The 54,984-nt window shown below is 71.3% G+C and carries 50 protein-coding genes (1 of these 50 only partly in view); 25 read left to right on the top strand and 25 right to left on the bottom strand.

What is annotated here, in order from left to right; all coding sequences use genetic code 11:
* The 3 genes from ACTWNK_RS11040 to ACTWNK_RS11050 form a co-directional block, all read left to right on the top strand.
* Window positions 1–778, top strand: the 3' portion of a protein-coding gene (locus ACTWNK_RS11040; protein WP_474303793.1) for a DUF418 domain-containing protein. Its footprint begins 365 nt before the window's first position; 778 of the gene's 1,143 nt are visible here — the last part of the coding sequence; the start codon falls outside the window, past its left edge; it ends in the stop codon at window positions 776–778.
* Window positions 779–856: 78 nt separating this feature from the next.
* A complete protein-coding gene (locus ACTWNK_RS11045) occupies window positions 857–1,786 on the top strand; it encodes a serine hydrolase (protein WP_474303794.1) in 930 nt (309 codons plus the stop codon).
* Window positions 1,787–1,930: 144 nt separating this feature from the next.
* Window positions 1,931–3,157: an MFS transporter gene (locus ACTWNK_RS11050; RefSeq protein ID WP_474303795.1), complete on the top strand. Its 1,227-nt coding sequence runs from the start codon at window positions 1,931–1,933 to the stop codon at window positions 3,155–3,157.
* Here the strand turns inward: ACTWNK_RS11050 and ACTWNK_RS11055 are convergent.
* The 7 genes from ACTWNK_RS11055 to ACTWNK_RS11085 all read right to left on the bottom strand — a co-directional run bounded on the left by ACTWNK_RS11055 (window position 3,138) and on the right by ACTWNK_RS11085 (window position 12,044).
* On the bottom strand, window positions 3,138–4,664 hold the full coding sequence (locus ACTWNK_RS11055) for an MFS transporter (RefSeq protein ID WP_474303796.1): 1,527 nt from the start codon (window positions 4,662–4,664) through the stop codon (window positions 3,138–3,140). The two genes, ACTWNK_RS11050 and ACTWNK_RS11055, sit on opposite strands and share 20 nt — an antisense overlap.
* A 69-nt stretch (window positions 4,665–4,733) precedes the next feature.
* Entirely contained in the window at window positions 4,734–7,793 is a 3,060-nt protein-coding gene (locus tag ACTWNK_RS11060) for an AfsR/SARP family transcriptional regulator (RefSeq protein ID WP_474303797.1), read from the bottom strand.
* 54 nt (window positions 7,794–7,847) lie between these two features.
* Window positions 7,848–8,546, bottom strand: coding sequence for an ArsR/SmtB family transcription factor (locus ACTWNK_RS11065; RefSeq protein ID WP_474303798.1), 699 nt, complete (start codon window positions 8,544–8,546; stop codon window positions 7,848–7,850).
* Window positions 8,547–8,589: 43 nt separating this feature from the next.
* Entirely contained in the window at window positions 8,590–9,276 is a 687-nt protein-coding gene (locus tag ACTWNK_RS11070) for a DUF998 domain-containing protein (protein ID WP_474303799.1), read from the bottom strand.
* Complete coding sequence (locus ACTWNK_RS11075; RefSeq protein ID WP_474310892.1) at window positions 9,273–10,475, bottom strand: glycosyltransferase; 1,203 nt, start codon at window positions 10,473–10,475, stop codon at window positions 9,273–9,275. The genes ACTWNK_RS11070 and ACTWNK_RS11075 overlap by 4 nt, the downstream gene beginning before the upstream one ends.
* A 40-nt stretch (window positions 10,476–10,515) precedes the next feature.
* On the bottom strand, window positions 10,516–11,325 hold the full coding sequence (locus ACTWNK_RS11080) for a DMT family transporter (protein WP_474303800.1): 810 nt from the start codon (window positions 11,323–11,325) through the stop codon (window positions 10,516–10,518).
* Window positions 11,326–11,411: 86 nt separating this feature from the next.
* On the bottom strand, window positions 11,412–12,044 hold the full coding sequence (locus tag ACTWNK_RS11085) for a DedA family protein (protein WP_474303801.1): 633 nt from the start codon (window positions 12,042–12,044) through the stop codon (window positions 11,412–11,414).
* Window positions 12,045–12,354: 310 nt separating this feature from the next.
* Here ACTWNK_RS11085 and ACTWNK_RS11090 point away from each other — a divergent pair, with 310 nt between their 5' ends.
* Together ACTWNK_RS11090 and ACTWNK_RS11095 are read left to right on the top strand one after the other, a co-directional pair.
* Window positions 12,355–13,467 (top strand): sensor histidine kinase, encoded by a 1,113-nt coding sequence (locus ACTWNK_RS11090; RefSeq protein WP_474303802.1) that lies wholly within the window; start codon window positions 12,355–12,357, stop codon window positions 13,465–13,467.
* Between the two features lie 80 nt (window positions 13,468–13,547).
* Complete coding sequence (locus ACTWNK_RS11095) at window positions 13,548–14,576, top strand: hypothetical protein (RefSeq protein WP_474303803.1); 1,029 nt, start codon at window positions 13,548–13,550, stop codon at window positions 14,574–14,576.
* Here the strand turns inward: ACTWNK_RS11095 and ACTWNK_RS11100 are convergent.
* The 3 genes from ACTWNK_RS11100 to leuE form a co-directional block, all read right to left on the bottom strand.
* On the bottom strand, window positions 14,484–15,113 hold the full coding sequence (locus tag ACTWNK_RS11100; protein WP_474303804.1) for a VC0807 family protein: 630 nt from the start codon (window positions 15,111–15,113) through the stop codon (window positions 14,484–14,486). The two genes, ACTWNK_RS11095 and ACTWNK_RS11100, sit on opposite strands and share 93 nt — an antisense overlap.
* A gap of 181 nt (window positions 15,114–15,294) precedes the next feature.
* Window positions 15,295–16,347 (bottom strand): glucose 1-dehydrogenase, encoded by a 1,053-nt coding sequence (locus ACTWNK_RS11105; RefSeq protein ID WP_474303805.1) that lies wholly within the window; start codon window positions 16,345–16,347, stop codon window positions 15,295–15,297.
* A gap of 94 nt (window positions 16,348–16,441) precedes the next feature.
* On the bottom strand, window positions 16,442–17,092 hold the full coding sequence (gene leuE / locus ACTWNK_RS11110; protein ID WP_474303806.1) for a leucine efflux protein LeuE: 651 nt from the start codon (window positions 17,090–17,092) through the stop codon (window positions 16,442–16,444).
* Window positions 17,093–17,166: 74 nt separating this feature from the next.
* Between leuE and ACTWNK_RS11115 the strand changes: the two genes are divergently transcribed.
* Window positions 17,167–18,075: an alpha/beta hydrolase gene (locus tag ACTWNK_RS11115; RefSeq protein WP_474303807.1), complete on the top strand. Its 909-nt coding sequence runs from the start codon at window positions 17,167–17,169 to the stop codon at window positions 18,073–18,075.
* On the opposite strand, the gene ACTWNK_RS11120 is transcribed toward ACTWNK_RS11115, so the two are convergent.
* Window positions 18,065–19,264, bottom strand: a complete 1,200-nt coding sequence (locus ACTWNK_RS11120) for a serine hydrolase domain-containing protein (protein WP_474303808.1) — start codon at window positions 19,262–19,264, stop codon at window positions 18,065–18,067. The genes ACTWNK_RS11115 and ACTWNK_RS11120 overlap by 11 nt on opposite strands.
* 202 nt (window positions 19,265–19,466) lie before the next feature.
* Between ACTWNK_RS11120 and ACTWNK_RS11125 the strand changes: the two genes are divergently transcribed.
* From ACTWNK_RS11125 to ACTWNK_RS11135, 3 genes are all read left to right on the top strand, one after another.
* The gene (locus ACTWNK_RS11125; protein WP_474303809.1) at window positions 19,467–20,573 is read left to right on the top strand and encodes a YeiH family protein; all 1,107 of its coding nucleotides are present in this window, start codon (window positions 19,467–19,469) and stop codon (window positions 20,571–20,573) included.
* 245 nt (window positions 20,574–20,818) lie between these two features.
* Window positions 20,819–21,421: an RNA polymerase sigma factor gene (locus ACTWNK_RS11130; protein WP_474303810.1), complete on the top strand. Its 603-nt coding sequence runs from the start codon at window positions 20,819–20,821 to the stop codon at window positions 21,419–21,421.
* Between the two features lie 25 nt (window positions 21,422–21,446).
* Complete coding sequence (locus ACTWNK_RS11135) at window positions 21,447–21,890, top strand: hypothetical protein (RefSeq protein ID WP_474303811.1); 444 nt, start codon at window positions 21,447–21,449, stop codon at window positions 21,888–21,890.
* Window positions 21,891–21,924: 34 nt separating this feature from the next.
* Here the strand turns inward: ACTWNK_RS11135 and ACTWNK_RS11140 are convergent, their stop codons facing one another.
* The gene (locus ACTWNK_RS11140; RefSeq protein WP_474303812.1) at window positions 21,925–22,395 is read right to left on the bottom strand and encodes an Lrp/AsnC family transcriptional regulator; all 471 of its coding nucleotides are present in this window, start codon (window positions 22,393–22,395) and stop codon (window positions 21,925–21,927) included.
* A gap of 93 nt (window positions 22,396–22,488) precedes the next feature.
* Here ACTWNK_RS11140 and ACTWNK_RS11145 point away from each other — a divergent pair, with 93 nt between their 5' ends.
* Window positions 22,489–23,154 carry a nitroreductase family protein gene (locus ACTWNK_RS11145; protein ID WP_474303813.1) on the top strand — a complete coding sequence of 222 codons (666 nt, stop codon included), beginning with the start codon at window positions 22,489–22,491 and terminating at the stop codon, window positions 23,152–23,154.
* 17 nt (window positions 23,155–23,171) lie between these two features.
* The gene (locus ACTWNK_RS11150) at window positions 23,172–24,206 is read left to right on the top strand and encodes a hypothetical protein (protein WP_474303814.1); all 1,035 of its coding nucleotides are present in this window, start codon (window positions 23,172–23,174) and stop codon (window positions 24,204–24,206) included.
* 56 nt (window positions 24,207–24,262) lie between these two features.
* Here ACTWNK_RS11150 and ACTWNK_RS11155 read toward each other — a convergent pair whose 3' ends face one another.
* Complete coding sequence (locus ACTWNK_RS11155; RefSeq protein ID WP_474303815.1) at window positions 24,263–26,815, bottom strand: helix-turn-helix transcriptional regulator; 2,553 nt, start codon at window positions 26,813–26,815, stop codon at window positions 24,263–24,265.
* Window positions 26,816–27,990: 1,175 nt separating this feature from the next.
* Here ACTWNK_RS11155 and ACTWNK_RS11160 point away from each other — a divergent pair.
* The 4 genes from ACTWNK_RS11160 to ACTWNK_RS11175 are packed head-to-tail and all read left to right on the top strand — an operon-like array spanning window position 27,991 to window position 35,789.
* Entirely contained in the window at window positions 27,991–30,081 is a 2,091-nt protein-coding gene (locus ACTWNK_RS11160) for a cellulose binding domain-containing protein (RefSeq protein WP_474303816.1), read from the top strand.
* Window positions 30,078–31,880: a cellulose binding domain-containing protein gene (locus ACTWNK_RS11165; protein ID WP_474303817.1), complete on the top strand. Its 1,803-nt coding sequence runs from the start codon at window positions 30,078–30,080 to the stop codon at window positions 31,878–31,880. The genes ACTWNK_RS11160 and ACTWNK_RS11165 overlap by 4 nt, the downstream gene beginning before the upstream one ends.
* 1 nt (window position 31,881) lies before the next feature.
* Window positions 31,882–33,780, top strand: coding sequence for a carbohydrate binding domain-containing protein (locus ACTWNK_RS11170; RefSeq protein WP_474303818.1), 1,899 nt, complete (start codon window positions 31,882–31,884; stop codon window positions 33,778–33,780).
* Window positions 33,777–35,789, top strand: coding sequence for a carbohydrate binding domain-containing protein (locus tag ACTWNK_RS11175; RefSeq protein ID WP_474303819.1), 2,013 nt, complete (start codon window positions 33,777–33,779; stop codon window positions 35,787–35,789). Before ACTWNK_RS11170 ends, ACTWNK_RS11175 begins: the two co-directional genes overlap by 4 nt.
* A 55-nt stretch (window positions 35,790–35,844) precedes the next feature.
* Here ACTWNK_RS11175 and ACTWNK_RS11180 read toward each other — a convergent pair whose 3' ends face one another.
* Together ACTWNK_RS11180 and ACTWNK_RS11185 are read right to left on the bottom strand one after the other, a co-directional pair.
* Complete coding sequence (locus tag ACTWNK_RS11180) at window positions 35,845–36,984, bottom strand: 4Fe-4S dicluster domain-containing protein (RefSeq protein WP_474303820.1); 1,140 nt, start codon at window positions 36,982–36,984, stop codon at window positions 35,845–35,847.
* Window positions 36,975–38,798 (bottom strand): nitrate reductase subunit alpha, encoded by a 1,824-nt coding sequence (locus tag ACTWNK_RS11185; RefSeq protein ID WP_474303821.1) that lies wholly within the window; start codon window positions 38,796–38,798, stop codon window positions 36,975–36,977. Before ACTWNK_RS11185 ends, ACTWNK_RS11180 begins: the two co-directional genes overlap by 10 nt.
* Window positions 38,799–38,915: 117 nt before the next feature.
* On the opposite strand from ACTWNK_RS11185, the gene ACTWNK_RS11190 reads away from it, so the two are divergent.
* Complete coding sequence (locus tag ACTWNK_RS11190) at window positions 38,916–40,232, top strand: hypothetical protein (protein ID WP_474303822.1); 1,317 nt, start codon at window positions 38,916–38,918, stop codon at window positions 40,230–40,232.
* On the opposite strand, the gene ACTWNK_RS11195 is transcribed toward ACTWNK_RS11190, so the two are convergent.
* A complete protein-coding gene (locus ACTWNK_RS11195) occupies window positions 40,229–40,849 on the bottom strand; it encodes a TetR/AcrR family transcriptional regulator (RefSeq protein ID WP_474303823.1) in 621 nt (206 codons plus the stop codon). The genes ACTWNK_RS11190 and ACTWNK_RS11195 overlap by 4 nt on opposite strands.
* 93 nt (window positions 40,850–40,942) lie before the next feature.
* Here ACTWNK_RS11195 and ACTWNK_RS11200 point away from each other — a divergent pair, with 93 nt between their 5' ends.
* The 6 genes from ACTWNK_RS11200 (at window position 40,943) to ACTWNK_RS11225 (ending at window position 46,658) form a co-directional block, all read left to right on the top strand.
* A complete protein-coding gene (locus ACTWNK_RS11200) occupies window positions 40,943–41,629 on the top strand; it encodes a response regulator transcription factor (protein ID WP_474303824.1) in 687 nt (228 codons plus the stop codon).
* An 8-nt stretch (window positions 41,630–41,637) separates the two neighbouring features.
* A complete protein-coding gene (locus tag ACTWNK_RS11205) occupies window positions 41,638–43,080 on the top strand; it encodes a sensor histidine kinase (RefSeq protein WP_474303825.1) in 1,443 nt (480 codons plus the stop codon).
* 74 nt (window positions 43,081–43,154) lie between these two features.
* Complete coding sequence (locus ACTWNK_RS11210; RefSeq protein WP_474303826.1) at window positions 43,155–43,676, top strand: hypothetical protein; 522 nt, start codon at window positions 43,155–43,157, stop codon at window positions 43,674–43,676.
* Window positions 43,673–44,719 (top strand): peptidoglycan-binding protein, encoded by a 1,047-nt coding sequence (locus ACTWNK_RS11215; protein WP_474303827.1) that lies wholly within the window; start codon window positions 43,673–43,675, stop codon window positions 44,717–44,719. Before ACTWNK_RS11210 ends, ACTWNK_RS11215 begins: the two co-directional genes overlap by 4 nt.
* A complete protein-coding gene (locus ACTWNK_RS11220; protein ID WP_474303828.1) occupies window positions 44,716–45,459 on the top strand; it encodes an ABC transporter ATP-binding protein in 744 nt (247 codons plus the stop codon). Before ACTWNK_RS11215 ends, ACTWNK_RS11220 begins: the two co-directional genes overlap by 4 nt.
* A complete protein-coding gene (locus ACTWNK_RS11225; protein ID WP_474303829.1) occupies window positions 45,456–46,658 on the top strand; it encodes an ABC transporter permease in 1,203 nt (400 codons plus the stop codon). The genes ACTWNK_RS11220 and ACTWNK_RS11225 overlap by 4 nt, the downstream gene beginning before the upstream one ends.
* Before the next feature lie 28 nt (window positions 46,659–46,686).
* Here ACTWNK_RS11225 and ACTWNK_RS11230 read toward each other — a convergent pair whose 3' ends face one another.
* The 7 genes from ACTWNK_RS11230 to ACTWNK_RS11260 all read right to left on the bottom strand — a co-directional run bounded on the left by ACTWNK_RS11230 (window position 46,687) and on the right by ACTWNK_RS11260 (window position 50,273).
* Entirely contained in the window at window positions 46,687–47,601 is a 915-nt protein-coding gene (locus ACTWNK_RS11230) for a CPBP family glutamic-type intramembrane protease (RefSeq protein ID WP_474303830.1), read from the bottom strand.
* Window positions 47,598–48,200 (bottom strand): PadR family transcriptional regulator, encoded by a 603-nt coding sequence (locus ACTWNK_RS11235; protein ID WP_474303831.1) that lies wholly within the window; start codon window positions 48,198–48,200, stop codon window positions 47,598–47,600. Before ACTWNK_RS11235 ends, ACTWNK_RS11230 begins: the two co-directional genes overlap by 4 nt.
* A gap of 94 nt (window positions 48,201–48,294) precedes the next feature.
* Window positions 48,295–48,711 (bottom strand): hypothetical protein, encoded by a 417-nt coding sequence (locus ACTWNK_RS11240; RefSeq protein ID WP_474303832.1) that lies wholly within the window; start codon window positions 48,709–48,711, stop codon window positions 48,295–48,297.
* 370 nt (window positions 48,712–49,081) lie between these two features.
* On the bottom strand, window positions 49,082–49,237 hold the full coding sequence (locus ACTWNK_RS11245) for a hypothetical protein (protein ID WP_474303833.1): 156 nt from the start codon (window positions 49,235–49,237) through the stop codon (window positions 49,082–49,084).
* A complete protein-coding gene (locus tag ACTWNK_RS11250; RefSeq protein ID WP_474303834.1) occupies window positions 49,234–49,803 on the bottom strand; it encodes a hypothetical protein in 570 nt (189 codons plus the stop codon). Before ACTWNK_RS11250 ends, ACTWNK_RS11245 begins: the two co-directional genes overlap by 4 nt.
* A 5-nt stretch (window positions 49,804–49,808) precedes the next feature.
* Entirely contained in the window at window positions 49,809–50,039 is a 231-nt protein-coding gene (locus ACTWNK_RS11255; protein ID WP_474303835.1) for a hypothetical protein, read from the bottom strand.
* Between the two features lie 36 nt (window positions 50,040–50,075).
* Complete coding sequence (locus tag ACTWNK_RS11260) at window positions 50,076–50,273, bottom strand: helix-turn-helix domain-containing protein (protein ID WP_474303836.1); 198 nt, start codon at window positions 50,271–50,273, stop codon at window positions 50,076–50,078.
* A 186-nt stretch (window positions 50,274–50,459) separates the two neighbouring features.
* Between ACTWNK_RS11260 and ACTWNK_RS11265 the strand changes: the two genes are divergently transcribed.
* Entirely contained in the window at window positions 50,460–50,951 is a 492-nt protein-coding gene (locus ACTWNK_RS11265) for a helix-turn-helix domain-containing protein (RefSeq protein WP_474303837.1), read from the top strand.
* Between the two features lie 446 nt (window positions 50,952–51,397).
* Window positions 51,398–51,694, top strand: a complete 297-nt coding sequence (locus ACTWNK_RS11270; RefSeq protein ID WP_474303838.1) for a hypothetical protein — start codon at window positions 51,398–51,400, stop codon at window positions 51,692–51,694.
* Window positions 51,695–51,961: 267 nt separating this feature from the next.
* Here ACTWNK_RS11270 and ACTWNK_RS11275 read toward each other — a convergent pair whose 3' ends face one another.
* Window positions 51,962–52,993: an AI-2E family transporter gene (locus tag ACTWNK_RS11275; RefSeq protein ID WP_474303839.1), complete on the bottom strand. Its 1,032-nt coding sequence runs from the start codon at window positions 52,991–52,993 to the stop codon at window positions 51,962–51,964.
* A gap of 36 nt (window positions 52,994–53,029) precedes the next feature.
* Entirely contained in the window at window positions 53,030–53,515 is a 486-nt protein-coding gene (locus ACTWNK_RS11280; RefSeq protein ID WP_474303840.1) for a hypothetical protein, read from the bottom strand.
* An 80-nt stretch (window positions 53,516–53,595) separates the two neighbouring features.
* Between ACTWNK_RS11280 and ACTWNK_RS11285 the strand changes: the two genes are divergently transcribed.
* Entirely contained in the window at window positions 53,596–54,573 is a 978-nt protein-coding gene (locus ACTWNK_RS11285) for an ArsR/SmtB family transcription factor (protein ID WP_474303841.1), read from the top strand.
* The last annotated feature ends 411 nt before the right edge of the window (window positions 54,574–54,984 follow it).

Raw genomic sequence — 54,984 nt, forward strand, 5'->3', positions numbered from 1 at the left:
CTGGCTGATCGGCAGGAGTGCCAGGACGGTCGGCTGGTGGATGGCCGGGGCCGGGGTGCTGCACGGAGGCGTGGTGGCGCTGCTCACCGTCGTCCTGCTCGGCCTGGGCGACGCGGCGTTCACCGGTGCTCCGGGCACGCTCTACAGCCAGGGCGGTTGGTGGGATCAGGTCGTGGCGCGGGTGGCCTCGATGGGGGCGTACCGGATCGAGATGGTGTTCGTCGTCCCGCTGGGGATCGTGCTGTTCCTGGCGGGATCGCGGTTGATGCGGGCGGGCGTCTTCGCGCCCGAGGGTGAGCGTCTGCGGGGGCGGCTCATGCTCGTGGGGCTCGGAGCCGGGCTGCCGCTGAACCTGGTGACGTCGTTCGCCGGGCCGGCCTGGTTCCTCGTCGACCGTTACGTCCTGGCGCCGCTGGTGGCGGTCGGCCTGCTGGGGCTGATCACCTCGCTCGTGCTGCGGCTGGGGGAGCGGCAGGGGCCGGTCAGGCGGGGGCTGGTCGCGGTGGGGCGCACGGCGTTGTCCGGCTATGTGCTGCAGAACCTGGTGGCGAGCGCGCTGTGTTACGGCTGGGGGCTGGGGCTGGCCGTACGGCTGGACTGGGCGCGGCCGTGGTGGGTGCCGGTGGCGTGGGCGGTGATCTGCCTGGGGCTGGCGGTCGCGGCCTCGTGGTGGTTGCGGAGGTTCTCGCGCGGGCCGCTCGAGCTGGCCTGGCAGTGGGCTTACCAGGCGCCCTTCCGCCGATCTTCCGGCAAGAAGCGGACGAGTGTGGCGGCATGACCATCGGGGCAGAGATCACCCAGTAGCCGGATATCGCCGCCCCCGGGTGAGATCACGTGATTGACCCGGGGGTGGGGCATGCGTCGTGCATGGACGGTATTGGTAGGTGGCCTGCTGATGGCCGGATGCGGCAACGCGCCACAGCAGGCGGCCGTGCCCTTCGCCTGGAAGCCGCTCGCCGACGCGCCGGTCTGCGTGCAGAGCTACCGCGACCAGGCGGCGGCAGACAAGGCCGAGACCAGGCTGGTGTCCGCCGTGCGCCGCTACATCGGCAGGCGGCCGGGCCGCGTCGTCTTCATGGCGCACGACCTGCGCACCGGCGCCTCGTTCGGCCATCGCGAGCACGAGCACGGCATGATCACTGCCAGCGGCTCCAAGGTCGACATCCTCACCGCCCTGCTCATGCGCAGGGGCAAACTCGGCGAGACCGAACGCGACCTGGCCAAGCGCATGATCACCGAGAGCGACAACCACGCCGCCGACGCCCTGTGGTGGCGCGTGGGCGCGGGAGGCGGCATGAGCCGTACCTATCGCAAGCTCGGCCTGCGCGAGACCGAGCCGGGCCCGAGCAGGTTCTGGGGCGGCACCAACACCAGTCCTTCGGACCGGATCAGGCTGCTGAAGGTGCTGGTCAAGGGCGGCGGCGGGATGAACGCCGAGGACAGGCGCCAGGTGCTGGCCCTGATGGAGCAGGTCAAGAAGGACCAGGCGTGGGGGGTGAGCGCGGCGGCCCGCAAGGGCGACAAGGTGGCGCTGAAGAACGGCTGGACGCCCAGGCCCTTCATCCACAACACATGGGCGGTCACCAGCTACGGCCGGGTGCACGGCAAGGGCCGCGACCTGCTGCTGGCCGTACAGACCGATCTGCAGCCCGGGGAGGCGACCGGGATCGGCACGATCGAGGGGGTGGCCAGGATCGTCGGGGCGGGTGTGGACAAGCTGGACGCCAGGAAGAGCAGGCCGTGCCCGCAGCCGGCGAGTGCGCTCGGGCACTACCGGGCGCGATGAGCCGTCGGCGCCTGCCTTGTGGTTTGGGGTAGAATGGCGCTTTTGGTTGACCGCTCGGCGGCCGCTTGTCGGTATCACCCCGGTCGAAGCCCACCACGACGGTGCGCCTCCCGGGCTCTCCGTCATGACCTGGCCGGAGACTTCGTGCAGTCCTATCTCGCCGTGCTCGCCACGCCCGGCGCCTGGCGCTTCCTGCTGCCCGCGCTGGTGGCCCGCCTGCCCTATGCGATGATGCAGCTCGGCGTGCTGCTGCTGGTGCAGTGGTCGACCGGCTCCTACGGCGCCGCGGGAGTCGCCGCGGCCGCCGCCGCGCTGGCGCAGGCCGTCGCGGGGCCGCAGACCGGCAGGCTGGCCGACAGGTACGGCCAGGCCCGGGTGCTGCTGCCGCAGGTCGCGGTGCATGCCGTGGCCATGGGCGCCCTGCTGGGGCTGGCCTCGGCGGGCGCGCACGTCGCCTTCCTCGTGCTCGCCGCCGCGCTGGCCGGGGCGAGTGTGCCGCAGGTCGGGGCCATGGTCAGGGCGCGATGGGCGAACACACTCGGCGGGTCGGGACGGCTCAACACCGCGTTCGCGGTCGAGTCGATCACCGATGAGCTGACGTTCACGATGGCGCCGGTGCTGCTGGTCGCGCTGTCGACGGGGTTCAGCCCGGTCGTGGCGCTGCTGAGCGCGCTGACGCTGATCGTCGTGGGCACGGTGGCCTTCGCCCTCGTCAGGACCTCGGCGCCGGAGCCGGTGCCGGTGCGGATCAGGGCGGGAGGCGGCGTGCTGCGCCTGCGGGGTGTCGCCCTGCTGGCCGCCGCTTTCCTGGCGATGGGGTCGGTCTTCGGCAGCCTCCAGGTCGGCATCACCTCCACCACGACCGTGCTCGGCCAGCCCGCCGCCGCCGGGGCGGTCTACGCCACGTTCTCCGGTGCGAGCGTGCTCGGCGGGCTGCTGTACGGCGCGGTTCGCTGGCGGGTGCCCGCTCCCGTGCGCCTGGTCGCGGGCCTGCTCCTGCTCGCCCTCGCCACCAGCGCGCTGACGGCGGCGAGCTCCCTGCCCCTGCTGTACGGCGCCGCCGGGCTGGCCGGACTGGTGATCGCCCCCGTGGTGATCACCGGATACACCGTCATCGACGTGCTGACCCCGGCCGAGGTCAGGACCGAGGCCTTCACCTGGCTGAACGGCGCCATCGGCCTCGGCATCGCGACCGGCGCCGCCGTGGCCGGGCAGCTCGTCGACCACTTCGGTCCCTCGCTCGCCTTCGTGGTGCCGCCGGTGACGACCGGGCTGGCCGCGCTCCTGGTGGCGTTCAGGAGGCGCAGCCTTCGCCCGGCCGAGCGGCTCGGCGAGCACGTGGACGCGCCCGTCACGAGTGGGCGGCGCTGAGCGCGTCCTCGGAGATCACCTTCGGCACACCCCGCAGCGTCACCCACGACACCGCCGCCAGCACCAGCAGCAGCCCCGTCGTGAACAGCGACGTCACCTGCATCGCGTCGGAGAAGGCCAGCCGCGCGGCGTCGGTCACCGAGGTCGCCATCTGCGGCGGCAACGCGCCCGCCACGGAGATCGCCCCGCCCAGACTGTCGCTCACGTACGGCAACGCCACGGCGGGCACATCGGCGGGCAGCCGCAGGTTGTCGCGGTAGGCCCCGCTCAGGATGCTGCCGAGCACCGCGATGCCCAGCGCGCCGCCGAGCTCGAACGCCGTCTCCGAGATGCCGGCCGCCGCCCCGGCCCGCTCCTTGGGCACCGAGGCGATGATGGTGTCGTTGGTCACGGCGAAGGTGAAGCCGATCCCGATCCCGCCGACGACCATGCCCACGACCAGCGACCAGAACGTCGTGTCGACATCGGCCGTGCTGTAGACGGCGAACGAGACGGCCGACAGCGCCAGGCCGAGCGCCACCACCCGGTTACGCCCGATCCGGTGCAGCAGCGGCCCGGCCAGCACACCGCCGACCGCGCCCGCGAGCCCGCCGGGCAGGGAGGCCAGACCCGCCTGCAGCGGCGACCAGCCCAGGACGAACTGGAAGAACTGCGCGAAGATCAGATTCAGTGCGATCATCCCGAAGATCGCGAACATATTCGCGGCGATCGCCCCCGAGAACGCGCGGTAGCGGAACAGCCGCATCTCGATCAGCGGCTCGGCCAGCCGCGTCTGCCGCAGGCCGAACAGCACGAGCGCCGCCACGCCGCCGGCGGCCGTGGCCCAGACCTCGCCCGACATGCCGTCGATGACCCCGGCCTTGAGCGCGTAGACGCAGGCCACGATGCCCGCGACCGACAGCAGCACACTCGGCGCGTCGATGCGGCCCGGATGCGGGTTGCGCGACTCCGGCAGCACGATGAACCCGGCCACCAGGATCACCACCATGATCGGCACATTGATCAGGAAGACCGAACCCCACCAGAAGTGGTCGAGCAGCACACCGCCGACGATCGGCCCGAGTGCGAACCCGGCGGCGCCCATGCCGCCCCAGATGCCGATGGCCGTCGTGCGCTCGGCCGGGTCGGTGAAGACGTTGCGCACGATGGACAACGTCGAGGGCATGATGGTCGCGCCCGCGACGCCGAGCAGCGCCCTGGAGGCGATGAGCAGTTCGGCAGAGGTGGCGTACGCGGTGACGACCGAGGCCAGGCCGAAGGCCACCGAGCCGATGAGCAGGAGCTTCTTACGGCCGATGCGGTCGCCGACATTGCCCATCGTGATGAGCAGCCCGGCGAGGGCGAAGCCGTACATGTCGCCGATCCAGAGGATCTGGGCGGCGCTGGGGGACAGTTCGGTGGTCAGTTTGGGGATGGCCAGATGCAGCACCGTCAGGTCGACGGAGAGCAGAAGCTGAGCGAGGCAGACGATGGCCAGGCTGCCCCACTTGGTGGTCGTGGGTGTCATGCCGCCCATCGTGCGCGCCCGCGCTGACCGCCCGCGCACCACTCACTGACCGCGCCGCAGGCCGGGCCACTACCAGGCGGAGAGCATGGAAAGCGCCTCGGCGGGCGTGCAGGCGCGCAGGCGGGCGGCGAGCCCGGGGTCGCCGCGCCGGTCGGCCAGGGCGGCCAGGCCGGCGATGGCCCGGGCCGAGAGCGGGGAGGCCGGCTGACGGTCGGTCGCCTGGGACAGCGCGCCGAACTGCCAGTCCCACGCCTGCGCCGGATCGTCGGCGTCGATGGCCAGCCTGCCGAGCCCGAGCATGATGCGCACCCTGGCCTCGCGTGCGCTGTACCAGGCGGTCGGGCAGGCGGCCAGGGCCCGCTCCATCAGCTCGCGGGCCTGCTCCAGCCTGCCGGTCAGCCTGGCCACCTCGCCCCTGCCGAGCCAGGCCAGCGCGCCGACCTCGGGCGAGACCTGGGCCCTCGCCTGGTCGGCCACCGAGGCGTACTCGGCGTCGGCACGGGCCAGCTCCCCGAGCCCGACGAGCGCGTCGGCCCGGCGGCAGCGCAGGTCGAGCAGGTCGTCGGCCGATTCGAGCTCGTGCGCGAGCACCAGCGCCTCGTCGATGAAGGTGAGCGTCGTGGCGTGGTCGCCCTGCATGTAGGACACGTCGGCCAGGCCGGAGAGCATGATCGTCGCCCCCCAGCGCTCGCCGAGCGTCTTGAAGCTCTCCAGGCCGTCGCGGAAGCACTGGGCCGCCTCCTCGAACCTGCCCTGGTCGGAGCGCACGAACCCGATGCCGCCGAACGACAGCGCCTGGGTCCACGGATCGACCGCGCCCCGATAGAGGTCGAGCAGGGCCAGCAGCGGCTCGGCGTCCTCCGGCGGCCCGGTGAACATCGGCCACATCATGTTGAGGAACGCCAGCCGGTACGGCCTGCCCGACTGCGGCAGCATCGGCTTGAGCGCCTCCAGCCGGGCCGAGAGCTCGGCCGACTCGGCGCCGCCCGAACTGGCCAGCAGCACACACATCGCGTACTCGTCGAGCAGGTCGTGCTCGGGCAGCTCCCGGCCGAGCTGGGCCAGCAGGTCGGCGGCGATGCTGGAGCTCTCGACCCGGCGCCCGCGCAGCCACCAGTAGCAGGCCAGCCGTCCCACCATGCGCAGCGCCCGCCTGATGTCACCGCTGTCCAGCGACCAGCGCAGCGCCGCGTGCAGGTCGTCGCGCTCCTGGTCGAGGCGGCTCATCCAGTGCAGCTGGGAGGCCGCGCGCAGATGGGGGTCGGCCTCGGTGGCCAGCGCCTCGTAGTACAGGGCGTGCGCCAGTCTGAGCCGCTCCACCTCGCCCGCCTCGGCCAGGCGTTCGGTGCAGTACGCCCTGACCGTCTCCATCATGCGGTAGCGGCCGTCGACCTGCGTGATGAGCGACTTGTCGGCCAGCGAGGTCAGCACCTCGACGACGTCGCCTCCGCCGAGCCCCTCGTCCGGGCACACCGCCTCGGCCGCGTCCAGCGTCACCCCGCCGACGAACACCGTCAGCCGCCTGGCCAGCCGCTGTTCGGCCGGGTCGAGCAGGTCCCAGCTCCACGCCACGACCGCGCGCAACGTCTGGTGCCTGGGCAACGCGGTGCGGCTGCCGCGGGCCAGCAGTTTGAACCTGTCGTCGAGCCTGGCCGCGACCTCGGCGAGCGGCAGCGAGCGCAGCCTGGCCGCCGCCAGCTCGATGGCCAGCGGCAGGCCGTCGAGCGCACGGCAGACGTGCAGGACGTCGTCGAGGTTGGCGGCGTCGACGGTGAAGCCGGGCAGCACGGCGGCGGCCCGGTCGGCGAACAGCCTGACGGCGGCGCCCTCCATCGCCTCGGCCAGCGGCGTGCCCGGCCTCGGCACCGGCAGCGGGGCGACGGGCACGATGCTCTCACCGGTGATGCCGAGCGCCTCGCGGCTGGTGCAGAGCACGCGCACGTGCGGGCACGAGGCCAGGACCAGGTCGGTCAGCTCGGCGGCCTCGGCGACCAGGTGCTCGCAGTTGTCCAGCACGAGCAGCAGCCTCTCCTCCGCCAGCGCCCCGACCAGCCGCGTGGTGGGATCGGCGAGCCTGACGCCGCCCGCCGGAGGCTGGAACAGCGCGCTGTGGCGCACGCCGAGCGCGTCGAGCACGGCCTGGCCCAGCTCGTCCGGCTCGCCGATCTGGGCCAGCTCGACGAAACACACGTCGCCCGCCGCGCGGTGCGCCGCCTCGACGGCCAGCCTCGTCTTGCCCGCGCCGCCCGGCCCCACCAGGGTGACCAGGCGTGAGTGCGTCAGCAGCTCGCCCACCCTGCCGAGATCGGCGGCGCGTCCGACGAAGCTGGTCAGCTGGGCGCGCAGCCCGAGCCGCCTGGACTCGCGCGGACGCCGCTCGTGCTCCTCGCCGCGCAGCACGGCCAACTGGGCGGCGACCAGCTCGGGACCCGGCGTGACGCCGAGCTCCTCGTCCAGCATGACCCGGCTCTGCTCGTAGACGGCCAGCGCCTCGGCCTGACGCCCGTCGGCCCGCAGCGCCCGCATGAGCTGGGCCCTCGGCCGTTCGCGCAGGGGATGCGTCTCGGTCAGCGCCCTCAGCTCGGTGACGAGCGCGGCCGGGGAGGGGGCGGGTGCGGCGGCTTCGAGCAGGTCGAGGTCGGCCTGGATCCGGTCCTCGGTGGCGTTGAGCCGCTGCTCCTCCAGCCGGGCGGCATGCGCGGCGAGCGCGGGCACGTCGGCGAGCGCCGGGCCGCGCCACAGGGCGAGCGCCTCGCGCAGCACCCGTGCGGCCAGCGCGGGCTCGCCCTCGTCCAGCGCTCGGGCGCCTTCGGCGGCCAGCCGGGTGAAGCGGTGCGCGTCGACGTCGCCCGGCTCGACGGCCAGAAGGTACCCGGCCGGGTGGAACTCCACCAGCTCGTTGCGGCCGAGCGTCCGGCGCAGCCGCGAGACCTGCGACTGCAGCGCGTTGGCCGTGCCTTCGGGCGGCGTGTGGCCGTACAGGCCGTCGACGAGGCGTTCGTGCGAGACGATGCGGCCTGCGTCGAGGAGCAGCAGCGCCAGCAGGGTACGCACCCTCGGGCCGCCGATCCCGGTCGGCCCGCCCGCGTCAGGGTGTATCCGCGTGGAGCCGAGCACATCGAACCGCATGTCTCGATTATCGCGCTTTCCCCTTGCGCGGTGGGAATCACCGCCCGGCGTATGTCAGCGCAGCGGCTCGGGGTCGAGGCCGAGCAGATCGCGCAGGCGGGTCAGTCCCGTCTCGGTCACCCGCAGGGCGCGCTGGCCGCCGACGCGGCGTACCCAGCCCTGGTCGAGGGCGTGCGAGCACAGGGCGGCTCCGGCCGTGCCCGCCAGGTGCGGGCGGCGTTCGGTCCAGTCGAGGCAGGGCCTGGCCATCGGCCGTGCCCGTGAGCGCCTGGCCGCCAGGTCGATGCCGAGCCCGCCGTACCAGCGCATGCCTTCGGCGGTGACGGCGAAGCCGGTGTCGAGCTGGATCAGGTCGCGGGCGAGCAGGGCGTCGGTGACCATGACGCCGAGCCTGCCCGCCAGGTGGTCGTAGCAGGTGCGCGCCCTGGCCATCGCGGTGCTCGCGGTGGCCGATCGCAGCGTCTTCGGCAGCGTGAGGCCGGGTGGCCTGTGGCCCGCGAGGTCCTCGATGAGCTGGGCGGTCGCGGTGTCGGCGATGCGGACGTAGCGGTGCCTGCCCTGGCGTTCCTCGGTGAGCAGGCCGCCCTGCACCAGACGGCTGATGTGCTCGCTCGCCGTCGAGGGCGCCACGCTCGCCGCCTTGGCCAGCTCACCCGACGTCCAGGCCCGCCCGTCGAGCAGCGCCAGGCAGAACGTGGCCCGCGTCGGGTCGGCGAGCAGTGCGGCCAGAGAGGCGAGCTGAGAAGCGGACATACCCCCACGGTACGGCGAGCACGGTTCGGCACGCGCCGAAGAGTCAGGCGGCGGTGTCGAGCCGGGCGGCCGAGGTGCCGGGCACCGGGGCGGAGGCGGCGGCGGGCGCGGTGAGCAGCGACTCCACCCGGGTGGCGTTGGCGACGGCCACGACCAGCGCGATCTCGGCGGCCAGCAGCACCCGCTCCAGCAGCCCGTAGTACGCCTCGCCGTTGATCAGCGCACTGGTCGGCGAGGCCGGGTGCGCGAGCAGATAGGCGGCCAGCACGGCCGCGGACGTCACACCGAGCGAGCGGACCAGGTGCCAGCGCGGACGCGTGTGACGCCCCCTGGCCAGCGACCACGCGGCCACGGGCAGGGTGGTGAAGACGACGGCGGCGGCCCAGCGGTGGATCTCGCCCTCCATCGTGGACAGCGCGGCGCTGCCGTCGGTCGGGAAGATCGCGGTCAGCATCAGCCCACCGGCCGCGGCGATCAGCAGCACCCTGGCCGCCGCCCCCCGCGTCGGCTGGTGGATCGCCAGGCCGTAGGCCAGGGCCAGGCAGCCCGCCGCGAACGCCAGCGTGCCCAGCACGACGGGCAGCAGACCGTCGGCGACCAGCGCGTAGTCGCTGACCAGCGGCTGCGGCGCCAGCGTCAGCTGGGCGTAGGCCAGCACGCCGAGCGCGGTCACCGGCAGGGTGAGCGCGGCCAGCGCCCAGCCGGGATACGCGGGCGGGGAGGCGGTCATGCGGTCACCTCGGAGTAGATCTCCTCGAAGCGGGCGAGCGACGCCTGGTGGTCGTGGGTGAGGGCGAGCTCACGGCTGGCCCTGCCCATGTCGGCGCGCAGGTCGTCGACCGTGAGCAGCGCGGTCAGCCGCTTGGCCAGGCCGATCACGTCGCCGGGCTCGAACAGGAAGCCGTTGTCGGCCACCAGGTGCGGCAGCGCCATCGCGTTGGCCGCCACGATCGGCAGCCCGCTGGCCATGGCCTCGAGCGTGGCGATGCTCTGCAGTTCGGCGACGCCCGGCATGGCGAACACGTCGGCGGCGGCGAACGCCTGCGGCATGGCCTCGTCCGGCACGAAGCCGAGGAAGTGCACCCGCTCGCCGACCCCGATGCGCTGGGCCAGCCGCTCCAGGATCGCGCGCTGGTTGCCCTGCCCCACCAGCGCGACCTGCGCCTCGGTGTCGTTGAGCACGTACGGCAGCGCCTTGACCAGCTCGTCGATGCGCTTCTCCTCGTCCAGCCTGCCGACGAACAGCACGGTCGGCGCGTCCGGAAGGCCGAAACGCCGTCTGGCCCACACCTTGGGCTCGCTGTGCGGGTGGAACCTGCTCAGGTCGATGCCGCACGAGACCGGCTCGACGTCACGGGTGAAGCCCATGTCGCCCAGCAGCCCGGCGGCGATGGCCGTCGGCGTGGTGATGTGGTCGGCCTTGGAGAAGACGCGGCTGAAGTCGCGCCAGGCCAGCCGGCCCGCCTGCTCGCGCAGCCGGTCGGGGATGTGCGCGAACTGGAAGAGGTTGTCGGGCATGAAGTGGTTGGTCGCCACCACCGGCACGCCGTTCCTGCGGGCGGCCGAGATGGCGGCCCTGCCGACCACGAAGTGCCCCTGGGTGTGCACGACGTCGGGCCTGACGGCGGCCAGCAACCTGTCCAGCCTGGTCGGCACGCTCACCCGCATCGTGGGGTGCACGAGCAGCCTGGCCGAGCGCAGCCGGTGCACGATCACGCCGTCCAGCACGTCGGCCCTGGCCGGGCCCTGCTCCGACGCGCAGACCACGTGCACCTCGTTGCCCCGCTCGGCCAGGCCGGTGGCCAGGCGATGGGTGAAGTAGGCGGCCCCGTTGACGTCGGGCGGGTAGGTGTCGGTGGCGATGAGGACACGGCGCGGGCGTTCGGCCACCGTTTCCAGTGCGGGCAGTGCGCTCAGTGGCATGGGCATGGCCATGGCGTTCTCCAACTCAGGCGGGGGGATGTGAAGGTCAGGACGTGGGGGTGTGCTGCATCGGACTGGTTCGGGCGAGTGCGACGGTTCCGGCGGCGGCCAGCGCGGCGGCGGCGAGGGGAGCGATGCCCGAAGGCAGCGGCTCGCCGAGGAGGATGGCGCCGAAGGCGACGGCGGTGAGCGGGTCGGCGATCTGCAGGGAGGCGAAGGAGACCCCGAAGTGACCCGCCGCGTAGGCCCGCTGCAGCAGGGCCAGGGCGACCAGCGCGGGCACCGGGATGGCCAGCAGCAGCCCCCAGCTCCACTCGCCGTCGGCCAGCACCCGCATCAGCGTGGCGGTGGCGCCGTAGAGCACGCCCGCCCCCGTGGCCAGCAGGGCGGCGCGCCCGGCCGCCTGGGCGACCTTCGAGCCCGCCCACAGCAGCACCGCGGCCACCGCCGACACGGCGATCAGGGTGAGCACGCCGCTCGGTGTGAGCGTGGTCGGCCCCGCGTGTTCGGGTACGAACCAGACGAGCCCGATGAGCCCGGCCGCGACGGTCGCGGCGGCGATCAGCTCCCTCCTGGCCGGGCGGCGGCCGTGCAGGGCGGCGGCGATCGGCAGGGCGAACAGCAGGCTGGCCACGCCCATCGGCTGGACCACGGTGAGCGGCCCGATGCTCAGGGCGTAGATGTGCAGGACGCCTCCGCCGGTGATGGACAGGCCGCCGAGCAGCCAGCGCGGGCGCCTGAGCAGGGTCAGCAGGCGGGGCTTGGTCTGACCCGACGCCTCGTGCTGCTGCAGTGCGGCGCCGAGCGCGAAGAACAGCGAGCCGATCAGGGCCACCGCCGCAGCCAGCGCAGTCATCTGCTCTCCTCTCAATGGGATGAAGCCATGCGGAGGTGTCCGAAACCGGCGTCAGGGATGAAGCCGGGCCGAACGCCAATCGACGCTCAGTCTTGCGAGCCGGTCTGCGACGCCCCGACGAGTTCTCTGTGCGATCCCTGTGAACGCGAACGGCGCTTGCGGACGATCCGCACCACCTCGGTGATCGCGGTGATCGTCAGGGCGATGCCCAGGCCGAGCAGCAGGCCCTTGATCGGGTCGTTCTCGAAGGCCATGCCACCGAAGAAGCCGATCAGGGCCGAGTAGACCGCCCACGAGGAGGCGGCGATGGCGTCGAAGAAGGCGAACGAGCGCAACGGATAGCGCACCGCCCCCATGGTCAGCGTGGTGGCGGTACGGCCGCCCGGGATGTACCGGGCCACGACCAGGACCAGGCCGCCGCGTTCGGCCAGCGCCTTCTCGGCCCAGAGCAGCGCCTTCTTCTTGCGCAGCCGCCCGCCCGACTTGTAGCCCAGGCCGTAGGAGATGTGGTCCCCGGCGAAGGCGCCGAGTGCGGCGACCAGGATGATGAGCGCCAGGTTCGGACTGCCGCTCGCGGCGAACACACCTGCGGTGATCACCGAGGTCTCCGCCGGAACGACGGGAAAGAAGCCGTCGAGCATGGCGAGGGCGAAGATCGCGAGATACACCCACGGCGAGGACATCACGTGGTGCAGCTGATCCAGAATGGCTTGGGTCATGGGAACGCACTTCCAGGAGGTTTCGGCGACGGGTGTCGAGCCCCACACGTAGCCTCTCGGCGAGCGCTCGCCCTGCCCATCGGGTATTGCCCCGGTCGAGCACGTGCCCGCCCCTGAGAGGCCTCAGGGCCGTACTTCCTCGACCGTAGGAGGGCCGCACGGCCTCTCACATTGGACGATCGCCTCGACCCACCCCCGACTTTCGTCAGGGGCCGGGGTCATACCCCTGGCTGATCCCTGACTTTCGTCAGGGGTCCGGCCTTGCTTACGGCAGCGTCGGCGGGCCGGGGGCGGCGCTAGTTTCGAGGGCGTGAGACATCGCGAGCGCCTGACGGACCTGATCGTGTGGGCCGTCCTTTCGATCCTGGCCGCCGCCGCCGGGCCCGATCCCTTCGCGCGGCCCGGCGCCTTCGCCCTGGAGACCGGCGGCAGGGTCGCGTTGCTGGCCCTCGCGGTGTGGGTGGGCAGGAGCAGGCCGCTCCTGGCCGTGCTCGCCCTGCTGCCGTTCGGTCCCTGGGACTTCACCGACAGCGTGGCCACGCTCGACCTGGTCTGGCCCGAGCAGCTGCACGGGGTGAAGGTGGTCCCGGTCAGCGTGCTGGTGGTGGGCGTCGTGCTCTACGCCTACCGCTCGGGCCGTATGGTCGAACGGCTCGGGCCCGCGCTCGTGGTGCTCGGCGTCGTGGTGGCGGTCGGGATCGGCGTGGTGTGGGCCTCGGGGCCCGGCCTGGCGCCGTGGATCATGATGGGGTCGGGTGTGCTGGCCGTCTACGTGCTGCCCTTCGGCGCCGGGGCGCTCCGGCGGCGGCAGGCGCTTCAGCGGGCCGGGACCGACCGCTCGCTGCAGGCGCAGGCCAGACTCAGGGAGCGGGCCAGGATCGCACACGACATGCACGACCTGCTCGGGCACGACCTGGCGCTGATCGCGGTGCGCGCGGCGGGCCTTGAGGTGTCGCCCGGCCTGGCGCCCGCCCATGCGGAGGCGGTCGGCGGGCTCAGGGAGGCCGTGGGGGAGGCGTCCGAGCGGCTGCGGCAGATCATCGGCCTGCTGCGCGACGACGTCGAGCAGGCCCCGCTCGTCCCGGCGGACGAGAGCGTCGCCGCGCTGGTCGAACGGGCGAACGCCTCCGGCATGACGGTCACCCTGCGGCACGAGGACGACCTGGTGCCCGAGATGGCGCACCGCGTGGTCCAGGAAGGCCTGACCAACGCCGCCAAGCACGCGCCAGGCGCCGCCGTCGCCGTCCGCACCAGCGCCGGCGCCATCTCCGTCGTCAACGGCCCCGCCACCGGACGCCCCGCCGCCGCGTCCGGCGGGCTCGGCCTCAGCGGCCTGCGCGAACGGGTACGGCTGGCGGGAGGCACGCTGAGCGCGGGCGCGACGCGGGAGGGCGGCTACGAACTGCTGGTGACCCTGCCCTGAGCCGGACCTCCCCCGCGCGGGGGAGCGGGATCCCCGTACGGCGGGAGGGCCGTGCGCCCGGTCGCGGGCAGGCTCGGACCATGAGCACAGTGCACAGAGCGGGCAGAGCGGGCAGGGGCAGGGTGGCGGCGGCGGTGGTCGCCATGGCGGCGGCCGTGCCGTACCTCACGATCAAGGCGTTGTGGCTGAGCGGCCGCCCGGTCGGGGTGTCCGATCCCGGGCTGCTCGACTCGCCGGTCATGGTGGCGATGAACACCCTGACGCTGGGGCTGGACGTCGTCGCGTTGGTCCTGGCGCTGGCCTTCACCACGCGGTGGGGGATGCGGCTGCCCGCCTGGCTGGTGCTGCTGCCGATCTGGGTGGGCACCGGCCTGCTGTCGATGATCGTGGCCGCGGTGCCCGTCGCGGTGGCGATCGGCGGTATCGGGGTGTTCGACACCGGAGGGCCGATCGCGCCGTGGGTGTACATGACGGTCTACGGCGGGTTCATCGGCCAGGGCGTCGGCCTGAGCGCCGCCTTCGCCCTGTACGCGCGTGACCGCTGGCCGGTGCTGTTCGCCGGGCGTACGGGGGACGCGGGGCCGACGGCGACGTGGGGGCTGCAGGTGGCGATCGCCTGGGGCGCGCTGGTCTGCTGCGTGCCGCTCGGGCTGGCGCAGGTCTACTGGGGCCTCGGCGGCGACGTCGCGCTCTCCGCCGAGGCGGCCGAGGTCGGCGCCAACCCTCAGGGGGTCGTGCAGGGCCTGTTCGTCCTGGTGGCGGGGCTCGGTCTGCTGGTCGTCGTCAGGGGCAGGCCGGACACGGGGCTGAAGGTCCCGCTGTGCGCCGCGTGGATCGCCTCGGGCAACATGTTCGGCTCCGGCCTCTACCTGATGGTGGTCAGGCTGCTGCAGGCCCCCGTGGCAGGTGACCCGGCGGCCGACACGACGGCCATGGACCTGGTGACGCTGTTCGTCATGCTGACCGGGTTCGCGATCGGCCTGGGAGGCGCGGTCGGCCTGGTCGAACGGGTCGCCTCAGGCGGTCGAGACGTGCAGGCGGCGCAGGACGCGCTTGAAGGCGAAGATCGAGAAGGCGATCGCGAGCCCGCTCACCAGGGCCACCGCTGAGGTGCGGATGACGAGATAGGCGGTGATCGTCTCGTGCAGCACCAGCCAGATGCTCATCGCCGAGTTGGTCAGCAGGACGAACGCCCACAGCAGGGTGATCCGGGCGAAGAACCTGCGCACCCGCTCGTGCTTGAGCACGGCCTGCGGCAGGTGGATGTAGTCGAGCGTGAGCTTCTCCACCATCGGCCTGCGCAGCCTGACCGACGCGAGGAAGACGGCGGCCAGGCAGATCGTGCCGAGTTCGGGCTGGATGAAGAAGTACTCGTCGTTGCCCGTCACCAGCGTGACCACGGTCCTGATCGTGATGGCGAGCGCGGCCAGCATCATCGTGGCCGGGACCTTGGTCCTGCGGATCAGCCGCAGCAGCAGCCCGCCGTACACCCAGGCGGTCGTCGCGATCGTCGCGCCGGTGACGCCGAGCAGGGTGAAGGTCGCGTAGAAGACGGCCAGCGGGGCGACCACCGCCTCGAGCAGGCGCGGGGTGGCCTGCTTCACCAGCGTCGTGAGGCGCGGGAGGGTGACCGGGGGATGGTTCAAGGCTGCTCCGTAGGAAGGCCGACGGATGGCGACTACCCGAACAGGTCGGGCGTAGTCGCACCGGGAGATACCCGATGCGCAAGGGGACGCCCACCGGTGGCTTACGGTACCCGACGGTCGCCGATGCCACCGCCCGATCGCCCAGGGAGGGGATGAGTTCCGGCCGAAAGCCGCGAAGCGGTCAGTCCCCGAAGGCGAGGACGACCTTGACGTCGTCGTCCTGCGGGGTGAACGCCTCGGCGTAGCGCTCGACCGGGACCCTGCGCGTGATCAGCCGCTCCAGCCAGCCGATGTCGGCGGCGGCGAGCGCCTGGGCGGCGGCGGCGAAGTGGTGCAGGTTGGCGTTGACCGAGCCGACGATCACGTCGTTCTCCAGGACCACGGCGGTGTTCATCCGCCCGATGTCCACCGACAGCGACCGGCCGGGCCCCGAGATACCGGTCAGGCAGGTCACACCGTAGGGCGCGTTGGCCTCGATCACGTCGAAGACGATCTGCCCGTCGCCGGTCGCCTCGATGATGACGTCGGGCCTGCCGCCCGCAACGGCCCTGGCGACGCCGTCGTGGTGGTAGGTCGCGCCGAGGTCGGTGACCAGGTCGGGCTTGGGCCCGTCGCTCACCCGGTCGAGCACGTGCACGTCGAGGCCGCGCTGGACGCCGAGCAACGCCGCCAGCAGGCCGATCGGGCCCGCGCCCGTCACCAGGGCCGTACGTGGCTCGAACCAGGCGCGTGAGCCGACGCGCTCGACCTGGTCCCAGGCCTTGGCGACGACGGAGGCCGGCTCCATCAGCACACCGGCCTGGTGCAGGGCGGGGTCGACCTTGACGGCGTACTCGGGCTCGATCACCCAGACGTCGCTGCCGAAGCCGTGGACCTGCTTGATCCCGCGCTCGACGTAGTCCCCGTTGCGGCACATGTCGAACTGCCCGGCCGCGCAGGCGCCGCACGGCAGCGGGTCGGGACGGCGCACGACGCCCGCGACCAGGTCGCCGGGTGCGAAGTCGCTGCCCTGAGGGGCGTGGCGTACCCGGCCGAGCGACTCGTGCCCGAGCACCAGGCGTTCCTCGCCTTCGGGCGCCCAGCCGTACTGGCCTTCGGCGATCTCCCTGTCGGTGCCGCAGACGCCGAGCGCCAGCGCGTCGACGACGAGCCAGCCCTCCGGCGGCTCGGGTTCGGCGAGCTCGCTCAGTGTCAGGGAGTCCTGCTGCGACGGAACAACGGTCAATGCACGCACACCGGACAACTCCCCGCGATCGGGAGCGGCTAACGGGGTGTGCCTGTTGCTTTGTCGGCTCTTGACGCAGCTCAGCCCAGGCTCGTGGCCCAGCTCAGCCCAGGCTTGCGGTGGCCAGCCTGGCGCCGAAACCGAGGAACAGCACGCCGACACCGGCGGTCAGCCCGGCCGAAAGCGCACGGCGGCGGCGGAACTGCCCGGCCAGGAAGGTGCCGCTGTAGATGAGCATCGACAGGTACATCAGGCTGAAGACCTGCACGATCGCACCCAGGATGAGGAACGACAGGGCGGGCGCGCCGTAGCCCGGGTCGACGAACAGCACGAAGAACGAGACGAAGAACAGGATCGCCTTCGGGTTCAGCAGGCTGATCACCAGCGCCTTGCCGAACGGATGGCCGACCTGACCTGGCTCCACCTGCTCGGCCGACGCCTCGACGGTGGCCTTCCTGCCCTTCCAGGCGCCTCTGATCATCTGGAAGCCGATCCAGCCGAGATAGGCGGCTCCGGCGAACTTCACCACCGCGAACAGCACCCCGTTGGTCTGCAGCAGCGAGGCGGCGCCTCCGGCCGACAGCGCCATGAGCACGGTGTCGCCGACGAAGACGCCTGCGGCGGCCTGATACCCGGTGCGCACGCCGCGCTGGGCGGCCGTCGACAGGACGTAGAGGGAGTTCGGGCCGGGGAGCAGAACGATGAAGAAAGCACCTAGGACAAAGGTCCACAGATCGGTAATCCCGAAGTACATGGATATGACGGTATCGCGCGCCGACCTGTGGCGACATCCCTCCGGACAGGCCGCTGAGCAGGGATCATCGTGGGATGCGCTACGCCTTCGACCCCGAGCTCGCCGCCTTCGCCGAGTCGTTCCCCGATCGAGACTTCACCGACATCGCCCAGGTCAGGGCCGAGCTCGCCGCCCTGACCTCCCAGGTGCCGCGCAAGCCGTACCCGGCGGGGCTCGAGGTGGGTGACGAGGTCGTGTGCGGGGTGGCCGTGCGGGTCTACACGCCGCCCGGGGCCGAGGGGCGGGTGCTGCACATCCACGGCGGCGGGTTCATGCTCGGCGGGCTGGACTGGCCGGACGAGAGCGCCGCCGACCTGGCGGTGCGGACGGGAGCGGGCGTGGTGTCGCTGGACTACCGGCTGGCGCCCGAGCATCCCTATCCGGCCGCGCTCGATGACTGCTACGGCGTGCTGGAGTGGATGGCCGGGCGGCGGGGGCCGATCGTGGTGAGCGGCGAGAGCGCGGGCGGCGGCCTGGCGGCGGCGGTGGCGCTGCTGGCCAGGGACAGGGGCGGGCCGGAGATCGCCCTGCAGGCCCTGACCATCCCCGAGCTCGACGACAGGCTGGGCACGCCCTCGATGCGCGACTACGCGGACACGCCGCTGTGGCATCGGCGCAACGCCGAGATCAGCTGGCGCAGCTACCTGGGCGGGCTGCGCGAGGTGCCCGCGTACGCCGCTCCGGCCAGGGCGGCCGACCTGTCGGGGCTGCCGCCCGCCTTCGTGGACGTGGCCCAGTACGACCCGCTGCGCGACGAAGGGCTGATCTACGCCCAGCGCCTGGTGCAGGCCGGGGTGCCGGTCGAGCTGCACATGTATCCGGGCACCTTCCACGGCTCCACGATGGTCACCGACGCCGAGGTGTCGCGGCGTCAGCGCGGTGCGTTCGTCGCGGCGATCGCACGCGCGCTGCGCTTCGCACGGGCCGGGCGGGTCAGGGCCTGAACCACAGCCCGCCACGCGCCCGCTCGTGGCCGAGGCTGCGATAGGCGGCGTCGGCCAGCGCCTGGCCCCGCGCGTTGATCCCCAGGCCGATCGCCTGCTTGTTCATCGTGTAGGCGAAGGCCAGCCCGGCCTCCGGATCGCAGAACCCGGCCGAACCTCCCATCCCGGCATGCCCGAACGCCGTGGCCGACAGCAGCGCGCCCTCGCTGTCGGCCTCGGGCAGATACCGGTTGTCCGTCGCCTTCATGAAGCCGAGCCCGAACCGCGAGGGCACCCCCAGCACGGCGTCGTGCCCGGCCGACGTCGTCAGCCGCATCAGGGCGAGCTGCGCGGGCGAGACGAGCGGGTCACCGCCCAGCGACAGCGGCCGGTACATCCCGGCCAGTCCCCGTGCGTTGGTGATCGCGCCGATCGCCCCGAACTCGGCGGCGTGCGCCGCCCTGGAGTCCGACTCGCCGGGCGTCAGCATGAACCCGCCCTCGTTGCCGAGCACCAGCGCCGGGATGGACGCCGGATCGCCGAACGCCGTCAGATAGAACGAGGGCGGCACGGCGGGCGGATCGGCGGGGATCGTCGGCGCGACCCTGCCCTCGTGCTCCTGCGGCAGGCCGATCCAGAAGTCGAGCCCGAGCGGCCCGGCCACCTCCTCGTGGAAGAACGCGCCGAGCGTGCGGCCCGCGACCCGGCGCACGACCTCGCCGACCAGGTACCCGAACGTCAGCGCGTGGTAGCCGTGCCTGGTGCCCGGCTCCCAGAACGGCTCCGCCGAGGCCAGGGCGTCGGTCATGACCTTCCAGTCGTACAGCGCGCCCCGGGGGAGGGGCTCGCGCAGGGCCGGGAGCCCGGCCTGGTGCGCCAGCAGGTGCCGTACCAGCGTGTGCTGCTTGCCGTGGGCGCCGTATTCGGGCCAGTAGGCGGTGACGGGGGCGTCGAGGTCCAGTTCGCCCCGGTCGGCGAGGATGTGGGCGCACAGGGCGGTGGCCGCCTTGGTGCATGACCAGACGTGGCCGATGGTGTCGTGCAGCCAGGGGACGCCGGGCGCGGCCTCGCCGCCCCAGAGGTCGACGACGGTCTCGCCGTCGACGATCACGCAGACCGACGCGCCCGTCTCGCCGCGCGCGGCGAAGTTCGCGGCGAACTCCGCCCCGACCTGTTCGAATCGCGGGTCGCACCTACCTTGTACCGTCATTTCCCGATTTCACCGCGAAAGCAGGTAGGCGTCCACACCCGCAGACCCGGCCCCGATCGGCTATTTACCGTTAATCCCTATTGGTTTACTATGAATTTATGAAGAGCAACCTCATCACCGAGGACTGGGCTGCGACGGCCGTGGGGCTGATCCTGCTCGTCCTGGTCATCACGGGAGTGATCCCTGTGGGCCTGGTGCCCTGATGACGACCGCCGCCACCCCCCGGAGCGCCCGATCCACCCTGCAGTGGAGCGCGCTCGGCGTCCTGGTCGTCCTCCTGCTCGCCGCCGCCACCCGCTACCTGGAGCAGACCGTCCCCGACGCCACCGCCGACGGGCCGCTCGCCGGGCTGGGAGCCGCGATCGAGTACCCCGTGTACGCGATCGTCCTGGGCCTGCTCGGCAATGCCGTGCTGACCGTGACCGGCCTGCGCGATCGGCTGGCCGGAGGGTTCAGGACCGAGTTCTTCATCAAGACCGGGCTGGTCCTGCTCGGCGCCTCGATCAACCTCGGCGTCATCGTCACCGCCGCCGGGCCCGCCATCATCCAGGCCGTCGTGCTCATCAGTTCGGTCTTCCTGTTCACCTGGTGGCTGGGCGGCAGGCTCGGCCTCGACGACAAGCTGCGCGCCCTGCTGGCCGCCGCCGTGTCGATCTGCGGGGTCAGTGCGGCCATCGCCGCCGCCGGAGCCGTACAGGCCAAGAAGGAGCAGCTCGCCTACAGCGCCAGCCTCGTCATCGCCTTCGCCCTGCCCTCGATCTTCATCCTGCCGTGGGCCGCGGGGGCGCTCGGGCTCAGCCCGGCCGTGGCCGGGGCCTGGATCGGCGGCAACATCGACACCACGGCGGCCGTCACCGCGGCGGGCGCCATCGTCGGCGAGGACGCGCTGCAGATCGCCTCGATCGTCAAGGTCACCCAGAACGCCCTCATGGGTGTGGTGGCCGTCGCGCTCACCGCGTGGTTCGCCTTCCGCGTCGAACGCCGTCCCGACGCCGAGCGCCCCGGCCTCGGCGAGCTGTGGCGGCGCTTCCCGAAGTTCGTGCTCGGCTTCATCGCCGCCTCGGTCATCGCCACCTGGTACCTGTCCACCGTGGACAAGGCCGAGGGCAAGGCCGTCATCGGCGTGGCCAACGACCTTCGGGTCTGGTTCCTCATTCTCGCGTTCGTCAGTATCGGCCTGGAGTTCCGGGTCGCGTCGCTGCGCGAGGCCGGGTGGCGGCCCGTCGGCGTCTTCGCCGCCGCCACCGTGGTGAACCTCGTCCTGGCCCTGGGCCTGGCGGCCCTGCTGTTCAGCGGGTTCACCCTCTGATCCGGGTACGGCCGGCGTAGCCGGGGGTGGTCTGCGCCGGCCGTACCCGCTTGTTCGTTTCGGCACCTTTCGCGGCTGGGCGAGAGGTGCCGAACGGCTTTCGCGGGTCGCCGATCCACGGTTAGATCGTCCTCAGGAGAAGGTCCGCCGACCGAATCTGCGAGGTCGTCCATGATCGCCGCATCCGAGCCCCGCCAGGGGCCGAGCAGCCGCCGGGGCGATGGCGCAGTACCGGACGCGTGCCCATGAGCGAGCAGCCGATCGACGGCGACCTGGACGCCCTGGTCGCGGCGGCCGTCGAGGGCAAGGAGCAGGCCTGGACCGCGCTGGTCGACAGGTTCAGCGGCCTGGTCTGGTCGGTCGTGCGTTCCTATGGCCTGACCGGGGCCGACGCCGCCGACGCCTTCCACACCACCTGGCTGCGCCTGGCCGGACGCCTCGACCGGATCGAACGCCCGCAGAGCCTGCCCGCCTGGCTGGCCACGACCGCGCGGCGCGAGTGCCTGTCGATCATCAGAGTGGCCACGCGGGTGCGACCGGTCGACCCGGGTGAGCTGGAGCCCGGCATCGACACGCGCTCGCCCGAGGCCATCGTGCTGGAGCGCGAGCAGGCGGCACGCGACGAGGCGAGGTCCAAGCTGCTCTGGGAGTGCTTCGAGGCGATGCCCGATTCGTGCAGGCGGCTGCTGCGGGTGCTGATGGCCGCGCCGCCGCCGAGCTACGCCGAGGTCTCGGCCGCACTGGACATGCCGATCGGCAGCATCGGCCCGACCAGGCAGCGCTGTCTTCGCAGGTTGCGCGAGGATCTGGCCGGACGCGGTATCAGCCGGGAGGTGGGCGACTCTTGACTGTGAGCCCTGGGAGGTGGTCGCGATGACCGGTGACGGCGACACCGAGCTGGAGAGCGAGCTGCGCGCCCTGGCGGCCGAGCGGGAGCCGCTGCCCGAGACGGCCCGTCGTGCGGCGCTCGCGGCGTTCGGCTGGCGGCGGCTGGACGCCGAGCTGGCCGAGCTGACCTACGACTCGGCGCTGGAGAGCGGCGTGGTGCGCAGTGCGGCCTCGATCAGGCTGCTGACGTTCAGGATCGGCGAGCGCGGGATCGAGATGGAGGTCGACGCGCTCGGCAGGGTGCTCGGGCAGCTGCTGCCCGTCGGGCAGGGCGAGGTCGAGCTGCGCAGGCCGGGCTCGGTGGTGGCGCTGGAGACCGACGAGCTGGGCAGGTTCGAGGCCGACCTCACCGACGGCGGGCCGCTGAGCGTGTGGTGGCGGCCCGGCGACGGCGGTCCAGCCGTGGTCACCGACTGGCTCGTGGTCTGACGGCCTGTGGTCTGACGGCTCGTGGTCCGAGCGTTCAGGCCTCGGCCAGCGGCTGCGTGCGGTGCGGGACGACGCACGACAGGGTGATGACCGTGGTGCTGCGCCTGACGCCGCCGATGGTGAGCATGCGGTCGATGACCTGCTGGATGTGCTCGTGGTCGCGCCCCGCCACCCGGCACCACAGATCGCCCTGACCGGTCACGATGTAGGACTCCAGCAGCTCGGGTATGGCGTGCAGGGCGGCCGAGATGTCGGCACGCGAGGCCTGCTCGACCTCCAGCGTGGTGAAGGCCTGCACCGGGTAGCCCAGCGCCTTGGGCGACAGGTTGGGCCCGAAGTCGGTGATCACGCCGTCGGCGACCATGCGGTCGAGCCTGGCCTGTACGGTGCCACGCGCGACGCCGAGCAGCCTGGCCAGTTCGAGCAGCCCGCTGCGTGGCCGCTCGCGGACCAGTCTGAGCAGCCGGAGGTCGAGATCGTCGAGGCCGCTGCGTCGTGCTGGCATATCCCACCGTATTTCCCGACTTGACTGGCAGATAGGCAGCATAGAAGCACATGTGTTGTCTCATCCGGCAGTCTCCCGCAGACTGCGATTCCTATGGAGCACACATACCCCTTCATCCCCTACCGGCCCGAGCGCTACGCCGAAGCCGACATGCTGGCGCGGGGCAAGGAGTTCTACGCCCACGTCGACAGGCGGCGCAGCGTGCGCTTCTTCAGCGACGAGCCGGTGCCGCGCGAATGCCTCGACCTGGCCATCAGCGCGGCCAACACCGCGCCGTCCGGCGCGCACCAGCAGCCGTGGAAGTTCATCGTCATCGGCGACCCCGAGACCAAGAGCCGCATCCGCGAGGCGGCCGAGGTCGAGGAGCGCCAGAACTACGAGGGCGGCAGGCTCACCCCCGAATGGCGTGAGGCGCTCGCCCCCTTGGAGACCGGCTCCGACAAGGAGTACCTGGAGGTCGTGCCCTGGCTGGTCGTCTGCTTCGCCGAGAAGTACGGCGTGCGCCCCGACGGCACCCGGGTCAAGCACTACTACGTCAACGAGAGCGTCGGCATCGCCTGCGGCCTGTTCATCACCGCACTGCACACGATGGGCCTGTCCACCCTGACGCACACGCCCAATCCGATGGCCTTCCTCAGTGAGATCTGCGAACGGCCGGGCAACGAGCGGCCCTACATTCTGTTCCCCGTCGGGTACGCGGCGGCCGACGCCGAGGTGCCAGACCTGGCCAGAAAACCGCTTGCCCGCGTGCTCGGCTGATTCCTACGCTCGGCCGCATGGTCGACTGGCAGGCGGTCGCGCACGAGCACCATCCGTGGTGGGAGGCGCGCGACGAGGCGGAGGCCGTACGCGATCGGGCGGCGCTCGACGCGCTCGGCGTCAGGCACAGCCCGGCCGAAGGCTGGGACCGCGGCCCCTACCAGCCGCTCGAAGCCTACGGCCACGGCCTGCCCGCCCTCGTCGCCGCCCTTCCCGCCCACGAGGGGCGCGGCGCGCCCGGCTGGCTCGCCGTCGAGCACCACACACAGGGCTTCGGCTGCATGCACCACACCTATGTGCTCACCGTGCTGGCGCCGCTGCCGGAGGTGGCCGATGCGATGGCCGAGCTCGCGGCCGGGTACGCGGGGAGCAACCTGGAGGAGCCGACCCTCGACGAGCTCGACGCCTACCGGCAGTGGCTGCGCGCGAGACTCGGCGTCGACTGCGACCGCTCCTTCCGCCTGCTGGCCGAAGGCCGCTACCCCGTCGACGTGGCGCACGCGGCCACCCTGACCGGGCAGCGGCCCGACCTGCCCGACGGGTGCGAGCTGCTGGTGCTGGGGCCCAACGGCGCAACCGTGCCCGAGGGGCTCGGCGAGCGGCCGGAGCCCCCGCGCGGGCCGAGCGCGTCGTGGTCGGGGCCGTACCTGCCGCTGGGTGAGCACGGGCTGAGCGGGCCCGTGCTGGTGTTCGCCGCCGAGCGGCCGGGGCCGTCGGCCGTGCTCGATCCGGGCAGGGACTGGCCGGCCGTCGAACACGCGGGGACGGAGCTGGTGCTGACCGTGCTCGACCCGGTTGCCGAAGCGGCCGCCGGGCTGCGGGCGCTGGTCGCCGGGATGGGCCGTCTCGACGCGGAGCCGGGACTCGGGCAGGTGCTCGCCTACCGGGACAGGCTGCGCGAGCTGACCGGCGCCGACTGCCGCACGAGCTTCGACGACCTCGACGGCGAGGGCGTCTACCCGATCGACACCGAGTTCCTGACCGCGCTGACCGGCCTCGACGAGCCTCCGGCCGCGGGCGGGGCACGATGGCGGCTGCTCCTGCTGGCTTGAGCGCGGGCGGGTTTCTGTGTGTGGTCGATGTTCCTGCCGGCCTGAACGCGGGCGGGCTACTGCGTGTAGCCGAGGAGCGTGCGCATGTCGGCCAGGGTCTCCTCGGCCCGGTCCGGCCTGCCGGTCCTGCGCAGGTGATCGGCCATCGCCGCGTAGGCGAACAGGTTGCCGCCGGTCATCGCCTTCCTGAGCGTGCCCTCGGCCTCGATCGGCCTGTCGGTCGCGGCCAGCAGGCTGGCCAGGGCCGCGGGTGCGAACAGGTCGCCCTTCTCGATCTCCCTGCGCAGCCAGGCCTCGCCGACCTTGTCCACGGTCGCGTCGCCGGGCGCGGCGGCCGGTGCGGGCGAGTCGTAGGCCTGCGCCCTGGTGGGGGGCGGGTCGTGCGCCTCCTTCCTGGCGCTGACCCTCAGGTGCTCGGCGTCGTCGTTCCTGCCGAGCCGCTCCAGCAGGGCGGTCAGCCGCCACATCGCGTAGTGGTTGCCCGCCTCGGCGAGCGGTCGCCACACGTGACAGGCGGCTTCCGGGTCGCCCGCACGCTCGTGCAGGTCCGACAGGATCGACAGTGAGATCGGGTCGCCGTTGAAGGCCATGTCGGCCAGCCAGGTCTTCGCCTCGTCGAGTGCGCCCTTGCGTTCGAGCAGGGTGGCCAGCTTGCGGATGCTCTCCCTGTCGCCCTGTTCGGCGGCCTTGCGCAGCAGCAGTTCGGCGTTGGTGTGCCTGCCGTTGTGGTCCATCAGGCGGGCCAGCTCCCGCATGGCCGTGATGTCGCCCGCCTGCGCGGCCGGTCGCCACAGCTCGTAGCCGCCCGCCAGGTCGCCGCTCATGATCAGCAGCTCGCTCAGCTCGCGCATGGCCAGGTGCTCGCCCCTGTCGGCGCGCTCGCGCCACAGCGCGCAGGCGTCGGCGTAGCGGCCCAGCCTGCGCAGCAGCCGGGTGGCCGACTGCAGCGCCGGAAGGTCGCCGTCGAGCGCCGCCGCCTCCCAGATCGCGTACGCCTCGGTCAGGCGGCCCGCCTGCTCGTAGCGGTCGGCCAGCCGCTTGGCCGCCGCGAGGTCGCCGTGGTCGGCGGCCAGCATCAGCCAGTGCTCGGCCTCCTCCTGCTGCCCGGCGTCGGCGAGGGCCTCGGCCAGCGTCCACATGGCCGTGATGTCGCCCGCCTGCGCGGCCGGTCGCCACAGCTCGGCCGCCTCGCCCGCTCTGCCCGCCTTGCGCAGCTCGTCGGACTGGGCCCACAGGGCGAAGGCGTCCTGCGGATCGGCGTTCGGCTCGGTCCGGGCGCCACTCGTGTCCTCGATGCGCCCGGCCAGCGACGCCGCGTGCCCGGTCGAACCGGCCAGCGCCCGGACCAGGCGTTCGGTCGGCTCCCAGCGGCCGGGCCGCCAGTGCGGGCCGGTGAGCAGGTCGTGCACGGTGGTGTGGCTGTAGCCGATGCGGGCGGCCAGCTCGCGGGTCGAGGGGCGTCCGGCGGCCTGCCAGATCTCCTGGAGGTAGCCGGTCAGCGGGTCCGGCGCCACCGATTCGAGCAGGCTGCCGCCGCTGCGGCGCAGCCGTCTGAGGTCGGCCTCGACGGCCGCGGGCGTGACGCCGAGCCTGGCGGCGACCTCTTGGGTGCTCCAGCCTTCGCCGCGCAGGAACGCCACCGCCGCCGCCCTGCCGCCCGCACGCCGCAGGATCTGCCCGGCCGCCAGCCGCTCGCCCACCACGTCGGCCGGATCGGGGTCGAAGCGCTCTTCGGCGTACTGGGCCAGCTCGTCCAGCAGGGCGCGCTCGCAGGCGACCTGGTGGCCGAACGCGGCGACGTGCCTCGCGGTCCTGGCCTGGACCCAGGTCTTGACGTCGACCTCGGCCCTGATGCTCGCCCACTGGTAGTAGGCCTCCAGCATCACCTGCTGGGCGAGGTCCGCAGCCGCCTCGGGCGACAGCTCCTTTCCGGCGAGCGCCGCGCGTACCCAGCTCAGGCCGAGCGGATAGAACTCCTCGAACCGGTAGGGGACGCGCACGCCCTCCCTGATGCTCAGCTCGGCCAGGGCCCGCCTGGCGCTCCACTCGTCAGGGTCGGCGTCGAGCGCCCGCACCAGCCTGCGCAGCACGGCGGCCGAGGGCAGCGAACGGCCGGACAGGGCCTCCGACAGTGAGGCGGGGCTGTAGAAGGTGGAGGCGCTGAGCCTGCGCAGCGAGGGCGAGCCCGCATCGGCGCGCAGCCTGCGCACCTCGGCGACGAACTCGGCGACGACCTGTCCGGCGGTGACCGGAGCCAGGTTCCACGGGTCCTTCCTGGCCGTGACGGGCGTCACGGCGGAGGCGGCTCCGGGCAGCGGCGGCGCGGCGTGGCTCCTGCGCTGGCTGAGCGCGTGCGCGATCTCGTCGGCTCCCGTCGGGGTGATGCGGTAGTAGCGGCGGCGCGGCCCCCGGCTGTGGGCGGGCGAGACCTCCCAGGCGCCCTCGATCCAGCCGTGCCGCTCCAGTCTCGACAGCAACGGATAGACGGTGCCGGTGGGTCTTCTGGTGGCGTGCGCCACTTCGAGACCGTAAACGTCGCGTGCCGCGCTGGAGGCGAGCACGTCGAGCACATCGAGCGTGGCCTCTGTCAGGCGAATGGCGGTCGGCATCTCAGGTCCATCTATCTATGTAGAGATAGGGTGAAGTGTTCAGTCTCATGAGGTGTAATGGGAGCAATGAGAAAGGGGCGAAGGCTCGCCCAGCGGGTAACTGACACGAGCCTCCACCCCTTCTTTGATCGCACCACCGCCCAGCTGGCTCCCGGGCTCTTGGCTAGAGCCCGGGCCAGCTGTCGCGGACGACCTCGAACAGCCTGATCACCAGTGCGGCGATCCCGCTGTATTGCGCCGTCTCGCGCATAGTGCGGCGGAGGCGGGTGCGGGCCCTTCGTCTCCTCCGGGCACCGGGCCGCGGGCGGTCCGGCTCATCGCGCGACTCTCTGTCGCTCTGCGAATCCTGCATCCTTGCCTCTTTTCTGGTGAATTGGCGGCCCCCGCGGGGAGTCGCCAACACAAACACCAGCTGCAAAAGGCTGTGATTAGCCTAGCCCTTTAGGCCCACAAATGAGGTCAAAGGCAACAGGGTGGCCAGGGGTACTCGTGAGCAACAACCGAAACCCATATTTAAGCCTGCCCTAAGCTCGCCCTAAGGTTGCGGCCCCGTGTCTGGGGAGGTAGAGGGCGTGTGTCACGGACTTGGGCCTTGTTAAGGGGTGTTGTCAGAGCTACGATCCGACCAACTCTTAGGAAACTTTCCTATAAGAAATCATGGATCGAGGCCCCCATGGCTCGCGCGTCACCCTGGTGACATACGGCTAACTGCGGAAACAGTCGCATTCTCCTGCTCGACCCCGCGTCGGCGGCCATAGGCGCGGACCACCCCCCACAGTTCCCTCTGCCGGGAGCGATCATGCGACGCACCACCCCCTCACTCGACCTGACTCCCTCCGCAAACCCGCTGCCCGGCCGTCGCACGCCCGGAGGCGGTCCCGCCGCGCCGATCATCGTCGCCGCCATTCAGGACACCACGCCCGCCGGATCCCCGGCGCCGAGCGTGCCCCTCTGCCTGAGATCGGCGTTCCGACCGACGACATCGGCGTCGCCGGGGGGAGCTCCATGATCGCTCCGTCTCGGCCCGCAGGGCCTCGTTGACCCACCTTCCAACCGGTCCCCGCCCCCTCCTGCTCGAGCGGGGACCGGTGCCCGCCGTACGGCTTGCGCCAGCCTCTCGCAACCCCCCAGCGCAAGCCGTACGGCACCCACCCCCCGAAAGGTAAGGACCACACGTGAAACTGCGCGTCATCCTTGGGGCGATCATCGCGCTCGCCCTGACTTTCATAGCCGTACCCGCCTATGCGGCCGCACCCACCGCCGTCTTCACCAAGACGCAGGACTGGGGCTCCGGCTTCGGTGGCCGCGTGACGATTACCAACGGCGGCACGACCACCATGAACGGGTGGAACGTGCAGTTCGACCTGCCGGCCGGGTTCTCCATCCCGTCGGCGTGGGACGCCACGATGACCCGCAGCGGTCAGCACTACACCTTCACCAACCCCAGCTGGGGCGGCCAGGTCGCCGCGGGCGCCAGTGTGAGCTTCGGCTTCAACGGCTCCCCGGGCAACTTCTCCACCATCACCAACTGCACGCTGAACGGCCAGCCCTGCGGCGGCGGCGACACCCCGGTGCCCGGCACGCCCGGCACCCCGACCGCCACCGCCACGACCAACTCCTCGATCTCGCTGAGCTGGGGCGCCTCCACCGGCACCGTGACCGGTTACCGCGTGTACGAGGGCACGACGCAGGTCGCGCAGGTCACCGGCACGACGGCGACCATCGGTTCGCTGGCGACGTGTTCGCCGCACACGTACACGGTCAAGGCCTACAACAGCGCGGGCGAGTCCGTCGCCAGCGGCTCGGTCAACGTCACCACCAGCGGCTGCACCACCCAGGTGCCCGGCGCTCCCGGCACCCCGCTCGCCACCGGCGCGACCAACTCCTCGATCTCGCTGACCTGGGGCGCCTCCACCGGCACCGTGACCGGTTACCGCGTCTACGAGGGCACGACCCAGGTCGCGCAGGTCACCGGCACGAGCGCGACCATCGGCTCGCTCGCCACCTGCACGCCGCACACCTACACGGTCAAGGCCTACAACAGCGCGGGCGAGTCCACCGCCAGCAACCAGGTGACCGCCTCGACGGCCGGCTGCACCAACCCGGTCCCCGGCAAGCCCGGCACGCCCACCACCAGCGTCACCGACAGCGCGATCACCGTGACCTGGGGCGCCTCGACCGGCACCGTGACCGGCTACCGCCTGCGTGAGGGCTCCACCCAGCACTACCAGGGCACGGCCACGACCACCACGGTCTCGCCGCTCGCCTCCTGCTCCACCCACACCTTCCTGGTGACCGCCTACAACGCCAACGGCGAGTCCGAGGCGGCCAGCGTCACCGCCACGACCGGCGGCTGCGTCGAGACCACGCTGCCCAAGCACTTCCTCACCGGCTACTGGCACAACTTCACCAACCCGGCCGTCGAGCTGAAGCTGTCGCAGGTGTCCGACGACTACGACCTCATCGCGATCGCGTTCGGCGAGGCCACCAGCACGCCCGGCGAGGTCACCTTCGGCATCGACCCCGAGCTCGCGACCGCCGTCGGCGGCTACACCGACGCGCAGTTCAAGGCCGACATCCAGGCGCTGCACTCGCGTGGCAAGAAGGTCATCCTCTCGGTCGGCGGCGAGCTCGGCCGCGTCCAGGTGGCCAGCTCCGCCGCCGCGACGAAGTTCGCCGACACCGTCTACGCCATCATGCAGAACTACCGCTTCGACGGCATCGACATCGACCTGGAGAACGGCCTCAACGCCACCTACATGGGCCAGGCGCTGCGCTCGCTGCGGGCCAAGGTCGGGCCGAGCCTGATCATCACGATGGCGCCGCAGACCATCGACATGCAGTCGACCGGCTTCGAGTACTTCAAGCTGGCGCTGGCCATCAAGGACATCCTCACCGTCGTGCACACCCAGTTCTACAACTCGGGCGCGATGCTCGGCTGTGACCAGATGGCCGCCTACTCGCAGGGCACGGTCAACTTCATCACCGCCCTGGCCTGCATCCAGCTGGAGAACGGCCTGCGGCCGGACCAGGTCTCGCTCGGCCTGCCCGCCGGTGCGGGCGCGGCCGGAGGCGGCATCGTCGCCCCGACCGTCGTCAACCAGGCCCTCACCTGCCTGGCCAGCCGTACCTCGTGCGGCAGCTTCGTACCGCCCAGGGCCTACCCGGACATCCGCGGCGCGATGACCTGGTCCATCAACTGGGACGCCAGCCACAACTGGAACTTCTCCCGCACCGTCAAGGCGCACCTCAGGACGATGCCGTGAAGCGACTCGTCATAGCGATCCTCCTCGTCATGGGCGTGGCCCTCGTCGCCACGCCCGCCTACGCGGCCACTCCGACCGCCGTGTTCACCAAGACCCAGGACTGGGGCTCGGGCTTCGGCGGCAAGGTGACCGTCACCAACGGCGGCACGACCGCGATGAGCGGGTGGAACGTCCAGTTCGACCTGCCGGCCGGTTTCACCATCCCGTCGGCCTGGGACGCGGTGATGACCCGCAGCGGTCAGCACTACACCTTCACCAACCCCAGCTGGGGTGGTCAGATCGCCGCGGGCGCCAGTGTGAGCTTCGGCTTCAACGGCTCCCCGGGCAACTTCTCCACCATCACCAACTGCACGCTGAACGGCCAGCCGTGCGGCGGCGGCACCACCCCGCCTCCCGGCCAGCCGGGCGCGCCCAGTGTGAGCGCGGTGACCAACACCACGATCGCCCTGTCCTGGGGCGCCTCGACCGGCACCGTGACCGGCTACCGGGTCTACGAGGGCACCACCCAGGTCGCGCAGGTCACCGGCACGAGTGCGACGATCGCCTCCCTGGCGACCTGCTCGCAGCACACCTACACGGTCAAGGCCTACAACAGCGCCGGTGAGTCGACGGCCAGCACCTCGGTCTCCGGCACGACGAGCGGCTGCGGCACCGGGGTACCCGGCCAGCCGGGCGCGCCGGTCATCACCGCGCAGACGACCACCTCGGTCGCCCTGTCGTGGGGCGCCTCCTCCGGCACCGTGACCGGCTACCGCGTGTACGAGGGCGCCACCCAGCGCGCCCAGGTCACCGGGACGACGGCGACGATCACCGGTCTCGCGGTGTGCACGTCCTACACCTACACGGTCAAGGCCTACAACGCCTCGGGCGAGTCGGTGGCCAGTGTCGCCATCGCCGTCACGACCGGCGGGTGCCCGCCGCTGCCCGGCAAGATGGACGGCGCGCCGTACCTCTACATGGGCTGGGGCAGCCCGCCCGCACCGGCGACGGTGATGGCGGCGACCGGGATCAAGTCGTTCACCATGGCCTTCATCCTGGCCCAGAACGGCTGCAACCCGGCCTGGGACGGCCAGCGTCCGCTGACCGGTGGGGCCGACGCCGCCGCCATCAACGCCATCAAGGCGGCGGGCGGCAGTGTGCAGATCTCCTTCGGCGGCTGGCAGGGCAACAAGCTCGGCCCGAACTGCTCGACCCCGCAGGCCTTCGCGGCGGCGGTGCAGCAGGTCATCACCGCCGTCGGTCCCGCGGTCGTCGACTTCGACATCGAGAACACCGACGAGTTCGAGAACTACACCGTGCAGGACCGCATCCTGAACGGCCTGAAGATCGTCAAGGCGAACAACCCGAACGTCAAGGTGGTCGTCACCTTCGGCACCACGACGACGGGCCCGAACCCGCACGGCGTCAGGCTCGTCAACCAGGCCAAGGCCCTGAACGTGCCGATCGACAACTTCACCATCATGCCGTTCGACTTCGGCGGCACGAACATGGCGCAGGACACCATCAACGCCGCCGAAGGCCTGAAGAACGTGGTGAAGGCCGCCTACGGCATCAGCGACGCCGATGCCTATGCCAAGACCGGCATCTCCGGTATGAACGGCCTGTCCGACCAGCAGGAGCTCACCACTCCCGCGGCCTGGACGCAGATCCGCGACTGGGCCAAGTCCAAGGGCCTGACCCGCTTCGCCTTCTGGTCGACCAACCGCGACCGGCCGTGTCCCGGCGGCGGCGTCCAGGAGACCTGCAGCGGCATCGCCCAGGCCGACTGGGAGTTCACCAAGATCACGGCAGGTTTCTGAGATGAATCTGAAGAAGAGGATCGCGGTCGTCACCGCGCTCTCCTTCGGTCTGGCCGGGCTCCTCGCGAGCCCGGCCTCGGCCGCCAACATCCTTCCCAACTCCGGCTTCGAAAGCGGCCTGACCGGCTGGACCTGCGCCTCCGGCCAGACGGTGACCAGCCCGGTGCACGGCGGAACGACGGCCGTCAAGGTCACCCCCGCCGGCAACGACCTCGGCCGCTGCCAGCAGACGATCAACGTCAAGCCGAGCAGCACCTACCAGCTGTCGGCCTGGGTCCAGGGCAACTACGTCTTCCTCGGCGCCACCGGCACCGGCGTCACGGCCAGCACCTGGGCCGCGCCCGGCGCCGCATGGGGCCAGGCCAGGACGTCGTTCACCACGGGCGCCTCCACCACGTCGGTGACCGTCTACGTCAACGGCTGGTACGGCCAGGGCGCCTACCACGCCGACGACTTCGTTCTCGACGGCCCGCCCGGCCAGGGCCAGGTGCCCCCGGCCCCGACCGGCCTGAGCGGCAGCGGCAACTCCAACACCGCGACGCTGAACTGGGTCGCCTCGGCCGGGGCGACCGGCTACAACGTCTACCGGGGAGGCGCCAAGGTCGGCTCGACCACCGGCGCCACCACCTACAGCGAGCAGCCGGGCGCCGGGTCCTTCAGCTACGAGGTCACCGCCACCAACGCGAGCGGCGAGTCGCCGAGGTCCAGCCCGTACCCGATCACGGTCGGCGGGACCAACCAGCCGCCGAACGTGCCGACCGGCCTGGCGCTCGGCAACCCCACCACCACCTCGCTCACCGCCACGTGGAACGCCTCGATCGACGACTCGGGCCTGGCCCCGCGTTACGAGGTCTCCCGTGACAACGCCACGGGCGTCAACGTGGGCACCGCACGCACCCACACCGCGAGCGGCCTCACCCCCGACACCTCCTACAGCTTCCGGGTGCGGGCCTGCGACGCGCAGGACCTCTGCTCGGCCTACAGCGCGGCGGTCAGCGGCAAGACGGCCAAGGACGGCGACCCGCCGACAGGCGACATCCGCTACGCGCCCTACATCGACATCACCAGGACCACCCCGTCCCTGGTCAGCGCGGCTGCGGCGACCGGCGTGAAGAACTACACGCTGGCCTTCGCGCTCGGCGACAGCTCCGGCTGCAACCCGGCGTGGGGCGGCACCATCCCCGTCGACGACGCCCGCATCATCAACGACGTCAAGGCGCTGCAGGCGCAGGGCGGCCAGGTCATCGTGGCCACCGGCGGCGCGCAGGGCCCCTACCTGGAGCACATCTGCGGCACCTCCGCCGCACTGCTCAGCGCGTACAAGAAGGTGCTCGACACCGTCGGCACCAACCATCTCGACGTCGACATCGAGGCGTCGATCGACATCAACAAGGTCAACACCGCACTCAAGCAGCTGCAGACCGAGCGCGGGACCGTCGTCAGCTACACGCTGCGCATCCAGGGCCAGGACTACGGCGTGGACCCGTTCTCGCTGCAGATCCTCCAGGACGCCGCGGCCAAGGGCCTCACCGTCATCGTGAACCCGATGCTGATGAACTTCGGCTACACCGGCGACTGGGGCAACGCCATGGTCGCCGCCGCCGAGGCGACGCTGAACCAGATGCGCGGCGTCTGGCCGGGCAAGACCGACGCCCAGCTGAAGAAGCTGCTCGGCCTCACCCCGATGATCGGCAAGAACGACACCGGTATGACCACCACCCAGGCCAACGCCCGCACCCTGCTGACCTGGGCCAACGCCAACCACGTCGCCTTCATCGGCTTCTGGTCGGCGGCACGCGACAACGGCGGCTGCCCCAACGGGCAGGTCTCGCCCTCGTGCAGCGGCATCGCGCAGTCCACCTATGAGTTCACGAACATCTTCAAGGGGTTCACCGGATGAGCCTGAAAAGGATCGCGGTCATGGCCGCGCTGGTCCTCGGTTTCGCCGGGCTCACCGCGAGCCCGGCGCAAGCCGCCAACATCCTCGCCAACCCGGGGTTCGAGAGCGGTCTGAGCGGCTGGACCTGCTCCGGCGGCCAGGCCGTCACCAGCCCCGTGCACGGCGGAACAGGCGCGGTCAAGGCCACACCGGCCGGAAACGACCTGGCCCGCTGCCAGCAGGAGATCACCGTCAAGCCGAGCAGCACCTACCAGCTGTCGGCCTGGGTCCAGGGCAGCTACGTCTTCCTCGGCGCCACCGGCACCGGCGTCACCGCCAGCACCTGGGGCTCGCCCGGCGCCGCCTGGTCGCAGCTGCGCACCTCCTTCACCACCGGCGCCTCGACCACGAGTGTGACCGTCTACCTCAACAGCTGGTACGGCCAGGGCGCCTACCACGCCGACGACGTGGTGCTCGACGGCCCGCCCGGACAGGAGCAGCCTCCGCTCGCTCCGACGCTGAGCGGCTCGGCCACCTTCACCACCGCCTCGCTGAGCTGGACGGCATCGGCGGGCGCGACCGGATACAAGGTCTTCAGGAACGGCGTGCAGGTGGCGACCGCCGCAGGCACGACATATAGCGAGAACCCCGCTCCCGGCACCTACACCTACCAGGTGAGCGCCACGAACGGGGCGGGCGAGTCGCCCAAGTCCAACTCCGTGAGCCTGACGGTCGGCAACGACGTGCCGCCGCCGCCCCCGGCTCCGACCGGCCTCACCGCCACGGTCAGCGGCACCGGCGTGAACCTGCGCTGGAACGCCGCCGCCACGGCCACCGGCTACAACGTCTACCGGAACACGGTCAAGATCGCGACCGTGACCACGACGTCCTACACCGACAACCCGGGCGTGGGCACCCACACCTATGTCGTGCGGGCCTTCCACACCTCGGGTGTGGAGTCGCCGGCCTCCGCATCGGCGCAGGCCACCATCACCGGCGACGGTGACGGCCTGCCCAAGCGGGTGCTGGTCGGCTACCTGCACGCCTCGTTCGCCAACGGCTCCGGCTACATCCGGATGGCGGACGTGCCCAGCGAGTGGAACATCATCAACCTCGCCTTCGGCGAGCCGACCTCGGTGACCTCGGGCGACATCCGCTTCAGGCAGTGCCCCGTCACCGAGTGCGCCAACGTCGAGAGCGAAGCCGACTTCATCGCCGCGATCAAGGCCAAGCAGGCCCAGGGCAAGAAGGTGCAGATCTCGATCGGCGGCCAGAACGGCCAGGTCCAGCTCACCACGACCGCCGCGCGCGACAAGTTCGTCGAGTCGGTCTCGGCGATCATCGACCGCTACGGCCTGGACGGGCTCGACGTCGACTTCGAGGGCCACTCGCTCTACCTGAACCAGGGCGACACCAACCTGGCCAACCCCACCACCCCCGTCATCGTCAACCTCATCTCGGCGTTGAAGACGCTGAAGGCGAAGTACGGTGCGAAGTTCACCCTGACCATGGCGCCCGAGACGTTCTTCGTGCAGCTCGGCTACCAGTTCTACGGTCCGGGCCCGAACAACGCGGCCGACAGGCGGGCGGCGTCCTACCTGCCGGTCATCCACGCCATGCGCAACGACCTGACCCTGCTGCACGTGCAGGACTACAACTCGGGCCCGATCATGGGACTGGACAACCAGTTCCACAACATGGGCGGGCACGACTTCCATATCGCGATGACCGACATGCTGCTGGCCGGATTCCCGATCATGGGCAACACGGCCAACATGTTCCCCGCACTGCGCCAGGAGCAGGTCGCGATCGGGCTGCCCGCCTCACCGCAGGCGGGCGGCGGCTTCACCACGGTGGCCGAGGTGCAGAAGGCCTTCGACTGCCTGGCGAAGGGCACCAACTGCGGCAGCTACCGTCCCAGGGGCGTCTACCCGAACCTTCGCGGGCTGATGACCTGGTCCATCAACTGGGACAAGTTCCACAACTTCGAGTTCTCCAGGAGCCACCGGAGCTATCTCAACAGTTTCTGACCCGGTAGCAGGCATCGCCGGCGCCCGTCCGTGTGACGGGCGCCGGCGATAGCCGTCAGCGGGCCGAACCGATCGTGATCGGCGTCGGCCCCGCGCCCGCGCTCCCGCACCGGCACTCGGGCCGCCGCCAGGAGTCGGGCAGCACGTGCCTGCCGTACTCGGGCGCCGTCAGCAGGCGGTGCATGGCGAGCAGTTCGGAGCCGGGCAGTTCGCCGTCGGGCGCGTCGAGGCCGAGTGCCAGCGCCCGCATGTGCGCCCGCATCTCCGCCAGGCGGCCGAGCGCCCGGCGCACCGGCTGTCTGTCGCCCGCGGCGAACAGCGCCGCCAGGTAGTCCAGCGGGATGCCGAAGTCCTCGTCCCCCTCATCGGGTGACAGGGGCGGCACGTACCAGACCATCGGCAGCGTGCGGTACTCCGGGTGCAGCGGCAGCGCCAGCCGCCAGCTGGACACCAGGTCGTAGACCGGGGAGCGCAGCGCGGCGGCCATCCAGTCCTCGGGCAGATCGGCCTCGCGCACGACGGGGTCGCGCGGGTCGAGCAGGATCGACAGCTGCGCCTCGTACAGGCCGCGTTCGTCGGGTGTGGCCGCCACCTCGGACACACGGTCGGCGTCGTAGAGCAGCACGCCTGCGAAGTCGGCCGACAGCGGCCCGCACGCGGCGCACGTGCCCGCCTTCCCGGTGCCCGCGTCGGAGTAGACCTTCTTGTACGGGCAGGCCGAGACGCAGGCCTTGGCCGCCGAGCACCGGGCCGTGTCGACGCCGACCAGCCCGGCCTCCGACCTGATCGCACCGGTCGGGCACGCCGCCACGCACGCCGGGTTCACGCAGCTCTCGCACACCCTGGGCAGGTGGAAGCCGAAGGAGTGCTCGAAGCCCGCGCGCATCCGCTCCAGCAGCACGTCGGGCCCCTCGACCACCGCGTGGCCCGGCTGTTCGACACCGCGAAGCAGCCGTCTGAGCCTGCCGCCCGAGCGCATGCGGAGCCTGCCCTTGGGGTCGAGCTCCCAGCCGCCGCGCCAGCGTTCCTGATCCTGCCAGCGCGCCGGGTAGCCGGGGCCGGGCCGTGCCTCCACATGGCGGTGCCAGGCGTGGTCGAGCCCGCCGGAGCCGCCCGCCTGGCGCTCGGCCACCGAGCAGTCCTCCACACAGGTGTCGAGGTTGATCACCATGGCCAGATGGGCGGTCACCCGCATCTCGTGTCCTCCTGGTGCCGGTGGCGTACCAAGTGCGTCGGTTTGACGGCGACGGCCCGGCCCGGCGGGCGGTAGACCGGCAGCGCCTCGCCGTACTCGTGGGTCCAGTCGTGGTCGGCGAACACGCTGGCGCGGCCCGAAGGCGTCAGCAGCGGTGTGCCGGGCCCGGCGGGTGCGGTCCTGGGCGGCGGGGGAGCGGTCAGCCGGGAGACGATCTCGCGGTGCTCCTGGCCCAGGTGCTCGACGGCCAGCTTGGCGTAGGCCTCCGCGACGGGCAGCACCTCGCGCGGCAGCACCAGGTCGGCCCGCGCGCTGGGACCGATCAGCAGGTCGAGGCCCTCGGCCAGGACGTCGCCGATGGGGGCGTCGTCGGCCATGCTCAGCACCTTCGGCGCGTCGGCGGGCACCTCGACCAGTCCGGTCGCGATCGCCTCGGCCAGCACGTCGCCCGGCGTCCTGTTGTTGAACACGCCCTCGCCCAGCGGCCAGCTCAGCGCGCCCGCGTCGGCCCGGTCGGCCCGCCCCGAATGCACGAACAGGTACGGTTCGAGCGGCACGGCGCCCGGCGGCGGTGTGTGCTGCGCCGCCCAGCCGCCGCCCTCGACGCCGAAGGAGCCGGTCAGCACCAGCAGCGCCAGCATCGCCCGCTGCGCGGTGTCGGCATGCGGGGTGCCGAGCTCGCCCGGCACGATCACACACCGCCCGCCCGACAGCTCCGCCGTCGAGGCCAGCTCCCTGGCGATCTTCACCGCCCTGCCCGCGCCCACCCCGGTCAGCGCCGCCTGCCAGGCGGGTGTGTACGGCGAGCGCGCGTCGTCGTAGCCGTCGGGCCAGCGGCCGGGCAGCCCGTCGCGGCGCACGCCGTACACGGCGAGCAGCAGGTCGTAGACCGTCGTCACCACGTGCTCGCCCACCCGCACGACGGGCACGCCCCTGCGCAGCGGCTCGGCGCCCTGGATGTCGAAGCGCGGCAGCAGGACCTCGACCGAGCCGCCGTTCTTGTCGATGAGGCTCAGCGCCGGGTCGGTCTCCAGGCTCAGGTTCCAGCGCGCCTCGTCGTCGCGGAAACCGAGCGAGCCGTTGGGCACGACGGGCCGCCCGCCCCTGCCGAGCAGCACGGTCCTGCGCACGGCCTCGGCGTCGGTGTCGCCGAGATCGGCCGCGTTGAGCAGCCGATGCGGCACGTAGGCGCCGCCGCGCTCGCGCAGCCGTACCAGGAAGGGCAGGTCGGTGCGGCGTTTGGCGGCGAGCGACTCGGGGGTGAGGTACTCGGTGAGGATCACGTGTCCCATGGCCATGGCCAGCGCGCCGTCGGTGCCCCGCTTGACCACGAGGGTCTCGTCGGACAGGCGCATCGGGTGGCCGCCGATCGCGACGACCTTCTGGCCCTTGTACCTGCCCGCGATGAGCAGGCGTGAGGGCTGGACCCGGTCGCCCCACAGGATGATGTAGGCCGCGCTCGACGGATCGGCGACGGCGAAGCGCGGCCCCAGCGTCTGCAGGGCGGCGACCTGCGGCTCGGCCAGCGCCACCCCGCCGATCGCGGACACGAAGGCCGCCATCGAGGGACAGTGTGCGGCGATCTTCGAGGCGCCGTGCGCGATCACGGTGTGCACATGCGCGGCGGCGGCGAGCTCGGCCGCCTCGGCGTCGGCCAGCGGCACGAGGGCGGTGCGGCCCCTGGCCCGCTGGTAGGCGCGACGCCGTTCCGGATCACCTGTGACCTCGGCCCACGCGGCGACCGGATCCTGCGTCCTGCCCCGCGCCTCTCGATAGAGCCCGATGAGCACGCCGTTGGCCCGTGATCCCCCCATGCAGCAAGTTGACCACAGAGAGTGATGATCCGTCGTGCTAGGTCACCGCATGTCGCAATCGCCTTTCGCCACTCCAGGTGGCAGCAGTCCGTCACTTGGGGCAGGCTGTAGCCCGTCATGGACTACGCAATTCTCACGGGGTCGATCCTCGTCATCGGTGTCGCACTCGCCATCGTCGCCCAGTGGCGTGACTGGCGGCCATCCCTCGCCCTGGCCATCGTGGTCGGCGTCGTGGTCCGGCTGGTGATCATGTACACGTCGGCGATCGACACCTGGCAGCCCGTCGACTTCGTCAACAGCTTCAAGCCCGCGGGCGAGGCGATCCTCAACCGGCAGGACCCGGTGCTCGGCAGCAACGGCGGCTGGCACTTCCTGCCGACCATCCCGTACGTCTACGGGCTGCTGCTGTGGATGGGCATCCCGTGGGAGTACGCGGGACGGCTGGTCACCGTGGTCGCCGACATCGCGCTGATCCCGCTGGTGGCCAAGCTCGCCGGAGGCCCGAAGGCCTCGCTGCGCGCCTTCCAGTACGCGCTGAGCCCGCTCGCCCTGCTGGTCGCCTCGGTGCACGGGCAGGTCGAGCCGGTCGCGCTGGCGTTCGGCGTCGCGGCGTTCGTGGTGGCGCGCGGGCCCGGCGACCCGCACAGGCACGGGGTGACGATGACCGTGCGCGAGGTGCTGTCCGGCCTGTCGTGGGCGGCGGCGCGCGAGGCGCTGCGGTTCAGGGCGGACGAGCGGCCCGCCTATCGCCGCGCGGTGTACGCCGGGCTGCTCATGGGCCTGGCGCTGTGTGCGAAGAGCTGGCCGATCTGGCTGATCCCCGGCATGCTGCTGCTCCTGCCCGGCCTGCGGGCCAGGTTGGTCGCGCTGGTCGCCACCGCGGTGCCGCCGATCTTCTTCCTGCTCACCCTGCCGATCTTCGCGGGTACCTCGCTCAGCCAGATCCCCGAGGTCATCCGCGTCATCCAGGACATCAGGCCGATCGTCGGCGAGTGGGGCTGGACGGCCGTGGCCGTGGGCGGCGACTGGACGCTGCACTCCGGCTTCGCCAAGTTCGGCACGTATCTCATCTACGCCACCGTGCTCGCCGTGTGCTGGCTGTGGCGCCGGGCCGACCCGGTCGATCTGACGACGGCGATCCTGGTGGCGTTCATGGTGGTCACGCCCAGGCTCGGCGCGCAGTACCTCCTGTGGTTCATGCCGTTCCTGGTGGCCAGGCCCACCAGGTTCGCCTGGCCCGCCATTCTGGGCACGTCGCTCTGGGCGGGCATCGGCTACATCTGGCTCACCCAGAGCCATCACATCTGGGCGAGCGGTCATCCGATCTGGGCGATGTCGTCCATCGTGCTGCTGCCGGTGCTGGCCCTGGCCATGCCGTGGGAGCGCAGGGTGGCGCCCCTGCACGACCAGCAGCCCGAGCTCGCCAGGCTCTAGCCGCCCTGGCTCTGGTCGCCCCGGCTCTGGTCGCCCCGGCCGCGTCCCGCGTCGGCCACGATCGTGCGCAACGCGCCCGCCAGGTCGGCACTGGAGGGCGCGTTGTCCGGGTCGGTCAGCCATTGGGCCAGCACGCCGGTGAGCACCGCCTGGTGGAAGGCCCCGGCCCGGTCGGCGACCCGCTCGTCGGTCCCGGGGCCGAGGTTCTGGAACAGCTCGGCGAGCCCGAGCCTGGCCTGCCGGTTGACCTCGGTGAAGGCGGCGCGCAACTCCTCGTCGCGCGTCATCTCGACGAGGAGCTCGAACTGCACGGCCCACAGCGCCCGATGCGCCCCGAACGAGGCGATCACCCGCTCCCACGCCTGCTCGAACCGCTCCAGCGCGCCGAGCTCCGCCGTGTGCTCGCCGCCGAGCGCCTGGCCGATCTCCTCGCCCCACTCCCGCACCGCGTCGACGAGCGCGGCCCGCATCAGGGCGTCCTTGGAGCCGAAGTGATAGCCGATCGCGGCCAGGCTCGCACCGGACGCGGTGGCGATGTCGCGGGCCGTCGTGCGTGAATACCCCTTGTCGTAGAGGCAGCGCCTGGCCCCGGCCAGCAGGTCTTCCCGGTTTCCCATGATCCGGATGCTATCAGACGCTTGTCCAAGACGCTTGTCTCATCCGGGGTGCCTTTGAGCGGGCATTGAGCTCGGTGGGGTAGACCTCGAAGGGTGACAGAGGAACGACCGGCCAAGGTGCTCGTGGTCGACGACGAGCCCAACATCCGCGACCTGCTCTCGCAGACCCTGCGACTGGTCGCCTTCGAGGTCGCCACCGCCGAGACCGGGCAGCAGGCGCTCGCCGCCGCCCGCGACTTCGCACCCGACATCGTGGTCCTCGACGTCATGCTGCCCGACCTCGACGGTTTCGAGGTCGCCAGACGGCTCGGCGAACGGGTGCCCGTGCTGTTCCTCACCGCCAGGGACACCGTCGAGGACCGCGTCCAGGGCCTCACGCTCGGCGCGGACGACTATGTGGCCAAGCCGTTCAGCCTGGAGGAGGTCGTGCTGCGCATCCGCGCCATCCTGCGCCGCAGCCGCACCGGCCCGCCGCCCGCCGACGTGCTCCGCTTCGCCGACCTCGAACTCGACCCGCACGCCCACGAGGTACGGCGAGGCGGCATCGGCATCGACCTGTCGCCGACCGAGTTCAACCTGCTGGAGTACCTGCTGACCAATGCCGGAAGGGTGGTCAGCAAGGCGCAGATCCTCGACGGCGTCTGGCGCTACGACTTCGACGGCGACTCCAGCATCGTGGAGTCCTACGTGTACTACCTGCGCAAGAAGATCGACCGGTGGGAGCCGCCGCTCATCCACACCGTGCGAGGGGTGGGCTACACGCTCAGGCTGCCCCGGTGAGTAAACAGGTGAGTAAACAGGTGAGGGTGCGGCCCAGCCGCTGGACGCTGCGGACCAGACTGGTCGTGGCCTCGCTCGCGCTGACCGCCGTCGCGCTCGTGCTGGCCAACGCGGCGGGGCTGACGCTGCTCAACTCCTATCTGATGAGCAAGGTCGACCAGCAACTGCTCATCACCACCAACCTCGCGGCGAACGCGGGCAGGCCGATCGCGCCGCCGCCCTCGCTCGACCCGCGCCAGCCGGAGGCCGGGCTGATCCGCAGGCTCGGCGAGGACAACCGCGTCGCCTTCTACCTCGAAGGCCGGCTGATCCGCACCGTCCCGGAGGGCAGCGACGCGCCCGGACCCGACCTGGGCGACTACGCCACCGACATCGAGCCGCGCATCGGCGCCACCCACACCGTGCCCGGCGTCGAAGGCGCCTCCTGGCGGGTACGCGCCGAGTACACCCGGCACGGCACGGTCGTCGTCGTGGCCGTGTCGCTCGCCGAGGTCGAGGGCATCAGGACCAGGCTGCTGGCCATCGACGCCGTCGTGCTGCTGCTCGTCCTGGTCGTGCTCGGCCTCGCCGGACTGGCCGTCGTGCGGATCGGCCTGCGGCCGCTGACGCGGATGGAGCACACCGCCGGGCAGATCGCCGACGGCGACCTGTCCAGCCGTGTGCCCGACCCCGATCCGCACACCGAGCCCGGCCGCCTCGGCGTCGCGCTGAACGTCATGCTCGACCGGGTCGAGTCCGAGATCGCCGCCCGCACCGAGTCGGAGGCCAGGCTCAGGCGCTTCCTGGCCGACGCCTCGCACGAACTGCGCACCCCGCTCACCTCCGTGCGAGGCTTCGCCGAGCTCTACCGGCGCGGCGGCACGCCCCGGGGCCCCGCCATGGACGAGACCATGCGCCGGATCGAGGACGAGGCCACCAGAATGGGCGCCCTGGTCAACGACCTGCTCACCCTCGCCCAGCTCGACGAGGAACGCGCACTCGAACGCCATCCCGTCGACCTGCTCGAGGTCGCGGCCGACACCATACGCGACGCCAGGGCCCGGGTGCCGGAGCGGCAGGTCAGGCTGGCCGGATTCGGCGCCAGGCTGCCCGGTCCCGTCCTGGTGTGCGGGGACGAGCACCGCCTCAGACAGGTCGCGGCCAACCTGGTCGCCAACGCACTCGCGCACACCCCGCCGGAGGCGAGCATCACCGTACGCGTCGGCTCCGATCCCGGCTTCGGCGTCCTGGAGGTCGCCGACACCGGTCCGGGCGTGCCGCCCGAGCACGCGCCGCACATCTTCGACCGCCTCTACCGCGTCGCCCAGGGCCGGGCCAGGGGAGCGGGCGGCGCCGGTCTCGGCCTGGCCATCGTCTCGGCCATCGTCAGGGCGCACGACGGCAGGGTCGAACTCGACTCGGCCCCGGGCCGGGGCGCCACGTTCCGCGTCCTGCTCCCGCTGGCGTCGTAGCCGCGCGGCTTTTCCGAGGCGGCTCCCAGGTTGTTCCCTGCTCGTTCCGATCCCGGCCCGCGAGCATGCGAGCCATGAGAAGACTCATCGCGCTCCTCGCTCTCGGCCTGGCCGCGGGGTGCGGGCAGGCGCAGTCCTCGACAGGGGTCGCATCGGTCACCGGGACGGGCGCCCAGGCGGCGCCCTCCGCCTCGCCGACCACCTCGGCCGACCCCCAGGAACAGGCCAGGAAGTTCGCCCAGTGCATGCGCGACAACGGAGTGGACATGCCGGACCCCGACCCCAACGGAGGCGGCGGCGGCTTCAGGGCACTGGGCAAGGACATCGACAGGAAGAAGCTGGACAAGGCCAGGGACGCCTGCCGGGACGTCGCGCCCGCCCGTACCCGGCCGACCCTGGACCCGGCCCAGGTCGAGCAGATGCGCAAGTTCGCCGCCTGCATGCGCGAGAACGGCGTCGACATGCCCGACCCCTCCGCCGACGGCGGCATGCAGGGCATGGGCGGCGGCCGGATGCGCCCGGACGACCCCGCGTGGAAGAAGGCCTTCGAGGCCTGCAAGGACACCTTCGTCAGACCAGGAGGAGGACCCAGGTGAAGCGGAGCGTCACCAGAGCCGCGTGGACGGCGGGAGCGGCGCTGCTGGCCGCGGCCGTCGCCGCGGCGGCCGTCGGATTCGGCGGCGAAGGCGAGGGCACGGCCGCCGCGACCCGCACGCCACCCGCGACCGCCAAGGTCCAGCGCACCACGCTCGCCGAGACCAAGAGCTTCACCGGCGACCTCGGCTACGGCGACCCGGTCACCGTGACCGCGTCGGGCCAGGGCGTCGTCACCTGGCTGCCCTCGCCGGGCGCCGTCGTCACCCGGGGCAAGGCCCTCTACAGCGCCGACGCCGACCGCGTGGTCCTGCTGTACGGCACCATGCCCCTCTACCGCACGCTGGAGAACGGCCTGGAAGGCGCCGACGTCGCCCTGCTCGAACGCAATCTCGCCAAGCTCGGCTACACCGGGTTCACCGTCGACGACGCCTATTCCTGGGCCACGGCCGAGGCCGTCGAACGCTGGCAGGAGGACCTCGGCCTGCCCGTCACCGGCACCGTCGAGCCGCGCTCGGTCGCCGTCGCGCCGGGCCCGGTCCGGGTGGCCGAGCTCAAGGTGGCACTCGGCGCGGCGGCGAACGGTCCCGTGCTCACCCGCACGGGGACCACGCGCGACGTGTCGGTCGCCCTCGACGTCGCCGACAAGCACCTGGTGAAGAAGGGCCTAGCCGCCACCGTCGAACTGCCCGACGGCACGCGGGTCAAGGGCAAGGTCGCCTCCATGGGCAAGGTGGCGACCACGACGACGTCCGGCAACGAGAGCACCACGACCGTCCAGGTCGTCGTCTCGGTGTCGGGCAGGCTCGGCTCGTTCGACACCACGCCCGTCGAGGTGACGATCGTGTCCGCGACCAAGGCCGACGTGCTGGCCGTACCCGTGGGTGCGCTGGTCGCGCTGGCCGAGGGCGGCTACGGCATGCAGGTCGCCGACGGGGCGGGCACGCGTTATGTGGCCGTCGAGACGGGGATGTTCGCCGACGGCAAGGTGGAGGTGTCGGGACCGGCGGTCACCGAGGGGCTGACCGTGGTGGTGCCCAAGTGAGCGCCCTGCGCGTCGTCGAGCAGAGCGACGGCGCCCCGGCCGGGCAGCGTGGCGGCGCCATCATCGAGCTCACCGGCGTCGGCAAGAGCTACGGCGAGGTGGCCGCGCTGCGCGGCGCCGACCTGGCGATCGGGTACGGCGAGCTCGCCGCCATCGTCGGGCCCTCCGGCTCGGGCAAGTCGACCATGCTCCACCTCATCGGCACACTCGACCGGCCCTCCACCGGCACCGTGCGCATCGCCGGGCACGACGTGGCCGCCCTGTCGGACCGGCAGTTGTCGGCGTTGCGCGCCAGGACGATCGGCTTCGTGTTCCAGCAGTTCCACCTGGCCTCGGGCGTGCCCGTGCTGGACAACGTCGCCGACGGGCTGCTGTACGCGGGCGTCGCGCCGCGCGAGCGGCAAGCCAGGGCCAAGGCGGCGCTGGAGCGCGTCGGCCTGGGGCACCGCCTCGACCATCGGCCGCACCAGCTGTCGGGCGGCGAGCGTCAGCGCGTGGCCATCGCACGCGCGGTCGTCGGCGACCCGCCCCTGCTGCTGGCCGACGAGCCGACGGGCAATCTGGACCAGACGTCGGGCGCGGGCGTGCTCACCCTGCTGCGCGAGCTCAACGAGGCGGGCACCACGATCGTGGTGATCACCCACGACCGTGACATCGCGGCGAGCCTGCCGCGCCGGATCGACATCCTCGACGGCCAGGTCGTCGGCGACACGGCGGCGGGGGCGGTGGCCTCGTGGTGAGCACGGCGGCCCTGGTCCCGGCCAGGCTCGGGCCGCGCGACGTCGTCAGGGTGGGCGGCGCCGGGCTGCGCGCCAGGCCGCTGCGCGTGTTCCTGTCGGCGCTCGGCATCGCGATCGGCATCGCGGCGATGATCGGCGTCGTCGGCATCTCGGCCTCCAGCCAGGAGGACCTCAACCGGCAACTGGCCGCGCTCGGCACCAACCTGCTCACCGTGTCGCCAGGTCAGACCCTGTTCGGGGAGGACTCGCACCTGCCCGCCGAGGCCGAGGCCATGATCGAGCAGATCGCGCCGGTCACCGCCGTCACCGCGACGGGCGAGACCGGGGCCAAGGTCTACCGCAACGACCGCATCCCCGAGAGCCAGTCGGGCAGCCTGTCGGTCGTCGCCGCACGTCTCGACCTGCCCGCCGACACCGGCGTCGGCCTGGTCAGCGGCACCTGGCTCAACGCGGCCACGCACCGCTACCCGGCGACCGTGCTCGGCTCGACGGCAGCCGACCGGCTCGGCGTCGTCACCGCGGGGCCCGAGCAGCGCGTGTGGCTCGGCGAGCAGTGGTTCACCGTCGTGGGCGTGCTGGCTCCCGCGCCGCTCGCACCCGAGCTCGACACCGCGGCCCTCGTCGGCTGGCCGGTGGCCGAGGAGCGGCTCGGCTTCGACGGCTATCCCACGACCGTGTACGCCAGGGCGCAGGAGGAGCACGTCGTGGCCGTGCGTGACGTGCTGGCCGCCACCGCCAACCCGGCCGACCCGAACGAGGTCGAGGTGTCGAGGCCTTCGGACGTCCTGGCCGCCAAGCAGGCGACCGATGCCACGCTCAACGCCCTGCTGCTCGGCCTCGGCGGTGTCGCCCTGCTGGTCGGCGGGGTGGGGGTGGCCAACACGATGGTCATCTCGGTGCTGGAGCGGCGGGCCGAGATCGGGCTCCGGCGCTCGCTCGGCGCGACGAGGGGGCAGATCAGGCTGCAGTTCCTCGCCGAGTCGCTGCTGCTGTCGGCGCTCGGCGGGATCGGCGGTGTGCTGCTCGGCATCGGGGTGACGGCGGGCTATGCGAGCGTGCAGGGCTGGCCGTCGATCGTGCCGGTGTGGGCGATGGCGGGCGGAGTGGCCGCCACGCTGGTCATCGGCGGCCTGGCCGGGTTCTATCCGGCGGTGCGTGCGGCGCGTATGTCGCCGACCGAGGCGCTGGCCGCGCCGTAACCGCCGTGCGACGGCCTCGGCCCGGTGTTCAGCCGGTCGAGGCCGTCCTGCGGCGCAGCAGGTACAGCCCGGTGCCGCCGAACAGGACGAAGGTCGCCAGCGAGCCCGGCACGATGCCGAACAGCGCGTCGCCGTGTCCGGCGTAGCGCAGATGGCCGTTCATCAGCAGTGGGGTCACGATCGCGTTGCTCACCGTGGCCAGCAGCACGCCGGGCCAGATCGAGCCGGTGCGCACCCGCAGCTCGCCGTAGAGCACGGCGAGCGCCACGATGCCGACCAGGAACGCCGGAAGGTACACGGCCGGCGGCAGCGTGGTGGTCCGCTCAAGATCGGCCCGCGCCATCCACACCAGGTAGAGCGGCAGGTGCCAGAGCCCCCAGACCAGCCCGACCAGCACGTGCGGCACGACGCCCGGCAGCCCGAGCGCCATCGCGGTACGCGTGCCGTACCCGCGGAAGATGAGCTCCTCCAGCAGGTTCTTCACCAGCAGGAAGACGAGCGAGGCGGCGAAGGTGGCCAGCAGCGGCGGATGTCCGGCGCCGGGTTCGAACGAGAACGACACGGCGCCGAACGCCGCACCGGCGGCGATCGAGACGGTGGTCGTGACCAGGCAGAACACCGCGGCGAAGCCGTACCAGCGCAGCTCGCCCCGCAGGCGGAGGGTGAGGCCGAGCGGCCCGGCGCCGTCCCTGCCGAAGAGGTACAGCGCGAGCACGGCCAGGGCGGGAACGGCGATCCACAGGCCCTGCCCGGCGGAGGCGCCGCTGGTGGAGTCGACGCCGCCGGTGCCCGTGCCCTGCCCCATGACGCGGTCGAGCAGGACGAACAGCCAGCCGCCGCCGACCGTGACGAGGGCGAAGAGCGCGAAGCCGATCCTGGCGCGCAGCGGCGAAGGCGGGCGGTGGCGCGGGCGGGCGCCCGCGAGGGCGGGGGAGGCGGTCATGGTGTGTGTTCTCCGTCCGTGGGGGTGTCTTCGAGGTTCGCCGGGGTGTTCTCGGGGGCGGGCAGGGCGCTGTCGAGCATCGCCAGCGCCTCCTCGACCCAGGCGATGACGCCCTGGGCGCCGTGCCTGCCCGCGGAGATCGTGGTCAGCATGAACGGCAGGTCGGGGGAGCCCGCCTCGTCGGCGGCGAGCGAGCGGGCCAGGCCTTCGTACTCGGCCAGGCTCTTCTCGGCGTCGGCCCTGGCCTCGTGCAGCAGTCGCCTGCACGCCTCGGCGCCCAGCGTGCGGCCGAAGAACAGACGCAGCAGCAGCCCGTTGCGCGCGGGCACCGAGACGATCGGCTCGCTCAGCAGCTCACGCAGCCGGGTGGTGCCCGACTCGGTGATGACGAACGTCGAGGAGCCCGATCGCGGCCCCTCCCTGCGTTCGACGTGGCCCTGCTGTTCGAGCGTGGTGAGCGTGGGGTAGATCTGCCCGAAGCTCTCGCTCCAGAAGTGCCCGAGCACGTCCCTGATGGCCTCGCGCAGGGCGTAGGCCGTCATCGGCTCCATGCTGAGCGCACCCAGCACGGCGGTCTCGGTCTGGCTCTTCCTTGCCATGTGCTTCCATTTCTCTCTGCCAGATATATCTAACAGACATATTAGAGTAGTCGTGTCCTTCGACCGGTGGATATCGCGTGCCCGCCCTCGTCGGCTACGACCGTTCGACGAGCAGGCGCAGCAGGTGGCCGTGGCCCCGGTAGCCCGGCGGGTCGCCGTCCAGGACGCCGGTCACGCACTCGAACGTGTCCGGGCCGCTCTGCCGTACCAGGAAGAGCGGTTCGGCGATCACCGACAGCAGCCGGACGACCGCCCGGTGCAGGTCGATCGCCTGGCACGGCTCGTCGGGGCGTGCGGTCACCTCGTAGACGCCGTCGTCGAGCAGCCGGTCGCCGAGCACACGCCACCCGGGTACGGCCCGCAGATGCGGCAGCAGGTGCGCCTCTGGCTCCTCCGTCACCCAGCCCTCGATCGCCATGGCCGCCAGCAGCGACCCGGCGATCGGTGCGAAGGCCGCGCCGTCGCCGATGCCGGTGTGACGGGTGTCGATGTCCCAACGCCTCGGTTCCATGGTCGCGATGAAAGCACACCCGGCTACGGCAGGCGGCACGCGCGCGACCGCCCTTCACCCTCGGTGTGAGCGACATGGGTGAAGGGCGGTCCGGAGCACGCCTCCGTGGTCGGCCCCCCAGCCGTCGACCGGAGGCGTGCTGTCTTGGGGAGGTCCACCCCGCCCGTGAGTGACAGGCTCACGGGCGGGGTGGCATGGCGCGTGTCTCCGCGGTTGGCCCCCCAGCCATCAACCGGAGACACGCGAGTCCGCCTGGGCGGCGCGCTGCCGGTCCCGGTCGGCCCCCAGCCGTGCCCGAGACGCGCGGCGCCGCACCGAGTCCCCGCAGGGACGTGGACGGACCGTTCGGAGAGGTATACGTGAACGCGGCTCAGAACAGGTTGATCGAGCCGTCGAGGAGTGTGACGGTGAAGGTGACGACCACGAGGGCGAGCACGAGGCCGAGCATCCTGGAGAGGTAGGCGGTGTCCTGGGTGTCGAGCGTGCGCTCGCAGTCCTGGAGCACCGCCTGCCGGTATCTGGTCATGGATGGGCGACTTTCTGCGGGTGCACGAGATGAATCGCGGCGGGCTGCGTTGAGAGCATCACCTGCCCGGCATCCGTGGATATAGCCAGTGGTGATGCATTTTGACCATGTTGTGATATTTGGTCCCCGATGGACGGCTCGGCCGCCTTGGCCGCCGGTGGTGGCGCGCTCGGCCAGTCGCTCTCGGGGTCGGGAACCGGCGTAGGTTCGGGCTGGAAGGTGAGCGGCAGGCGCATCGGGCGCTGTGCCGGCACCGGCTGCCACCCCTGCGGGCTCTGCGGTGTGAAAGCGAGCGCCGGCTGGAGAGGAGGCGCGGGCGGATGCGCGTGGGCGTGCTGCCGCTCGTGCGCCTCCCTCTCCAGCTGGCTGTGGATGGCCTCCAGATCTGACTTCCAGAAGACCACGGCCGCCGCGATGCGCTCGGCGATGATGATCGCCTCTCGGACGGCACGCCAGTCGTGACGTGAGACGGGCAGGCGCAGGTTGCCGATCGTCAGCACGGCCTCGTTGTCGGTGACGCGGTGCCAGACCCGCTCGGTCGTCAGCCGCGACTGGTCCACGTACACGGAGTTCATCGCAGGCTCCAGCGGTGCCGGCCGCTCCACAGGAGCAGCGCGAGGCCCGCGTCGAACAGTACGGTGACGGCCAGGACCGCGCCGAGCGAGAGCCCGCCGGTCGAGACCAGGACCAGCGCCGCCGCCCCGGCGACCAGGGCCGGGAGGTCCGTCGATCCGCCCGGCCGATCGGCATGGTGTGCGTGCCCGGACAATCCGGGTACCGGCCACAGTGCGGCCACGTTCATTGGTGCCACCCCTCATATGTCGTCGCGTGCATGTCGTCACTTCGCTCGCGTGGCGTCCAGCAGCTGGAGGATCGACTGCCGGTTGACACGGCGAAGACCGCGTATCTTGAACGACTCCAGCTGGCCGGTGCGGATCATCTCTTCGACCGTCCGGCGACTCAGCCGTAGAAGCTGCATGACCTCCGGGATCGTGTGGATGAGAGGCTCCTCATCCCGTGCGTAGCGCTGAGGCATGGCGGTGATATTACGCAGCACGACGCGTGAGGCGCAAGCTTTACGCGTATTTTCTCTACCCGCCTTGCGGGACGCCATGCAGATAGAGGCCAACTTTTTTCCTCCCGGGACAGGGTGGTATACGCGAGAGTCCGCTACAGTCCGCGTAGATACGCGCGAGTTGGCCCCCGAGCAGTGAGGTGTCCGATGGCAGAGGATCGCGGTCTCCCGCTGGAGGCAGCACTGATCCGCGAGCGGCGGGAGCAGATGTTGCCCAAGCTGTCGATCCGCAAGGCGGCGGCGAGAGCGGAGATGAGCGAGGCCGCGTGGCGGCACATCGAGAACGGAAGGTACGTCGGTCCCGCCGACAAGATCGCCATGATGGCGAAGATCGTCTCGGTCGCCCCCGAAGAGCTGGACGAGGTGGGCAGGCCGGACGCGGCCAGGATGCTCACGGCCGACGTGCGCCAGCGTGCCGTACGCGAGCCCGCCTTGGCCGAGGTGGAGGCGCAGACGACGTCGGAGGCGCTGCTGCAGCTCATCCTGCAAGGGCTCGACGACATCAGAAGGGCGCCTTCGCTCAGCGACGAGCAGAAGAAGGCACTGGAGAAGTCGCTCATCCGCTCGGTGATGGCGGTATTCAGCGGCCAAATGGAGCACATTAAAACGACGATTGATATCGCGCGCGGTGAGAAGTAGAACACCTTCGCCTGGGGCGCGGAAGGCGCGGCACGCCGGTTCATGTGTCGCACAGGGTCACGTGACCGGCGTGCCGGAACGCCATGCCGATCTGGCGTTGTGTGATCGGCCGATCGCGGGTGTCGTGCGCGCAGGTCCTACGGGGGCGGGGATGCGGGATCGCGGGCGTGTTCCTGCAAACGCGACGATGTCACGCGGCGTGAGCGGGCGGCTCGGATTGCGGATCTTGCGGGCACGGCCTTCGGGGTGCCCGATATCAACACACGGTAATGGCGGCGAACATGAGCCCATTCATGATCACTCACCGTAATGCCAATTGCTGTTCCTTGTGAATAAGGGCTCATATAGGCATATCTACCGATACCTGCATATTGTGACATAGTGTCATAATTTGGCCCGCAAAGTCACCCGCGTAACAGGTGACTACTTCATTGCAGGAGGGTGATATGAACAAAGTGAGGCGAAGACTCCTCGCGGTATCAGCGGGCGGGTGCTGGCTCGCCGCCGGCGTCCTGGCCCTGCTCGCCTCCTTGGGGGCACCCGCCGCCGGTGCCGGCCTGATGGACAGACTGCTGATCCTGGCCGCTGCGGCCGGCGCCGTCCTCACGGTCCTGCACCACATCGACGGGATGGTCACGCGCAACGTGACGACCGCGCCCGTCGAGATCGCCCACGGTCTGGGGTTCCAGCAGGGCTGGAAGGCGGCGCAGGTGAAGCAGATCGAGCAGATCAGGCTGCCCTAGCGCCGGGGCTCCGGCCGTACTCGGCAGCGGGCCGCCATGCCGAGGCGGGCGCCGGCAGTGCCGTAGGTGAGCGCCCAGAAGCTCGCCTGCCACCGCCGCGGCCGTGAGCGCGGGCAACCGGGCGGCTCGAAGTCCCTGCGTCCCGAGCAGGCATCCACCCTCACGCCGCGCGGCCGTCCCCGCGCCGCATGAGGGGCGCCCCGCGCAGCACGACCGCCGGCGACGCCGCCCCGGCCGGGCGCGTCCCTCCTTCCGGCGGCCTCCTCCTCACGCTTTCGCCGCGTCCGCTTCGGGCGCCGGATCCTCGCCCGAGATCAGGGCGGCAGCCCAGCGCGCCCTCGGATCGCTGTCGATGAGCAGCGCCCTGGCCAGCAGGCTGAGCGGGATCGCCAGCAGCGCGCCGAGCGGCCCGAGCACGAACGCCCACACGATGAGCGAGAGCAGCGTCATCGTGGTCGTCAGCCCCACCGCGTCGCCGAGGAACTTGGGCTGGATGAACGACTGGATCACCACATTGATCGCCATGTACGCGGCGATCACCAGCAGCATCTTCTGCACCCCGCCGTCCAGCAACGCCAGCGTCGCGGGCGGGATGAGCCCGAGGATGAAGCCGATGTTCGGGATGTAGTTCGTGATGAGCGCCAGTACCCCCCACAGCAGCGGGATCGGCACCCCCAGCAGGTAGAGCGCCCCCACGTCGAGCGCCGAGCAGATCAGCCCGAAGATCGTCGAGACCACCAGATAGCGCCGCGTCTTGTCGGCGAACGTCGACAGCGCACCCACCAGCAGCGGCTTGCCGGTGTTCGACCCGATGATGCGCGACAACGTCGGCGCGTCCAGGCACATCGCCAGCAGCAGTACCACGATGAGGAACAGGCTCGACAGCACCCCGACCAGCCCCGAGACCAGCCCCTGTGCCACCCCGATGACACTGGCCGGGTCGAACGACTTGATCGCCTTGTCGATCTGCTCGTTCGTCAGCCCGAACCGCCCCGTGAGCTCCTGCGCCTGCGAGGTGAGCTCCTTGAACTGATCGGCGTACGCGGGCAGCAGGGTGGCCAGCTGCGCCACCGACAGGGTCAGGATCGCGACCATCGCCAGCAGCACCAGCACCACGATCACGAACGGCACCGCCACCTGCACCCAGGCCGGGCTGCCCCGCGCCGCCAGCCAGGTACGCACCGGAGACACCGCGATCACCAGGACCAGCGCCAGCAGCACGGGCCCGACGATGGAGGCGACCTCCCTGATCCCGGCCAGCGCCACCACGGCCCCTGCCGTACCCACGAGCACGATCACCGCTCTGGGTATCGCTTGTCCACTCATGTCATAGAGCTACCCAGAATGACGCCTTGTGAGCTCCATGATCCAGTTATCGTGCCAGGTACGGCCGTCCAGCGAGAACGCCTGCCGGAAACGCGCCGTACCTGCGGTGATGTCGTCCCACACGTGCCGCACGTGAAACCGCACCCCGCCGGGCCCCGTCGCCATCTGCCGGAACACCCCCACCCCCGCCTCGAACCTGCCCACGTACGGCTGCCAGTCGGGGCCGCCTTCGCCGTGGACGACGTTCGACCACTCGCCCGTGGCAGGGGAGTAGGCGTGCACGTCCACCAGCTGTACCCGTCGGCCGTCGGGGAGGCGCCCGTCGTAGTGGTCGACGACCACCTGGCCGTCCATGAAGGCGACGCCGGTGTTCACCGCGCCGAACTCCTCCCAGCCGCTGCGCGCGGTCGCTTCCAGATCGGTCGTCAGCGAAGGCACACGCCTGCGCTGGTTGCGTACGTCGTTCACACCCAGGAGGAAGTCGAAGTCGTTCATGTGGAGAGCGTGAACGGGACGGGCCGGGGCCTGCCACGATTTCGTTGTCGCCTAATGGTGGGTGCCTAGAATTCGGAAGTGTGATCGAGTACCTGCTCGACCGGAACGACGTCGCCAGGGTGCGTTTCGCCGCAGCCTCGCCGCTGCACGAACTGGTGGCCAGCGTCCAGGTCCTCCTCCAGCCTGTTCCACATCCGCTGCATCGGCCTTGGATCGCCTCCGTACGGACTCGTCCCGGGCCGTTGCTTCGCGCGCTTCTGGCCGATCAGCGGGTGCAGCCTGATTTCCTCATGCCGTTTCCCGGTGGCTCGTCGTCCTTTGCCGATCAGGTGGCTCAGGTGCGGGAGTCGTCCGACGCGTGGGTGCGTAAGGAGTTCGCGGACGGGCCTGGTGCGTTGCGGGGGTTTCTTGACGATCCGGCTCGGCATCTCGGGCGGCTCGTGGACGAGGTGGCGGGGTATTGGCGTGACGCCGTGGAGCCGTATTGGGGGCGGTTGCGCGCGGTTCATGACGCCGAGGTGGCTCGGGGCGGGCGGGAGATGGTCGAGGGCGGGCTTGAGGCGTTGTTCGCCGGGGTGCATCCCGAGGTGGAGTACACGCCTGGGTCGGTTGTGCTCAGGAAGCCGCATCATGACTTCGTGCGGGCGCTCGGCGGGGGTGGGCTGGTGCTGGTGCCGACCGTGTTCGCGGCTCCGCGGCTGATCGCCGCGCACAGTCCGGCGTGTGTGCCCGCGTTGATGTACGCGCCTCGGGGGGCTTCGGAGGTGTGGGGCGCGTCCGCGCCTGCCGGTCGGCCTGTGGGGCATCCTGCCGGTCGGGCGCTGAATCGGCCTCTCGGGCGGCTCTTGGGCGGGACGAGGGCGCGGCTGCTGGAGTCGCTGGATCTGCCGACGACGACCACGGCGCTCGCGGCGGCGATGTCGCTCACTCCCGGTTCGGTCAGCGTGCATCTTGCCGTGCTGGTCGACAACAACCTGGTCACCCGGCGTCGAAGCGGACGGCGTGTCCTCTACTGCCGCACCGGTCTCGCGAACCGGCTGCTGGATGCGGCCAACTGATCCGCATAAGGCATTCAAACGGACATCGCTCGGCGACACGCAGTCTTGATTTGACGACTTGGGGAGCCGTACATAGAGTTCACCAGTCCCCACCGAGCAAGGCGCAGTTCGCCATGTTTCGGCAGACTCCCTCCGCGGGTTCGATTCGACAAGGATCGGATGCGGGAGTAAGTTTGAGGGGTTGCCTCGGAAACGAGGTGGTCGAAATTCCTGCAGGCCGGACCATGAAAAGTCAAATCGCTGGATTTGACAGAGAATGGAACGGCTGAAAGAATAAAGACACAACGACGGAATGAACGCCACCTGGTGGTCGAGGGTGTACGCGTCCGTTTCTTGAGAACTCAACAGTGTGTTAAAAGCCAGTGCATGATGCACAACCCCGTCGCGCTCACATTGTGGGTGTGATGGATT

This window comes from Nonomuraea sp. IBHARD001 (assembly GCF_056106265.1).

Coding starts and splice junctions, on each gene's coding strand:
- ACTWNK_RS11045 (WP_474303794.1), top strand. CDS start 857: ATGCGTCGTGCATGGACGGTATTGGTAGGTGGCCTGCTGATGGCCGGA.
- ACTWNK_RS11055 (WP_474303796.1), bottom strand. CDS start 4,664: ATGACACCCACGACCACCAAGTGGGGCAGCCTGGCCATCGTCTGCCTC.
- ACTWNK_RS11060 (WP_474303797.1), bottom strand. CDS start 7,793: ATGCGGTTCGATGTGCTCGGCTCCACGCGGATACACCCTGACGCGGGC.
- ACTWNK_RS11065 (WP_474303798.1), bottom strand. CDS start 8,546: ATGTCCGCTTCTCAGCTCGCCTCTCTGGCCGCACTGCTCGCCGACCCG.
- ACTWNK_RS11070 (WP_474303799.1), bottom strand. CDS start 9,276: ATGACCGCCTCCCCGCCCGCGTATCCCGGCTGGGCGCTGGCCGCGCTC.
- ACTWNK_RS11075 (WP_474310892.1), bottom strand. CDS start 10,475: ATGCCCATGCCACTGAGCGCACTGCCCGCACTGGAAACGGTGGCCGAA.
- ACTWNK_RS11080 (WP_474303800.1), bottom strand. CDS start 11,325: ATGACTGCGCTGGCTGCGGCGGTGGCCCTGATCGGCTCGCTGTTCTTC.
- ACTWNK_RS11085 (WP_474303801.1), bottom strand. CDS start 12,044: ATGACCCAAGCCATTCTGGATCAGCTGCACCACGTGATGTCCTCGCCG.
- ACTWNK_RS11095 (WP_474303803.1), top strand. CDS start 13,548: ATGAGCACAGTGCACAGAGCGGGCAGAGCGGGCAGGGGCAGGGTGGCG.
- leuE (WP_474303806.1), bottom strand. CDS start 17,092: ATGTACTTCGGGATTACCGATCTGTGGACCTTTGTCCTAGGTGCTTTC.
- ACTWNK_RS11115 (WP_474303807.1), top strand. CDS start 17,167: ATGCGCTACGCCTTCGACCCCGAGCTCGCCGCCTTCGCCGAGTCGTTC.
- ACTWNK_RS11120 (WP_474303808.1), bottom strand. CDS start 19,264: ATGACGGTACAAGGTAGGTGCGACCCGCGATTCGAACAGGTCGGGGCG.
- ACTWNK_RS11125 (WP_474303809.1), top strand. CDS start 19,467: ATGACGACCGCCGCCACCCCCCGGAGCGCCCGATCCACCCTGCAGTGG.
- ACTWNK_RS11130 (WP_474303810.1), top strand. CDS start 20,819: ATGAGCGAGCAGCCGATCGACGGCGACCTGGACGCCCTGGTCGCGGCG.
- ACTWNK_RS11135 (WP_474303811.1), top strand. CDS start 21,447: ATGACCGGTGACGGCGACACCGAGCTGGAGAGCGAGCTGCGCGCCCTG.
- ACTWNK_RS11140 (WP_474303812.1), bottom strand. CDS start 22,395: ATGCCAGCACGACGCAGCGGCCTCGACGATCTCGACCTCCGGCTGCTC.
- ACTWNK_RS11145 (WP_474303813.1), top strand. CDS start 22,489: ATGGAGCACACATACCCCTTCATCCCCTACCGGCCCGAGCGCTACGCC.
- ACTWNK_RS11150 (WP_474303814.1), top strand. CDS start 23,172: ATGGTCGACTGGCAGGCGGTCGCGCACGAGCACCATCCGTGGTGGGAG.
- ACTWNK_RS11155 (WP_474303815.1), bottom strand. CDS start 26,815: ATGCCGACCGCCATTCGCCTGACAGAGGCCACGCTCGATGTGCTCGAC.
- ACTWNK_RS11170 (WP_474303818.1), top strand. CDS start 31,882: ATGAATCTGAAGAAGAGGATCGCGGTCGTCACCGCGCTCTCCTTCGGT.
- ACTWNK_RS11175 (WP_474303819.1), top strand. CDS start 33,777: ATGAGCCTGAAAAGGATCGCGGTCATGGCCGCGCTGGTCCTCGGTTTC.
- ACTWNK_RS11180 (WP_474303820.1), bottom strand. CDS start 36,984: ATGCGGGTGACCGCCCATCTGGCCATGGTGATCAACCTCGACACCTGT.
- ACTWNK_RS11185 (WP_474303821.1), bottom strand. CDS start 38,798: ATGGGGGGATCACGGGCCAACGGCGTGCTCATCGGGCTCTATCGAGAG.
- ACTWNK_RS11190 (WP_474303822.1), top strand. CDS start 38,916: ATGGACTACGCAATTCTCACGGGGTCGATCCTCGTCATCGGTGTCGCA.
- ACTWNK_RS11195 (WP_474303823.1), bottom strand. CDS start 40,849: ATGGGAAACCGGGAAGACCTGCTGGCCGGGGCCAGGCGCTGCCTCTAC.
- ACTWNK_RS11210 (WP_474303826.1), top strand. CDS start 43,155: ATGAGAAGACTCATCGCGCTCCTCGCTCTCGGCCTGGCCGCGGGGTGC.
- ACTWNK_RS11230 (WP_474303830.1), bottom strand. CDS start 47,601: ATGACCGCCTCCCCCGCCCTCGCGGGCGCCCGCCCGCGCCACCGCCCG.
- ACTWNK_RS11235 (WP_474303831.1), bottom strand. CDS start 48,200: ATGGCAAGGAAGAGCCAGACCGAGACCGCCGTGCTGGGTGCGCTCAGC.
- ACTWNK_RS11240 (WP_474303832.1), bottom strand. CDS start 48,711: ATGGAACCGAGGCGTTGGGACATCGACACCCGTCACACCGGCATCGGC.
- ACTWNK_RS11245 (WP_474303833.1), bottom strand. CDS start 49,237: ATGACCAGATACCGGCAGGCGGTGCTCCAGGACTGCGAGCGCACGCTC.
- ACTWNK_RS11255 (WP_474303835.1), bottom strand. CDS start 50,039: ATGAACGTGGCCGCACTGTGGCCGGTACCCGGATTGTCCGGGCACGCA.
- ACTWNK_RS11260 (WP_474303836.1), bottom strand. CDS start 50,273: ATGCCTCAGCGCTACGCACGGGATGAGGAGCCTCTCATCCACACGATC.
- ACTWNK_RS11265 (WP_474303837.1), top strand. CDS start 50,460: ATGGCAGAGGATCGCGGTCTCCCGCTGGAGGCAGCACTGATCCGCGAG.
- ACTWNK_RS11270 (WP_474303838.1), top strand. CDS start 51,398: ATGAACAAAGTGAGGCGAAGACTCCTCGCGGTATCAGCGGGCGGGTGC.
- ACTWNK_RS11280 (WP_474303840.1), bottom strand. CDS start 53,515: ATGAACGACTTCGACTTCCTCCTGGGTGTGAACGACGTACGCAACCAG.